Source organism: Roseobacter sp. N2S, from assembly GCF_031454055.1.
Classification (GTDB): domain Bacteria; phylum Pseudomonadota; class Alphaproteobacteria; order Rhodobacterales; family Rhodobacteraceae; genus Amylibacter.
Window position 1 is genome coordinate 1 of the sequence record NZ_JAVDQB010000018.1, and the last position, 42,877, is coordinate 42,877.

The following is a 42,877-nucleotide window of genomic DNA, read 5'->3' on the forward strand; positions in this document are numbered from 1 at the left end:
CCGATCCAGAAGCTCTGCCAATTCTAATATGAAAAGCCCTGTTATTCGTAATTCCCTTATTTCATGGGATGTGCGATATTTAAGAGAACCACTGCACTAATCAGGCATCTCGACAGAGTAGGTCCCAAATGACGAAACGTTCCGAAACCCCTATCCCGCCCTATTTTAATCTGGATCCAGAGCGGGCTGCGGGGCGTATTGGGGACCCTATCGACACTGTCCGATTCGCAAAAGCCGCCGCATTCGCCCGTCGTGGGCGGGATGATATGTCAAAACGGGGTCTGTCCCCTGATGGCCGTAAACATTTGCGAAAGTTTTCAACATGGGAAATTTGCCGATATCTTATTCCTGTGGCGACAGCGCATCTACGGCGCGTGTTAAAGGCCCATCCTGACCTGCCACAAGGCACGGGCGACGGTGGCACCAAATGGTTCACGCTAGAAGAAACCCTGGCCCTGCGGGATCACTTTGCGGCCGAGGGATCTGCCAATAAAGAATACCGCCCCTATCGCCCCGAAGGCCTGCCGGCCAAGGTCGTTGCGGTGGCCAATTTCAAAGGCGGGGTGGGCAAGACCTCGACAGCTGCGCATCTGGCCATGTCTTCGGCACTGGACGGGTACCGTGTGCTGGTGATCGACTTGGACAGTCAGGGGTCCATGACCTCCATTTTGGGCGGCCAGGTCGAAGACGAATGGAACACGGTTTTCCCGCTGCTGGCCAAAGACTATGCCTTGCATGTGGAACAGGAAAACGAGGTTCGGGTCGCCCGTGGCGACAGCCCTTTACCCCTTGATGAAACCCTTAGTGAGGCGGCGCAGGTTTCGGTCAAAGATGTGATCCAGACCACCCATTGGCCAAATATCGATCTGATCGGGGCGCAGTTGAACCTGTACTGGGCGGAGTTTCAAATCCCCGTCTGGCGCATGGGATTGCGGCGCTGGCCGTTGTGGGATGCCCTGACAAGCCGGTTGCAAGCGGAAGGCGTGTTGGATGACTATGATATTATCCTGCTCGATACCCCCCCTGCCCTTGGCTATCTGACGATCAACGCTTTGGCGGCTGCGGATATTCTGCTGGTTCCGTTAGGCGCCTCGTTCCTTGAGTTTGATTCCACGGGCCGTTTTTTCGATATGCTCTATTCGACCTTCGCCTCTATCGAGGATGGCGAGAACGCCAACCTACGGGCCGCAGGCTTGCCGGAAATCCGGTTCGAATGGGATGTGGTGCGCGCCATCGTGACCCGCTTTGATGCCAATCAACAAACGGACATGGCCAATCTGATCCAAGCCTATCTTGGGGATTTCATGAATGCCCACCGTCAGGAATATACCGCTCTTGTGGGGCAAGCCGGTGAACAAGTGGCGGGCATCTATGAAGCGGATTATCGGGACTTCAATCGTGAAACCTATGTGCGGGGCCGCGAAGCCTTTGACCGGACCTATGCCGAATTCAAAGAGATATTGATCGGAACGTGGTGGCGGGATCAGGCGGAACGCACAGCAGCGCAAGAGGCCGCAGAGCAAGAAGCTGCAGGGCAAGAAACTGCAGTGAAAAAGACTGCGGCGCAAAAGGCGGGGGCATAAGATATGGCAAGACGCAGATGGGTAAACACGCCAAGTGCCGATGAATTGAAGGCCCTTGAAGATGGTTTCGCACGCGAAACCGCACCGGATGCCTCGGCCCCGCGCCCCCCTATTGCACAGGTTGCGGGGGACGCGGCACGATTGTCTGACCCGACGCCTGTGGGACAACAGGTGGTGGCGGCCCGGGATCAGGCGGATGCCGAACGCTACCGCACCGCTCAAGACAAAGGTCTATTGGTTCAAGAACTGCAAACAGAGTCTATTCTTGCCGAGGAAATGTCCCGCGACAGGCTTGTCTTGAACACCGAAGAAATGGAGGAGTTGAAAACCTCTATCAAGACCCATGGCCTGCGGCTGCCGGTTGAGGTCTTTGCTCTGAAGACCCCAAAGGGTGATGCACAATACGGGCTGGTCTCGGGGTATCGCCGTTTGCAGGCTGTGCGTATGTTGGCCGCGGAAACGGGGGATCCCAAATATAAAGTCATCCGCGCGCTTTTGCGCCAGCCTGAAAACGTATCAGAGGCCTTTGTGGCCATGGTCGAAGAAAACGAAATCCGATCCGATCTCAGCCATTACGAACGGGGCCGGATTGCAGTGATTGCGGCAGAGCAGGGGGTGTTTTCCTCGGCTGATGACGCGGTGAATGCTTTGTTTCAATCGGCGTCCAAGGCGAAGCGGTCAAAAATCCGGTCCTTTGCCCTGCTGCATGAAGGCTTGGGCGATCTTCTGGCCTTTCCCACACATCTAAGCGAGCGGGCCGGATTGCAGATCGCGGGCGCTGTGCGCGCGGGCCTGACAGAGGATCTGCGCAGCGCTCTTTCGTCAGGCTTGGGGGTGACCCCCAAAGCCGAATGGATCGTGTTGGAACCTGTGCTGGCCCGCGCCGCCGATATGGAACGGGACCAAAGCCGGGGGGGGCGCCCCCGACAGGCTGCGCAGCCCCATGAGGACACAGCGATGCAGTTGATAAACGGCATGAGCATCACCCCGGAAAAGACGGCGGCAGGCTATGCGATCCGGTTCCACGGGGATGCCGTGAACCCAGAGATTATTCAAACCGTGATGTTGGAAATTCGCAGACTTCTGGGAGAAGCGTAAGGCGCGACGGGTTTCGCATGCGAAACCCGTCTGTCAAAGACGCAGATTATTCCCGACTGAGACGGTCAAGGTAGCGCCCGTATTCCGTCTTAAGATACGGCGTTGCGAGGTTTTGCAAATCAGCCCTGCTAATCCAGCCGTTCAGATAGGCGATCTCTTCCGGGCATCCAATTTTAAGGTTCTGCCGCTTTTCAATGGTGCGGATGAATTCGGCCGCATCCAGCAGGCTTTCGTGGGTGCCCGTATCAAGCCAGGCAAAGCCGCGCCCCAGTTTTTCCACGCGCAAGGTGCTGTGTTCACGGTAGAGGTTTAACAGGTCGGTGATTTCCAACTCGCCGCGGGCGGAGGGTTTGACCTGTTTGGCCATTTCAGGGGCTTTCCCGTCGAGGAAATACACCCCGGTCACAGCAAAGGGGGACTTGGGATTTTCAGGCTTTTCGACAATGGACAGCACATTGTCTTTATCATCGAATTCCACAACACCATAGCGTTCAGGATCGGCCACGCGGTAGCCGAAGATCGACCCGCCAGTGGTCTGTGCATCCGCTGATTTCAGCTTTGCGGACAGGCCTTCGCCAAAGAACACATTATCCCCAAGAACCAAGGCAGACGGCGCGCCGTCCAGAAAATCTTCGGCCAGTAGATAGGCCTGTGCCAGCCCGTCAGGGGAGGGTTGCTCGATATATTCAAACGACATGCCCCATGCGGAACCATCCCCCAGCAGGGCCTGAAATGTCGGCAGGTCGCGGGGGGTGGAAATAATGGCCACCTCGCGGATGTGGGCCAACATAAGGGCGGACAGCGGATAATAGATCATCGGCTTGTCGTAAAGGGGCAGGGCCTGCTTTGAGACAGCATGGGTAATGGGGTACAGTCGGGTGCCCGATCCTCCTGCCAGAATAATACCTTTGCGCTGTACAGCGGTCATGATTTTTGGTCCAGTTCTGCTAAAACATCGGTCAATTCAGTGACCCAATCCGGTTGCTCTATGCCGTATACTCTTTTGATTTTGTGGCAATTTAATGAAGAATTCATCGGGCGCGCCGCAGGGGTGGGGTATTGGCTGCTTGGGATCGGGGTGATGGTTGGTTTGCGCACAATATCGGCGAGGCTGAAAATCCGTGTGGCAAACTCTGCCCAGCTGACCGTCGGGGCCCCTGCAAAGTGAAAGATACCGGATGTTCCCTGGCCGCGATGAAAGGCGGTTGCGAGTGTTAAAAGCGCCTGTGCGATTGCGCGCGCCGATGTGGGGCCGCCGAACTGATCCGCGACAACTGAAATCCCGTCTCGGGTTTGCGCCAAACGCAGCATTGTTTTGACGAAATTATTCCCATGGGCCGAGAACACCCAAGCGGTGCGCAAAATGGCGTGTGGGCCGCCTGCTGCGGTGATCTGCGCCTCGCCAGCCAGTTTGCTGCGCCCGTAGGCCCCAAGGGGCGCTGTCGGGGCATCCTCGGCCCATGGGGTCGCACCAGAGCCGTCAAACACATAATCCGTCGAGACATGCAAAAACGGAATGCCCCGCGCCGCCGCTGCGCGCGCCATGGCGCCAGGGGCTGTGGCATTTACGCAGGTTGCGGTGGTTTCATCGGTTTCGGCCTGATCGACAGCCGTATAGGCGGCCGCATTGATGATAATATCGGCATCTGTGCTGGCAATGAGGGTCGCGCAGGCGTCTGGATCCCCAAGATCAGCGACGGCTCGGGGCAGGGCCGTCAGTGTTACGTTTTGAAGGGCAGCGATACGCTGAAGTTCTAATGCGACTTGGCCGGTCTGGCCGAAAATAATAATGTTCATGATCTGCACCTTGCGAGTCTGTGGCGAATTTTCAATGGAGTACGGATCAAAAGCAGCCCTTACGTGTCTATGGGGTCACGAATCGGGGCCGTGGTTTTGAGAGGGGTCGGGTGGGGGAACCAAGCCGCACTACCCTGTGTGATTTTGATTGCTGGAAGACTCTCGCTCGAGTTGAGGGATCGCGGCGAAAAAGGGGCATAAATGCCCGAATTCGTCCCTTTTTTGACAAAAAGCTGACATATTTCCAAAAATTAGGCTAATCTGGGCATTTGGTAGAGTAAGGGATTGGGTGTAAAAATGAATATTATCAAGACAACTATTTTAGCGGGAGCCTTGGCTGCATTTGCAACGGGTTCTTCGGCGGCAATCTTGAAGTTTAATGGCTTTTCCGGTCAACAAACGGTGTCAGTGGACAGCAATCCATCTGGCACCTTGAAGTACACTGGCAGTGCCGGCGGCTTTAAGATGGAAGATACCGGCAACGTTCTGGGGCTTGGCACCAATTTTGTTGCCTTCTGTCTGGACCTGGCCGGAACGCTGCAGACAGGTAAAAATTACGTGATCAATAACGTCGATCCGTATCAGGTTGATCGGGTTTTGACGGCATTGCAAAGAAGCAATGTCGAAAAGCTTTATGATGCCAGCTACTCTATGGTCAATGTGTATAGCAACAAGGACGCCGCAGCGTTCCAGCTTGCATTGTGGGAAGCGGCTTATGAAACCACAGCGGGTCCACTGTCTTTGAGAAGCGGCTCTCGGATCGGATCTGCAGACACCTATTCGACGAAACGACGGGCTAAGGAATTCTTGGCGGCGATGGAAACATGGGATGGTGTCAATCGGTACAACGTGAACTTCCTGGATGCCGATGACCGCGAAAGACAAGATCTGGTAATGGCGACGGTTGTCCCACTGCCAGCCGCGGGCCTGCTGCTGCTCGGCGGCCTTGGCGCATTGGGCGCGATACGCCGCCGGTCAAAGAAAAAATCCTGAACGACACAGAAGTGTCTGAAATAGAATTCAAAAGGCATCCTGACTGGGTGCCTTTTTTGTTTTTTGGTGCTGTTATGACAGACTTAATTTGTTAGGTATCTATCCTACGCCACCTATTTGTAAAAGTTTTGGGGTCAGATTGAATGGATTGTATCCAGTTAAGAATGGGTGAAAACCCACCTTTTACTTTCGCAGACGATACAGATTTTGACTGTATACTTTCTAAAACTCTCCCTCCCTATTTATTGTATAAGCTAACGTTCGTTAGCCTCTTTTGGAACTTATGCTACATATGAATATCGAACCCACAAACCTACCCGATGTCTTGATTTTGACCCCCAAACGCTTCGGCGACGACCGGGGGTTTTTCAGTGAGGTTTATAACTCTCAGGCAATGTCCAAAGCTGGGCTTGATATGACATTTGTGCAGGATAACCACTCATTATCACGGGATGTAGGCACGCTGCGCGGATTGCATTATCAATCCCCCCCCCATGCTCAAGATAAACTGGTACGCGTGGGGGCCGGGCGCATTTTGGATGTGGCTGTAGATATACGCAAAGGTTCGCCCCATTACGGGAACTGGGTTGGAGTGGAATTATCGGCAGAAAACGGACGTCAGTTGCTGGTTCCAAAGGGGTTTCTCCACGGGTTTGTAACATTGGAACCAGACACAGAGGTTCTTTATAAATGCTCGGATGTTTATGCGCCTGACTGTGATGGATCGGTGGCCTTTGATGATCCTGACCTTCGGATTGATTGGGGGATCGGGCGCGCAGATGCGGTTTTGTCAGACAAGGATTCAGCAGCACAGAGCTTTGCCGAGTTTGAGAGCCCGTTTGTTTATGATGAGGCACAGGCATGAAACTTTTAATCACTGGCGGCGCTGGGTTCATCGGATCAGCGGTTGTTCGACAAGCCATTGCGGCGGGGCACAGCGTGGTGAATGTGGACAAGCTGACCTATGCGGGGTGTCTTGAAAATCTGACCTCTGTCTCAAATGCGCCGGAATATGTGTTTGAACAGGTTGATATTTGCGACCGGGACGCCCTTGATCGGGTGTTTGAAACCCACAGCCCTGATGTGGTCATGCATCTGGCAGCGGAATCCCATGTGGACCGCTCGATCGACGGACCGGGTGCCTTTATCGAAACCAACGTCACTGGCACCTATACCCTGCTTGAAGCGGCGCGTGCATTTTGGATGACCGCCAGTCAGCCGGCCAGCTTTCGCTTTCACCACATTTCAACAGATGAGGTTTACGGCACGCTGGGCGCAACCGGCCAGTTCACCGAAGCCACGCCCTATGCTCCGAACAGCCCCTACTCGGCCTCCAAGGCCGCCTCAGACCATCTGGTACGCGCTTGGGGTGAAACCTATGGCCTGCCGATTGTTGTGACCAATTGTTCTAACAATTACGGCCCCTATCATTTCCCCGAAAAGCTGATCCCGGTTGTGATCCTGAATGCACTGGCGGGGAAACCGATCCCGATTTACGGCGATGGCTCAAACGTGCGGGACTGGCTTTATGTAGAAGACCACGCCGATGCGCTGTTGACCGTAGCGCAAAAGGGCGCATTGGGGCGGACGTATAACATCGGCGGCGAAAACGAGGTGTCCAACCTCGATCTGGTGCATAAAATTTGCGCCATCCTGGATGGGAAACGCCCCGCGGCAAACCCCTATGCCAGCCTGATCACCTATGTCACCGATCGCCCGGGCCACGACCTGCGCTACGCCATAGACCCCACCCGCATCCGTACCGAACTGGGCTGGCGGCCATCTGTGACGGTGGATCAAGGGCTGGAACTGACGGTGCAATGGTATCTGGACAATGAAGACTGGTGGCGCACGTTGCAGGATCGCCAAGGCGTTGGGCAGAGGTTGGGCGTTACGGCCTGAAGGAAAAAAGAGTGCTGTACCCTATTTTATTTGACGACCGGCAGAATAGGATGAAAGGTTACGATCTTCAAAGGTCGCGATCACCGACAATGCCCTCAATGATTTCGCGCAGGGCAACCTCGTATGCTCCCAGTTTTTCGCGACCTCTTGTAAATGCCGTGACGGTTTCTTGTTTCAAAGTGGCGCGTTGAGCATAGCTTTGCACGATAGTGGTAAAGATGTCCTCTGCTGATTGGGTTGTGCAGTCGACCGTGCGGGTATACCCAAGCGACCCAAACAGTCCCTCGAACTTACGGCTGTAGGCCATAGGTACCACGGGTACACCCGATGAAAGCGCCGCGATGCAGGCGTGCATCCGTGCGCCCATAAAGAAGTCGAGATCAGCGATATAGGTCTTGGCTTGAGACGGTGTACCAAAAGCTGGTGCCAGTACCGTGTTGGGAAATTCTTTTGCTAAAACTTCGCAGGCCCGATAATCGTCTTCATCGACCATCGGGCCTGATTGTACGATTACATGTGGAACCAAATACACCTGACAATCGTCTGCGTGGGATTGAAAATAAGTGATAAGATCCCGGATTAGGCTTGGATAATCCATCGTTAGGCCAAATTGGTTCTTGCCGGTATATCCTCCGGCCATCAATAAGCCTGACACGTTGATCCCGATCTTAACTCGGCTATGGCCCGTTCGGGGGGCAGGGGGGGAAAATGGTAACAGCAGCGCAACGTCTGAAGCCTCAATTATGTCTTTCCGCCCTAAAGCGCGGGTAGCGTCGGTGGACATTTGATCGCGGGTAGCAACCACTTTGCACAGCCGGATTGACAGTCGCGCGAGCACTTTGGTCCAACCTTTGGTGAATGGACCCACTGTTTGTGGTGCCATTACCAATGGTGTGCCCGCTAGATGGGTCAGGTATTTCAACCAAAACATCCGCTTTAGCCGCCGAGATCCATAGGTGTCGGCAAAGCTGTCACCCGCTCCGATATCGATTACTAGGTCCGAGCGTCGTGCTGTGGCGAAATATCCCCGTGGGTTGAGCATCGCTGAGCGGTCCAGATCAATGACCTTGATATCTGGTCCAGTGACGTAGGGATCGCGGACATCTTTCCAATCTAAGACTGTTATCTCAATGGGTTGCCCGATTTGGGAGCCGATATCGCGCAATATCGCGACCTCGGAGGCAGTCAGCGCCCCTACGCCCAGATTGTCAGATCGGGTAGAATGCAGGATAAGGCAAATACGCAAGGTCATAGAATTTTAATGTCCATTGATCAGTGTTGGGTGAGCCGTAGAGCGCGACGCAGGCTACCAAGAAAATTTCGTAGGTTACGATGTAAAGGGTTTTGCCGCGCTGCAGCAGCAATTTGCAAGCCTTCGTACCGAGGTATGGGCCGGCCTGCTAGGCGCTGCCCAAGAAGGCGTGCAAGCAGTGCGCGCCGTCGTTCACGTTGCCCAGGCTGGATCGCGGTTAGATCAGAAATATCAAAAGAAGTTGTTTCAATTCGACCGGCTGCGCGTGCTGCCGCGACGATTTTTGTCCCTAGGTCGGTGCGGGCAACAATCAAGCTGACCCCTGGGGCCTCGTCAAATATTGGGTATCCTGCAGCATCACTTTCCCAAGCATCGGCACAAACTATATCGGCAGCCACTCCGGTGCCGTCAGCGCAGAGTTTGCAGCGATGTTGTACATGTTTGGACAGAATTTTACCCCAACTCTCATGATAGCTGATTGTGCGTTTGGTACCTTCATGGTCAGTAGCTGTGGCGTGCCCAGGCCAACCGTTACCGCGAAAACGAAACTGCGCGGTGGCAGTCAGATCGGTGCCAAGAGCCGTAAGTATCTGTTCACCTCCCTTGTGGGATGGGACGCCAGCGCAAAAGAACGACACGATCACGGGAAAGGCTGCAGCGGCAACAGGATCACGACTGCACATCGCGCGTAGAGCAGCTGCGTCGCAAGGTTTTCCTACAACTGCGAAACGGCGGCCAGACGCTTTGTGTTCGGCGATCAGCTCAATCAAGTCCGCCAATGGCGCAGAAGGTGCATAGCGTGATCCTGCTGCCTTTAGAATGTCTTCTCTGTTGGTGCTAATGACAATGGTGTTGCCGATAGGCAGATCGGCGGCGGCAGTAGTCTGTACTATGGCATCGACTGTATCACTATCTAAAAGATGTACCAGCAACGCCGAAAGCGCGCCGCCAGATGCCCCAGAGAAACGGAGGTCGGGGTCAGTGGACCAGCCTGTCACCACATCTCGGTGTGGGCCCCACAACACTGGATTGGGTTGCCCTTTCGCCTGCACGCGTTGACCAAGGCCAGGGCAAACGGCGGCGATATCAGCTTCTTCAACAGCACTGAGTGTTGCTGATTGGTGTGGGCGCAGAAAACCAGGCTCGGTCAAGGTCATTTCGATCTTGCCTTGCGCCAACGTCGCACAAGCTCCGCACCCCGCACAGAGATCACCACGTGCCACGCGGGCCAAGGATTGGCTTTTCTGGGTTGTGGGGGCGGACAGGTCTGACATATTATATTTTCGATCTGAGCGGGTATTCCATTGCTTTCTAAGATGAAACAATGCTGAGCGCACCTATTTTCTCCCCATAATGCTTGACCATTCTGCGGGAACGCGAAAAAAGGAAGTGCGCATTTCTTTTATGGCGTTGACGAAAGGCCTGTCGCAGTATGTTCCGAACTGCTCTTCTGATTTTGTCCGGCAACGCCGCTGCCGCACTTTTGTTACTTGTTCGAAATTTGTTAGTGGCTCGGCTGATCCCAGTGGCCGACTATGGAATTGCAGCGACTTTTGCCATCGCCATGGCTGTAGTTGAAATGATGTCACAGCTTGGCTTGCAACAACAGATCGTACAAGCCAAAGATGGTGAAGGTCAGCGATTTCAGGCGGCACTGCAGGGATTTCAGGTGCTACGTGGCGTGGTTGCAGGCGTGGCCCTATTCGTTTTGGCTGGGCCGTTGGCTGATTTCCTGAACATCCCCCAAGCCGCTTGGGCGTATCGCGTAATGGCCTTGGTGCCGGTGTTAAATGCGCTGACCCATTTCGACATACACCGCTTAAACCGGTCGATGGTCTTTTGGCCGGTGATCCTGACAGGAGCGATGCCTGCACTGCTCTCACTAATAGCGCTTTGGCCACTCGTGATATTTTACGGCGATTACAAGGTGATGCTCTATGCCATTATCGTTCAGGCGATGATGACGGCTGTTACTTCGCATTTTGTGGCACAACGACCTTACCGGTTAATATTGGATCGTGCGATCATGGTGCAATCTCTGCGGTTCGGCTGGCCATTGCTGGTCAATGGCATCCTGCTGTTCGGTGTGTTTCAGGGCGATAAGCTGATCGTAGGGCGGGAATTGGGGATCGAAACCCTAGCTATCTTTGCCATGGGCTTTACGCTGACGTTGACGCCGACGCTAGTGATGGCCAAGTCAGTACAGAGTTTCTTTCTGCCGCAGCTTTCTGCCGTAGACCGCAAAACGGATACCGGGCGCGTTCAATTACAGTTTCTGGCGATGGTTATCATGCAAATAAGTCTTGTCATGGGAATATTGTTGGTCATTGCTGTTTTCCTGCTGGGTGGCCCTCTGGTGCAGAGCCTTTTAGGGCCAAAATATTTGCCGCTGGTCCCACTCTTGGTCCCGCTGGCGATTATGCAAGCCCTCCGTGTTGCCAAAACGGGCAGTGCCGTTGTTGCGTTGGCATGCGGTCACACCAGCAATATGATGCAGGCCAATTTGATACGGATCGCCACATTACCACTGGCGTGGTATGCTGTGTCTCAAGGGGCAAACGTGCCCATTGTAATTGCTATTGCTATTGCAGGGGAAGCGATGGGTTATGTCCTGTCCCTAGTTTTGGTGGCGCACAAGCCTGGCGTGTTCCTGCGCCCGATGCGCGCGCCAATTCTGTTCAGTGCCATTTTTCTTGGATGCGCCGTCTGGACGTCTTTTTATGAATATCTCTCTTCGGGGATGGCAGGGGGCTTGTTGCTTTTGCTTTTAGTGGTCGCTTTTGCTTTTATGAAAGAGACACGCCAATATATCACGATACGCCACAACAGACTCTGAGGCCCCCGATTTTGACATCCCATTCTTTTTCACGCCGGTTACCATAAAACTGTAACGACTTGGATGCAGCGTCGGTTGTTTGCGTCGAGCCATGGCTACCGTCAGATTGCTAGTCTTCCACTATATTACTCGACCACACGGTTTCAGGTTTGATCCTGCTGGGATGCGCGATCTGCTCGGGCCACGTCTGGATAAACTTTCCCGAGGTGAGGTGTCAGTTGCCTCCTCAGAAATTCTGTTAGGAGACCCGTTTTAAGGTGGCCATGAAAGCGACGTTTATGTCGCGCGTCTGGCGCAAATTTCACCTGATGCACGTATACCGATCTCAGTCCGTACGCAGTTGAGGATTCTGCCGTCGGTTTCTTTGTTGGTTTGGCTCGTGGTACCTGATCTTATCATGGGTTATAAGGATGTGGCTCTCTACAAGCCTCTTAGATCCTGTATGTTGACCATGAGTACAGCCTTTTTCACAGGAGCGGGATATGGATAGGATCAGAGTGTTTATGAGCGGCTTGGTCATGATGGTCACTTGTGTTGGCTGTTGTGTCAGTGCGGGCGAACTTCATAAAGTCACCACTATGGTAGAGTTACAGCAGGCCCTTGCAGCCGCATCCAAGGGCAGGGAAATCACGCTTGCCTCTGGCGACTATGGTCTATTGTCAGTACGTGATCTTAAAGCTCCGTTGGTACTGCGATCTGCCGATCCAACTCGTCCGGCTCGGTTCTCGGGCATGGTATTACGTAATGTGAGTAACGTGACAATCGATGGCGTGGTCTTTGATTATACTTACCAGCTCGGCGATAAAAAATACCTACGCCCATTCCAGATACTGTCCAGCACAGGCGTCATGATCCGCAATAGCCTATTCGATGGCGATCTGTGGCGGGGTGGTGGTGTCACAGATGACGGGTTTTCAACTGCTTTCGGACTAGGGGTTCGATTTTCGTCAGACATAACTTTGGAAGGTAATGAAATTCGCAATTTCTATCGTGGTACCGTTATTAGCCAAAGCCAAAATGTGGTTGTGCGTGGTACAAACATGCACTCTCTTCGCATGGATGGCATGAATTTCACAGAAGTCTCGGACGTGCTAATCGAGAAAAATCATATCCACGATTTTACCCGATCTGTGGATTCCGAGGATCATGCCGATATGATTCAATTCTGGACCAATGGCACCAAGTCGCCGTCGCGCAATATCACCATTCGCGACAACCTGCTCAATTCAGGGAAAGGGTGGTATACACAGTCAATTTTTATGCGAAACGAGATGGTCGATCGGGGTTTAGCTGGACATGAGATGTTTTATCGTAATGTCACGATCAAGAACAACATGATCATCAACGCCCATCTGCATGGTATCACGGTGGGCGAAACGGACGGGTTAATCATCCAGAATAATACTGTCGTGCGTAATTTTCGATCTGAGGGGAAGAGGAAAAATAAAACACTTTGGATACCACAGATTCGTGTCAAGGGCAGTTCCCGCAATGTCGAATTGTCGCGTAATATCACCAGTAAGATTGACGGTTACGATGGTCAGCTGGGCTGGAGTGTCCATGATAACTTTTTTGCCCAGGACAGTGAGCGCGGTAAAGCAGGGTTTTACGGTTACGTCTTTGATTCAACCGTACTGAGTGATCCTAGCCAACCTGAAGCGTTTGTACCCCGTAAGGGAGGGCCTTTGGATGGCATGGGGTTGGGCGCGCAGCAACCGGTGCTGTAGCCGGATCTAAAAGGTCGCGTTTATGGTGTAAACGCTCTAGGCATTGGAACTCAATCATGCTTTTAAAAAGATAGATCAGATTTTGACTGCAACTGAACATATCCCCAAGTTGCCTGTGCCTGCGCTGGGTAAGATGAACAAGGACAGGCTACCAGTACCAGTCTTGCTCTATTTGTTAGTGATCGTTTTGCCAATTGGGTTTCGGGTTGGCCCACTCTACATGACATCTTTGCGTTTGTTTCTGATCGCAGTGATCATGCCGTTGATAGTTCGGCTGCTTCTGGGGAAGTATGGTAAGGTACTTTTAATTGATGTATTGTTCATTTTGCACATCGTCTGGGCCACGATAGCTCTTGTTGTGAATAGCCCGGATCGAGTGGTCGAAAATATAGGAGCGGCAGCTATCGAGTTCCTTGGTGGGTATGTCGTTGGCCGAGCCTACATCCGCACACCTGAAGCTTTTGGCGCTCTTTGTCGGACATTAATGTTGATTGTGTTGTGCTCGTTACCATTTATTCTTTTTGAAACCTTGACCGGGCGGCCGTTGATAATCGAAATTATCCGCAAGATTCCTGGTCTAACAAGCTATGCCGTCAATCATTCAACGGCTCGATTGGGTTTGGAACGGGTGCAGTTAGTCTTTGCTCACCCCATCCACTACGGGTTGTTTTGTTCCGTTATATTTTCACTTTTTTATGTTGGAATGTGGGGTCAGGTGGGCAATGCGCGTCGCGTTTTAAGCGGCATGTTGATTGTTGCCTGTGGGTTTCTGGCTCTGTCCAGTGGGGTCTTACTTGCAATCCTTTTGCAAATAGGGCTGATTTTTTGGGCATGGACATTCGACGGAATAAAAATGCGCTGGTGGTTGCTCGTTGGCCTTTTTGTGATGGCGTATATTTCTATTGATCTTCTATCAAATCGAACGCCAATTAAGGTATTCATGAGCTATGCAACCTTTTCCGCCCATACGGCCTATTGGCGCGGTATCATTTTCGACTGGGGTTTAGCCAACGTCATTGGCAGTGCCGAAAAAGGTGTGATCGGCAGCCCGCTTTTTGGGATTGGGTTGAATGACTGGGTGCGGCCACATTATATGTATTCTGGCAGTATGGATAATTTTTGGCTTGTGATGGCGGTGCGCTATGGGCTTCCTGGAGTGGCCTTTATTGCTCTGGGTTATGTTATTGGCTTGGCCCGGGTCATGCGGCGCAATTTTGAAAATGACCAAGTGCTAGTCCAGTTCCGGCGCGCTTGGGTATTCACCTTTCTGGGACTCAGTTTTACACTTAGCACTGTTCATGTCTGGACTAGCATATACTCTTTTATATTCTTCATTTTTGGCGCTGGAATTTGGTTAATTACGGCTCAACCTAAAAATGATAGCGATATTGTTCCTATTGTGGGAGGCGAAAAAGGCGACGCGAGGCAGCGTGCAAATAGGAAATACACTCGGTTCCCTAATGCGGCCAGATCTCAGGCACGGGCGCCTCATCGTTTTGTTCGTAGGTAGGCCTTGTTATCGCGTCTCGACAAGATCGTTTCCGAATGGCATTGGTGAGTATGTATTGGCTTTGTTCAAAATTCATTTGCAGTGATTGGAGATTTTGTTTTGTGTACTACCCCCCCGACGGTGTCGGTTGATGCGGAACTGACGGTAATCATCGTTAGCTATAATACATGCGATATGACGTTAAAAGCGGTGGAGACACTCTACGCCAACACTCACCGTACGCAGTTCCAGTGTGTCGTTCTTGATAATGCCTCCGAAGATGGTTCTGCCGAGGCTATCGCTACGGCTTTTCCACAAGTGGAGGTTATCGCTTCACCCGATAATCTAGGCTTTGCCCGGGCCAATAATGTCGTTGCAGCGAAAAGTACCACACCTTATCTTTTGTTACTGAATCCAGATACTGAAACTCACGCAGGCGCCATTGATGCGCTGATGGATTTTGCCAAATCTCAGCCCCAAGGCGGTATCTGGGGAGGTCGAACGGTCTTCCCAGACGGATCGCTAAACATCGGATCTTGTTTGGCACGCCCGACCCCGCGCAGCCTGTTCTTTCGTGCTTTAGGAATGAGTACGCTGTTTCCTAAATCTGAGTTTTTCAATCCTGAAACCTACGGGAGTTGGAAACGCGATAGTGTTCGCGAGGTTGACGTCGTCGTGGGATGCTTATTGCTGATCACTCGATCGCTTTGGGACGAACTAGGAGGGTTCAACCTGAAATACTATATGTACGGCGAAGATACTGACTTGTGTCTGCGTGCCCGCACATTGGGATGGCGGCCTATGATCACGCCAACTGCGCAAATCATGCACATTGTAGGGGCCTCTACCAAAAAGAACGACAAAAAGGCTGTTTCAGTGATGAAGGCGCGCCTTTCGTTGGTCAAGGATCACTGGCCCAGCTGGCAGGTGCATCTTGGCATTTTCTTGATGTGGTTATGGTCTTTGTTGCGTTTTATAGTCACCCGTCCATTTGCACGGTCATCGCATCCACGCCTTCGAAAAAGTGCGGAACGTTGGAAGTACTTGTGGGATTGCCGTTCCGAGTGGCTGTCGGGGTATTAGATGTAGTTCTGGATGAGGCGCTTGGCGACGATTTTGGGCGAAAACCGGTCCACATCATCCAACTGCGTACGGGACATGTTGCCCAGATAAGATGCTGTGACCGAAAAGGTCGAATGACGCGAATAGATCAAGTGATCACAACGCGATAGGAGCCACATGTCAATGAGTGCGTTTTCAGCCTCCCGCACTTTTTCGGCTACTGACGAGGGCCAATGTAGTCGTGCGCCGTCTTCGGCTAGGTATTTGGGAATGTGATGGATACCTGTAAATTCGGTCATCATCTCGGTTTGGACATTGCTGTTATCGGTCGCTAAGAATATCCGCGCGTCGGGCATACTACGTAGCCGCTTTCGTAAGGTATCCTTGATCCGGTGTAGCGGCACCTTGCGGTCGGTATAGCGGATATGCACACCTATACATGGTGATCCAAGCTGGGCCTCCATGCTGCCGACTTCTGATAAGACACGATCATTGGGGGTGAAATACCGTTCAAGATACTCCCCAATGATTGCTGCTTGCGACCGACCCACAAAACGCGGGTCACGCCGCATGTGCCGCGCCAATCGTCCAAACTTTGGTAGGTATGCCCAAAATATAGCAAGATTCTCGGGCGCATCAAGACGGCGCAGATCGGTGCATAAGCGTCTATAACCGATAGGGCTGGAATGGCTGTCTGGAATGAAGTCGTCAATCATCTCTTGTGGAGTACGCGCCAAATAACCCGTCCAGATCGCAGGCGATACTTGGCTCGTATCGTCATCGTAGGTTTCGCTTTGTTGCATGATAGGGGGTTTGAACAGCAGTGGATAGGCGTTTTCACCAGCTGGTGCATAGCTGCCGTCACGCCAATCTATTACAGGGGCTCGGCCGGTCAAGTCGGCGAAAACTAGGCCACACACGGCTGAAAGAATACGGTTTCCCAAACCTCCCTTGCCTTTGATTAATAGCGTTTTTTCCAATGTTTTATCCCTATTTTACGCAGAATCGGTAACCTGGACCGCCCAGACTAATACAGACTTACTTCTACTTCGAATATGATTCGTGAACTTTCATCTGCTATGATCAAGCCAGAGCCTCTGAATGGTTCAGCGCATGGAGGTGACATGGCGTTCGCCTTCAGCTCTTAATCGCGAGGCTTGAAAACTGATCCTGCTGCCTGCCCCAACATCCATAAGCCGCGTAAACTGCGCAAACGGTATAGTGTGACCAACCCACGCCATCTTTCCCCAGCCCCATTCAACTGACTATTCCGCAGTACCTTTGGCGTATGAGCCACGGCACTGAGCGGCATGGCCAATGCGCGGGCTGCCCACCGCATCCGCGCAGGTATAGAGGTGCCGTTTAGTGCGTATAGCTCCTGTGTTACCCGCCGCCACTTATGCTTTAGGGCCGCCTCGTTTTGCCGTGACGGATGGCAGACAGCCAGATCATCAACGTAAACCAGATTGTAACCTTTGGCCTTCGCTCTTTGGCACCAGTCGAGGTCTTCGGACAGGCCATTTCGAAAAAACCCGACATCCTCAAAGACCTCACGCCGGGTGAGCAAATTTGCCGTTACGGTAAATCCCTGATCTCGAATATAAGATTGGATTGGAAAGGCAAAAACCGCCTCAAAGGCCTCGGCCCCGCTGCGGGGGGGCGGGGTTTCATCAAAGACATCCACCCGCCCGCCGACAAGATCAGCCTGGCTGTAGACGCGTGTCGCGGTTTCCAGCCAATCCTCGGCAGGCAGGCAATCGGCATCTATAAAGAACAGGGTCGGGGCTGTGGTTTCGCGCACCCCGGTATTGCGGGCCAGTGCAGCGCCTTTGCCGGGTTCAAACAGAAAGCGGATGCTGGGGAACTTTGCAATTGTGTCCGCCAAGGGGGCCGTCGACATGTTATCGACCACCACTATTTCGGTATCGTCCCGCTTGTGACGGGCCAGCACATCCAGACACCGTTCCAGTCGGGTGACGTCGTTATAGTGGGGAATGATAACGGCGTAGAGGTAATCCATAGAGGCTCCAAAGTGTGTAATATCAAATGTGGGCGGTCCGCCGCGAATTCTGCAAAAAGATGAAGGTGTTTGTGGGCAAGCGCAACAAGGATTGCACATTACGGCTTTGTTTGGGGGGACGGGGTTTCAGGCGCTGTGTTGGCCATTGTATCCGTCGTCAGCGTGTTGGGAAACTCCCGCAAATTAGAAAATTGTCTAAAGAATCATTTCGACCCGCACCTTAGAAAACCCGTTTGTTTCCAGTGTGGAAACAGTGACACAACGCTAGGATGTAGGCCTGCTCGTGGAGCAACCTGTAGGGTGGTTGAGTGCCTAAAATTTGCCTTTTTTTTGTCATATTTGCACAGGAGACACTGTTCTTTGGGGCGGCATCTGCTAGAATATAATTAGTAAAATATGCCATCGGTGGGAATGGCACTATATTTATAACGAGGAAAATTATGTATTTAAAATCTCTAATATGCGCGATCGCATTTGTGCTTGCACCGTTGTCGGCAAACGCTGCGACAATTACTGAAGGTGCCAGCCATGACATTCTTTCTGCGCCTGTCTTCTTAGGAAATGCAGATTCTGGTGTAGGTGGTGTTGGGTCATTTATTGCTGGTTTCTATTCATCGGTTGACCCAACCGTTGGTGACTTTACCGCTGCAGTAACTGGCGGTCATGTGAGTGCATTTGATACTTTGACGATATCTTGGCTTGCTTCGGATATGTCTACAGTTCTTAACTCGGTCATCGTGACGGCAGGGCTTAACGGATTGGCAACAACATTTACGGCGCCCAATTTGACACAGTATCTTCAGCTGTCTTGGGGCGCTGGAACGATAAGTGATGCAAACGTCAACTTTGATGTTGTAGGAACTATCCCTCTGCCAGCTGGTGGGTTGCTGTTGTTGACAGCACTTGGTGGTTTGGGCTTTGCGCGTCGTCGTAAACAAGCCGCTTAAGTCGAACAAAAATTCTAAGAAAAGGGCCGGCTATTAGCTGGCCCTTTTTTGTTTTGAAGGGGGCTTGCCTGTGACCTTCAAAGACGGCGGTGATTTCAGGTTTTTGGAAACGCGTTATGTGACGGGTCGTTAATACGCGTAGCCGATTTCTTGCTCCATATACCGGCATTTGTTCAGAACAACGCCGAGAACCGGTAAATGTTCGGCCAGATCTTTTTCACAGCTGTCAATATTTTCAAGCGCAGTATCCTCGGCGGCTGTGATCAGAATTGCACAGTCGACCTGCTGCATGAATGCATGTGTGTCGTCGCTGCCAAGCATCGGAGGCATGTCAAACAGCATAATATCGGGCTGATATTTCTGTTCGATGTCATCCAACATTTTTATGGCCCCTTCGCTCTGCAATAGTTCAGATGAATGGCGGGCGGCTGTGCGATTGGTTGCGATCGCGAGGTTTTGTCCGACCCGTACGGCATGGTCTTCAAAAGTTTCCTGCCCCCGCAGAACGTCATGAAAACTTTCAAGGCTTTGGTGTCCGAAGAAACGGCCGATTGAAGGGCGTCGTAAATCCAGATCAATGAGAATGGTGCGGATTTCGGAATTGCGCGCAAAGCTCATGGCGAGGTTGCTGGAAATTGTGGATTTTCCGCAGCCACTGTCTGGCGAGGTAATCATGATACGCTTCCAGCCTTCGCGCCGGATACGTTGTAAAATCCGTGTCCGAAGCATGTCATAATAGGTGGTATCATCGTTGTTTTCAGCCGTGAGGATACGGTTTTTCCGCAAAATTTTGCCTTTTGGGGCAAAGGGTTGCAGAGCAGCCCAAGCGTTTTGCGTTATCTCACTGCTTTGGGGCAGAGCTTCCTTGGTGACACCCGCAGACCCGGTGGTGGGCTGTGTTGCGCGCTTGTTTTTTGCGTGTTCTATGGCGGCTTGCAGTTTTTCCATGGGGGTCTCTTATGATTTTCTGGTGTTATACCGGGTCATTACAGGCCGACCTGATTGGTGATCCGGTCGATAATAAGATCCAAAGGCAGGTAGAAGGTGTGAATAAAATAAAGCAGTGCCGGTATACCCAAGATAACCACAAGGGTCGCGGCGGCAATAATGGCACGGCGCTGCGCAGCTTGGCGTGGTGTGCGCGTGTAAGGAAAGGTCGCCAGAGGCGTAATGCCCAGACTTCGGGTCAGATCGGTGGCCCGCCGCACAGAGCGGTTCATCATTTCCAGCAGAAATACCGCGCCGATCCCGGCCAAAATACCAAAGAATGTCCCGCCCCCTGCAATCAAAGGCCGATTGGGGGAGGTGGGTTCGGTCGGGGTGACAGCCTGTTCTATAACACTGACTCGTTGGCCTTTGGACAAGACTTCGATACGTTCCCCCGTTGCGGCGGTGGAAAGGCGGTTTATCGCGCTGTTATACTGAAGTTGAACATTTTCATAATCTCGCTGCAACGCGTCCAGGGCTATGGAATTGGCCGGTGTCTTTTCAATCGCTGTGCGCAGTTTTTCCAGTTCGTTCGCTGTTTGTGTGGCCTGATCCGCAACAAATTCCAGCCGTGTGTCGATTTCGGATAACTGGATGTCCAAAAGGGAGGTTGCTCTTGTATCAGAGCCATCATCGACGGGAGCACCACCCAAGGCTTTTTCAAGTCGGGCAACCTTGGCCTGCAACAACTTAACGCGCGGATTTTCTTCGGAATAAACAGTGAGAGCTTGTTCAAGTTCGTCTTGTGCGCTGCGCAATTCTTGTTCTGCAGGCGTGAGTCTGCGGTTGCTTTCAATATCGACGTTTCCGGTTGCCTCAAAAATCTGGACAAGCCGCGTCCGTTGTTCGCCTAACAATGTTTTTTCGCGCTGCAACTGGGACAGGCGTTCTTGCAGCAGGCTTTGTCGGCCAAGACGATATTCCAATTCTTCCGGTAAAGCATCGCTGTTGGCGTTTTTGAAGTTCAGGATTTTCTCGCTCTGGGCATCCAGATCCTGATTCAGGCGGGCCACCTCTTCTTCAAAGAAGCTTAATGTGTCGCCGGCTTTATCGGTTCTGAATTCGATACTGTCGCGCAAAAGCAGTGTGACGTAGTCATTTGTAACCTGGGCTGCCACAACCGGATCGGTTGCTTTGAATGTGATTGTCATCAGGGTGGCCTGACCGCTGCCACCACTTCTGCGAATAACGGTTTTGCGGCGCATCTCGCTGACGATCTGATCTGGTGTTAACTGGCGCCCATCAGCAAAAACCTGTCGTGAGTTGGCAATGTCCAGCAGATTGGCGCGGGTCATCATCCGCTGTTCAAAAATCTGCAATTGCTCGGATGCATTGGTTTGTACTGTGGATGCGGCAAGGGAATCCGGAATTTGCGCGGATTCAACCAGCAAGGTTGCCTGTGTCTGGTAGTTGGTCGGCAGCATATAGGCGGTCGAAACTGCAGCGACCGAGAAAAGGGCTGTGACAATGAAGAAAATCGGAAACCGTCGAAAGAATATGGATAAATAATATTTTAGGTCGAAATTCATTCATCGTGGTCCTTATGGGGCACTGGCGCGGTTTCACCCTTGGGGTCTTGCATAGTATCCGTCGCTTTTACGTCATTAGTGAGGTCAGAAAAAAACATTCCGCCCGCCAATACGTCATCTACCGTGCTGGCCAGAACGAGTTCGTTTTGGTCAACAGATGCATAAATGAGGCAGAAATCACAAAGTTGGTTGACCAGGCGGGGGGTGCCGTTTGTTGCTTTGAAAATCTTTTCGCAGGCTAGCCAGGTGAATTCATTCCCCGTTCCCCCCGCAGTGATCAGCCGGTGTGCAATATAATCGGCAACGGTTTTAATACTCATGCCGGGCAGATGATAGCTGGCTGCCACACGTTGTGCGAACTGCCGTAATTCCGGACGTCTTGTGAGCTCGCGCAATTCAGGCTGGCCAATCAGAACCAGTTGCACCAGCTCGTCCTTGTCGGAATTGACGTTGGTCAGCATACGCAGTTCTTCGAGACCTTCGACCGAAAGATTTTGGGCTTCGTCGATAATCAGAACCACCCGCCGTCCTTCGGCATATTCGGCGATCATAAAATCTTGCAGGCTTTGGAACATCTCGACATAGCTGGCGCCCGGGGTGACGGGTTGCGAAAGTGCGTTGAGAATCCACTGCAACAATTCGCCCCGCCCGCCCTGCGCATTGGAGATCAGGCCGATGGTCAGATCATCGGCGGCTTCAAGTAAGAATTTGCGCACCAGAGTGGTTTTGCCCGCCCCGACTTCGCCTGTCATCAGGGTGATCGGCGCGCGGGACATGATCCCGTATTGCAGCACAGAAAATGCCCGTTTGTGGTGGTCCGTCCAAAAGATGAAGCTCGGGTCAGGAAGCAGCGTAAAAGGCCGCTCCCGTAGCTTGAAAAAATCTGTGTAAAATTCATGTTCAGACATACTGTCTTGGCTGCTTTTTGATCGGCCCTCAAACAGTAGGGGCAACAGGGGGAAGGCGCCCCTTACAGGATACGCGGCCAGCTTTTGCCAGCGAGTTTGTGATATAGGTTTTGACACAATATTGCATCCCCTAATTCCACCAATGGAATGAAAACAAATAGTTTATCACGCATTTTGGCGGGGCTTTGGGTGTGTAAAACGGTTTGGTAAGCGATGGGCGCATTTTGGGGGGCGGGTCGCCCAACGGGCAGAAAATCCTGATTGTGATTCGTCTTGGAAGGCCCTGTGGGGGGCGGCATCCCAAAAAACGGGGGTGGCTGAAACTCCGCAGAACACCATTAGGTTGAATTAGTTAACGCCGTTAATACCTTGGATAATCCGTGTTTGCGAGAGGTGCCACAATATCGCCCATATTTATTGGGCATTCAGAATTACTCAATATAATCAGTGCCTAAATGTGGCAGAAATGTGGAATTAATTATTCATTCACGGTTCCATATGCTAGTCTCACTATGCGTAAGGTTTCGCACTCTATGCGTGATATATGCGTCTGCTGCTGAAACGATCGTCTTTGGGGGACGGGGGTTTTTTTAGATATTTTGTAATAATTAAAGGGTGCTGGAATTTTTCCAGTAAGTAGAGATGACTGTAAATTTTAACGATTTTGTAGAAGAGACAGCCGAACCTGTAGAGGCTGTAATCGACTTTATTCCACAGACGGGTCTGTACCGAAATTTCGGAAAACGTATATTGGATGTCGTGGTTGTGGGCGCTACACTTTTCTTTACGCTGCCCGTGATCCTGATACTTGCGTTCTTTGTGTCCTTGGATGGCAGCGCCCCTTTCTTCCGTCAAAAACGCGTTGGAAAAGGTGGGGCGCTTTTTTCCATGTGGAAGCTGCGCAGTATGGTGCCAAATGCTGAAGAGCATCTGCACGCCTATCTAGAAGCCAACCCGGACGCCAAGCGCGAATGGGACAGCACACAAAAGCTGAAAGACGACCCCCGGATCACCAAACTGGGGCTCTTTATCCGCAAGACGTCCCTGGATGAACTGCCCCAGCTTTTCAACGTCTTGCTTGGTGAGATGTCGTTAATCGGTCCCCGTCCTATGATGTGTGATCAAGAAGATCTGTATCCGGGCAAAGCCTACTATCGTTTGAAACCCGGAATTTCAGGTCCTTGGCAAGTGTCGGAACGCAATGCCAGCGAATTCAAAAGCCGCGCCATTTTTGATCTCAGATATGATCTGAACCTATCTTTGAAAACCGACGTGAAAGTTATTTGGAAAACCTTCGGCGTGGTTCTTCGTGGCACAGGGTACTGACTTAGAACGTCATTGATGTTCGACATGTGCCAAATACAGTATACGTTTAAACGAGTCTGTGTTTGCCAGCGGGAAACTGTTGGCAAACCATTTTTGCGTTAGAATGGAACCAACCAGATGTCTTTGAAAAAACTCGCCACTTTGGCGGTTTCACTCTTATTTCTTAGCCTGTTAACGGCCTGTGACTCTGCGGAAGAACGCGCTCAAAAACATTTTCTGCAGGGTCTGGAACTGATTGAGCAGGGCGATGCTGATCGGGGCCTTGTTGAATTGCGCAATGTGTTCAAGCTGAACGGCGCCCACAGAGAAGCCCGCCTGCTTTATGCAAAGACCGTTTATAAACAAGGCAAGTTTGCAGAAGCCTATGGCCAATACCTGCGCCATGTTGAATTTTATCCAAATGATGTCGAAGGTCGTATCGCCTTATCTGAAATGGCCCTCAAATCCATGAACTGGGGCGAGGTTGAACGCCATTCCAAAGTTGCATTGGAATTTGCGCCGACGGATCCCCGGGTTCGGGTTGTGGTGAACGGGCTGGATTTTCGAAATGCCCTGCTGAGCAAAGACAAACAAGCCGAACAGGCCGCCATAGATGAGGCCATTATCCTTAAGGATGTTGCGCCAGAAAGCCTTAATCCAAGACGGGTTATTCTTGAGGGTTTCCTGCGGGCCGGGGATACCCGGGCTGCCTTGAAAGAGGTCGATGACGCGCTGCTGTTGCATGCCGACGAGATCAATCTTCACCAGATTAAATTGTCTTTATTCAATCAGTTGGGCGACACAGATGCCCTTGAAAAACAACTTGTAAAGATGATTGATCTGTTTCCCGAAAATACGGATATCCGCGCGACCTTGCTGCGTTGGTATATGTCGCGCAATGAAATGGAAAAAGCCGAGGCCTTCTTGCGTACATACGCCGAGGCCGAAGGAGAGACAGGCAAAGCGGACCTGATCCGCTTTCTGGTCACGACACAAGGCACTGATATTGCCCTTGCAGAGGTTGAACGGATTATCGCCTCGGAAGAAAATAACGGGTTTTACCGGGCCTTACGCGCCAGTCTGAATTTTGACTCTGGAAAGACCGATACTGCAATTGCGGAACTGGAAGACCTTCTTGCATCGGCCGAAGCTTCGGATGAAACGCGCAGAATTAAGGTGACCTTGGCGCGCATTCGTTGGTCTGTGGGCAATTTGGTCGGTGCGCGTGAATTGGTCGAAGAGGTGCTTGTTGAAGACAACACACAGATTGATGCGATGAAGCTGAAGGCTGGATGGTTGATTGATGGCGATCAAACCAATGATGCAATTCTGTTATTGAGAACTGCACTGGCCCAAAGCCCGCAAGACGCCCAGTTAATGACGCTTATGGCCCGCGCTTATGAACGGGACGGCAGCAAAGACTTGGTGGGTGAAATGCTGTCACTGGCCGTAGAGACATCCAACAACGCGCCACAAGAAAGCTTGCTCTACGCCCGCTTCTTATTGGCTGACGATAAAAGCCTGCCCGCTGAAGGTGTCTTGATCAGCGCCCTGCGTCTGGCGCCGAACAATTTGGAAATCCTGGAAGTTCTTGGGAATATATACATCAAGATCAATGATATCGCGCGTGCAACGCAAGTTTCCGAGACTCTTGCGCGCCTGCCATCGGAAAATGCCAAATCCATTGCCACCAACCTGAAGCTGCGGCTGCTACAGGCGCAGGACCACGGCGATGAAGTGATCCGTTTTCTGGAAGGTCTGGCACAGACAGGTGAAGATGACCAAGGGGTGCGTCTGGCAATCATCCGGACCCATGTCCTGAACAACAAGCCTGCGGAAGCCCTGAGCAAAATCAATGAATCTTTGCAGAAATATCCGGACAGTCCGGTCTTTAGAGCCCTCAAGGCGCGATTGTTGGAAACCACAGGGGATGCAGATCAAGCCATCGAAATCTACCGTGATCTTCTACAGCAGGACGATCAGCAAGAAACCATCTGGCGCGAACTTTATGCGGTCTTGCAACGCTCGAACAAGCCGGATCAGGCGAAACTGGCTCTGGAACAAGGCATGACTGCCCTGCCCGACAGCGCAACATTGAAATGGATGAAAGCCTCTAGCCTGGAGGCCGCCGGGGAGGTTCCCGCCGCCATTGCGATCTATGAACAGCTTTATGCCCTTAACAGCAGCAATCTGGTTATAGCCAACAATCTGGCCAGCCTGATGGCCAATTATACCGATGAGCCTGAGGCTCTGGAACGGGCGTATGTTATTGCCAAACGTCTGCGCGGTACAAACGAGCCTTACTTTCAGGACACCTACGGCTGGATTGCCTATCGCCGCGGGGACTATGAAGAAGCCCTGTCGCACCTGGAACCTGCGGCAGATGGCCGGCTAAAGGATCCGACAGTCAACTATCATCTGGGGATGCTTTATATTGCGTTGAACCGCCCGGAAGATGCCATTGAGCAAATGCAAAAAACGCTGGAGCTGGCCAGGGTCCCTGACCCCCGCCCAGAGATTGCGGCGGCCAAAGTGGAGCTTGCTCGGCTGACCTCGGGGTCATCCGGGAATTAGGGCTGTTGCAGTGGAGATACGGTTGCGTATTCATAATTAATATAACAGCAGTTTTACTGCTTATAGTTTGGTAAAACCCGTCTTGGTGGGCGCGTTTTTGAGAGAGGAATATAGTCATGTTCAGGTCAGTGTTGAATACGGCGGTGGGCGCGGCGGTTTTGATCGTAATGGTGACCACGGCAGCCATCGCGCAAAGCTCTTATAAGGTTCGCGTTGGCGATGTCCTTGCGGTTGAGGTTCTGGAAGACTCCAGCTTGAACCGGCAGGTTCTGGTTCTGCCAGATGGCAACATTTCCTTTCCTTTCGCGGGCACAATTCGTGTGGCGGGGCGTTCGGTCACCGATATAAGCACAGCTTTACAGGCGGGATTGGCCTCTAATTTTGCCGCCCCCCCGAATGTTTTTACAACCGTTTCCACCCTTGGAGAGCGCAGAGCCGCGGGCGCGGGTGGCACAAGAGCCCAACCGACGATCGCGGTTTACGGGTTGGGTGCTTTGAACAAGCCCGGAAAATTGGATGTGGCACGGGATACCACGCTTTTGCAATATTTCGCTGAAGTCGGCGGCTTTGGAAAGTTCGCGGCAACCAAGCGCATTCAACTGCGCCGCCGTGACCCCCAAAGCGGGCAAGAATACATCTTCCCGTTCAATTTCCGTGCCGTTGAAAAAGGCGGGCGTATTGATGGGGCAATTGTGCTGCGCGCCGGGGATGTCATTGTTGTGCCCGAACGACGTTTGTTCGAGTAATCCCAATGCCGAACCTGAAACAATCATCCGCCACTCTGGGGCTTGTCTGTGGTCTATTGGTCGTCTCAGGTGTGGCCCGTGCACAAGACGCCGAGCCAATTATTCTGAGCTTCAATCTGGGCTCTAAACTGCGTGTGGATGATAATTTCGGTCTGGATAGCCCTTCCGCTGGAACGGCGACCTTTCTGACCCATCATCTGGGCTTTGATCTGTCCACCAGATCCCAGAACCAAACCCTCGACTTTGGGGCCAGTGCCGATTTCCGACAGGGCAACATCCCTGGAAATACGGTTTCGACCGGCTCTGACAATGAACATATCTATCTGGATTACACCCGTGAAAACGCCAACAACCGCTTGGCTGCGGGGGCGTTTTACAAAAGCTCTGATGTCTCGTCGACGTTTCTTCTGGCGAACCCCGACCTGCCGTTTTCCAGCGACCTAATCGTTGATCGCGGTACATTGGGGACCTATGGCTCTGATGTTTCGTTGGATTTGGGCACCAATGCCCCCTTCGGGGTGACCCTGAGGGGCGGTTATACCAAGCGGGAATATCAGAACACGACAAATGCCAGCCTCTTTGACTCTGACAACAGTTCGCTTTCTGCAACCGGAAACCTGCGGTTTTCTGCGACACTGACCGGAACGATCGAAGCGGGCTGGAACCGATACACGGCCCAAGACGTCGAACAAACCGACCGCGAGACAACCCGCTTCGGGATTGGCCTGCAGGGTGAAATCAATCCAATCCTCAGTTTTGTGACCTCTATATCGCATAATCAAATCAACACGGACGAAACCGTTGGGGGGCTTCGGGGAAGCACAAAAGACAACGGCTGGTCAGGATCGTTTGAACTGACGCGCCAGATGCAAAACGGAACCGCCACGGTTGACCTGAGCAACAGTTTCTCGACCAATGGCAACCGTGTCTCGCTTGTCTTCGGGCGCAGCCTCGAATTGCCACGAGGCGCGCTATCGGCGACGCTCGGGGCCAGCAAAGGCGACGGCGGGACGCCCAATGCCATCGGGTCACTGGAGTATAGTCTTGAAACCGCCACCAGCGTGTTCACCGCCAGCCTGTCGCGCAGTTTCCAGACCTCCTCTGATGACGACGAATACGAGCGGACCAAGGCGGCGGTCGGGTATAAGTACCAAATCAACTCTGTGGCGGGTTTGAACCTATCGCTCGATTACGCACAGATTGAAGGCCTCGACGCCACAACCGTGACGGGGGCAACGCGGAGCAACCTCAGGATCAGTTATGACCGCGAGCTTCCTGCGGATTGGGTGCTTTCGGGCGGCTATGAGGCGCGGTATGCCGACAGTGATACCACCAACAGCGCACGGTCCAATGCGGTGTTCCTGTCTCTTGATAAAAGCTTCAAATACAAACCCTGAATCAAAGAAAAATCCTTTCCGAACCGTTAGATAATATTACTGTGACCGCCATCTTAAAGACCCCCTACTCAAGCGAAACTAGGGTAAGATGGTTGAAATAAATACTTTGTCAGTAGCTTTAGATTGTAAGAAATGCCCACACTTGAAACCACATTCTTTAAGAAACCCCTGCTTCTTCGAATAAATCCTCTGGGTTTGACTGGTTTCGTTTTGTTGATACTTGTATCGCTTCCGATTTTTTGGGCTGGACTGGCATCTCTTGTAAAGGCCTGGTCCACAGCAGAATACAGCCACGGGCCGTTGATCCCGGTCATTTCGCTTTACCTTTTTCTGCGTGAACTGCGGACCCACCCAATGCCCGCCGGGCAGGTCACTGACCGCTGGCCGGGGCTTGCGGTCATTGCCTTTGCGCTTTTGATTGCCGTTTTTGGCAACCTGACACAGATCCCCGATATTACCAGCTATGCGCTTATTATCTGGGTCGGTGGTGTGGTGCTGACAACTTTTGGCTGGGCGCGGGGGAAACATCACCAACTGCCTGTTTTGCACCTGATCTTTATGCTGCCCCTGCCGCAGTTCGTGTTCTGGAAGCTGACTATTTTCTTGCAGTTGATTTCATCCAGCATCGGTGTCTGGTTTGTGTCTCTTGCGGGCGTTCCGGTGTTTCTGGAAGGCAATGTTATTGATTTGGGGGTTTATAAGCTGCAGGTTGCCGAGGCCTGCTCGGGGCTGCGCTATCTCTTCCCGATCCTGTCATTTTCCTATCTGTTTTCGATCCTTTACCGCGGGCCAATCTGGCACAAAGCGGTTTTGCTGCTCTCTGCCGCCCCGCTTACGGTCCTGATGAATTCGCTTCGTATTGGCGTTATTGGGGTGCTTGTGGACAGATACGGCATCGAGCAGGCCGAAGGATTTTTACACTTCTTTGAAGGCTGGGTTATCTTCATCCTGTGTATCGGGGTCCTGTTTATCATGGCTCTGGTGCTGCAACGCCTGACCGCTGATCCCAAACCCCTGTCCGAAGCAATCGACCTTGATACATCGGGCCTTGGCGTGATCGGCCTGCGCATTTTAAACATCCGCGCTTCTGCGGCTCTTTATCTTGGTATGGGGCTTACTGGCCTGGTGTCGGTTCTATGGCTGGTTTTGCAGGCCCCACCCGCACTGGCGCCAGAAAGAGACCCCTTCCTGTTGTTCCCCCGCAAGATCGACAATTGGTCTGGCACCACATCCCAACTGGAACCCGATATCGAAAACGTTTTGGGCGCTGATGATTATATCAACGGGTTCTATCAAGACACAAACGAGACCGCCCCTGTCAGCCTGTTCGTCGCCTTTTACAACAAACAAACCGAAGGTTCGGGCATTCACTCCCCCGAAGTCTGCCTGCCTGTTGGCGGTTGGGAAGTCTTTGACCTAGAGCCTTATGAAATAGATTTGGGCGACGAGGTCTTTGGCAAATTCATGGTGAACCGCGCGATCATCCAGAAAGGCCTGTCCAAAAAGCTGGTCTATTATTGGTTCGAACAACGGGGCAAACGCCTGACCAACGACTTTGTCGCCAAAGCGGTCGTCGTTTATGACAGCATCGCCATGGGCCGCACCGACGGCGCCCTAGTGCGGTATGTGACCGATATGAACCCCGAAGAAACCGAAGCCGAAGCTGACGCCCGCATGCAACGCTTCATGAAGGCAAGCATGCCTAGGTTGCCAAGGTTCGTGCCGTTTTAGGGTAACCACACCATTGGCACCGCCTGCCTAAGATTGGGGTAAATAGGCTGCTATCTGGCGGCTGCCAAAGAACGGGTATTTTGTGAACACCCTATCAATCTCATGCATCAGTTTAAGCGTCTCAGCATTCATCCCAACGGGAGTGTAATAGATTGATGAGCGGCTGATCTTGAGCAGCTTGCATTGGCGTGTCAGGCTCAAATAGGTGTTCTCTTTGCGGATCATCTCGCGGCGTTCCCCCTCTCGGGATCATGCTGCGCATGACCCTGCCGGGCAGTGGACGGGCTCATCGCTTTAGCCCTTGTGACAAAAAATCGTTCTCCACCGCAAGCTGACCGATCTTACCTCTCACACATGTAAAGATGTGCTGCCGGTCAGTGGGACGTGCAGATCTTTGATCTCGCTATCCTTGTTCTCAGCCTTCTTGATCTTGTCCGAAAACACCCCGGCCATGCCTTCAATCGCCTGCCGTTTCCATGTGCTCACCTGCGTCGGGTGAAGCTGGCGCTTGGCTGCAATCTCCTGAACTATCTTGTCGCCACGCAGCGCCTCAAGCGCCACAGCAGCCTTAAACTTGTCTGAAAAATTCCGTCGCTTCGTCATTCTCGTATCCATTCATCAGTGTTGGATACACCTTAGCACGCTGTCCGAATTTGCCGGACCACTTCACGATGACGGGGTGGAAGAAGTGACGGACATGATCCGAGCCGCTCGTATCACCACCAGAACCTGGCATGACTTCGTCGATGACACAGACCTCGTGCTGCGGATAAAGGCTAAATCACCACGGTAGCAATGGAGCGGTTACGTTATAGGTTGTACGTCAAATGGCGGGAATATTCTAACCTGGCTTAGATGAACTCAAAGTTATCCACATCAATCGCAGATGCATCCACGTTTTGCAGTATAATTTGTGTACCGTTAGACAGCAGAACTGTCGTGCCACGGCCGAAATCGTCAATCATGAGATCTGAGAAATCTCCTCCTTTGGAAATCCGGATCAGATCATTCTCAACATCAAAATCCGTTATGATATCGTTGCCTTCATCACGGCGCCAATTGAAGACAAAAACATCGGAACCGGCACCCCCGGTCATTATGTCGTGCCCGCCTGACCCGATCAGTGTATCGTCCCCCTGCCCTCCGTAAAGTTCATCCTTGCCATTGTTTCCGTTTAATAGATCGTCACCACCACCGCCGTGTAACACATCGGCTTGTTTCCCGCCAAAGACAGTATCATTGGCATCCCCCAAAATGACGGTATCTCGGCCAGCGTGCGTGCGAACGGTTGCTGTTCCGCCTTCGACAATGACCTCATCATCGCCCCTGAAACCTTTCACCTTAACTTGAAATTCCGAAACACCGTCTTCCCCGCCAATAATATACGTATTGTCAGTGCTATCTCCGATGAGGAGAAGATCTTCACCCGTTGAGGTGATCCGATTCAGACTTGCCCCCATATCCCGATAGTCTTCGGCAATTTCTGCCGCCGTCTTAACATCTGCTGTTAGGCTGAAATCATCGATAACGCCTTTGATCCCATCGTTCCAAGTATCTCCAAGATCAAGGTGCCAATATGCTTTGGATGGGGTTGACCCTGTTGCTGTCACGCTAGAAATAAGATCGCCATCAACGTAAAGTGAAAAAATTTCCTCCAACGAATTATAGGTCACAAATATTTTGTGCCAATTATCATTGGATATGGTGTTTTCCTCTGACATAACCGTAAAGACGCCATCTGGGGTGGTGAGCTTAAAGATCACGGCACCATTTTCGTCAACAACTCCGTTTAGTGTTTTGTAAAACTGAAGAATGTCACCGCCATCGTCATCTGCGTCCTGCTTGATAGCGATACCAAGAGAAAAGACATCCAAATCATATATCTGCAGGTTATCACGATCAATAGAAACCTTATTAGTTCCATCTAGCCAAAACCCACTCCCAGTCACGCCTTCAACTGTAGTGAGGCCGCTAACGGGGGCTGTATAACTGATCAGTGAATTGTAACTTGAATCGTCATTATATCCATCATCAAAGTCTATGGAGATAAGTGTCTTGTCTTGAACCGTAAGGTCCCGAGTGATTGAATCCGTTTTTGCCAGCGTCTCGCCGCTCTTTACATGTGTTGACTCAGCATCTGGTAACATGGTCACAACCAAGGTTGCATCTTTTACACCAGCTTCTGCGAACGTCTTTTGAACCGTGATGCCTGTTAAAATGGTACCATCGCTAAACGTCCACGTGAACTGCGCATTTTCCTCATTGAGGTAGCCAGTTTCATTCTGCGAAAAAACGGCGCTGAAAACGAATGCGTTCATATCACCGGAAACTCCTTGAACAGCCATTACGGCCGTAAGGTCATCGACAGCGTCTAGGGGCTGACTGGTCTCCGCACCAAATTTACCAACCCACGAACTACTCGGATTTAAAACAAGGTCACGCAGATCGCCGTCACCACCAACAAGCGCATTAATAAACTGCTTTTCGACATACCCATCATCACCTTTTTGATCATAAGAAATGATAGCGTTATTGGATGCGTCTACTCCCTCAGGAAAGTAAAACCCCGAGGCAATATTCCCATAAACAGATACATTTGTAGAGTCTTCTGCCTGAATTCGAGGCATGTTTGATTCTCCACCATCACCCGCTGTTTGATAGTCCTTAGAATCTTGATTCCAGAGCACTGTATTATTGCGGATGATCAAACCATTTGTATTGTTCATCGTAATTCCATGGTAATTACCATTGTGAATCACGTTTTCCTCAATCAAAATATTCTGGAAATAAGTGCCACTATCTTTAAACTGCTCGTTCCGCCCAAAAATGGCCTGCGTCGCAACCCCATCTCCTGCATCAAGTATGTTACCCCGAATGATGACGTTCTCTGTATTTAGAATTGCATTCGTTCCCCAGAACTGAATCATATCCATATGATTTTGGTCCCTGGTAGAGCCCAGAAAATCATGCATGAAATTATCTTCTATTAGCAGGTCTTGCACACCACCAAAACGCAGACCATCCCCCTGCATTTCCCGAATTTCATTACTCCTGATTGAAATGTCTGTGGTCTCGCGAACCTCCAAGCCATGATTATAGCCAGACACATCATTATTTTCGAAAATGAACCCGTTAGTTTCACGAACCAGCGCCATGCTAGTGGCTTTTTCTATACCGTTCTCACCATCATAGAAGCCTTTCGCATCACCTTTGAAGATACTATTCTTGACAGCAATGGAGGTTGAAGATGACACCATAAAATCTTTTGCGTGGATTGAACGGTCTTCAGAAGCGCCTGAACTATCAAACACAACACCATCTATCGTAATGTTTTCACGCCCACGTAATTCCAAATATTCAACGACGGCGCGGTCATTGTCGTCAAAAGATTTTATGGTGATCGAAGGCTCATTAACTTTTATGTCACGCAATACGACATTGTAAGTTTCTCCAATATTTTTCAGCAGGATTGTCCCGCCTTCACCATTTGCAAGAACTTCCATAGCATCTACTAATTCTTCAGAAGTGCTCACGATCAGTGTAGTATCAGCCATTTCCAGTCCTAACCCTCAAAAACACACGCCCCTGCGCGTGAAAACTCTTGTATTTTGTTATTCAATCTTGATGTATTCAGCGCCCTTTTTGTGGTCCCCTAATGACCGTTTCAGGGCTCTCTTGCGGCTACTTTGTGGTCAAAATGAGAAACTAAGGGCTATGTCGGTGCAAAGTTCCTGTTGGGGGCTCTGCCTCGAAAAATTGGTAGGAGGGAATGCCAATACAGAGTAAATTCTAAGAATTTCTGCCAGTTTCAAAGTGCCATCTCCCAAATGCGCACAAAGATATTGGCACCAAAAGAGAGAGTGATAAAATTATATAAAACAGATAGTTACTTTGATCAGAAGGATATGCCTGCTATACAAAAGGCATCATCAGCTTTTCGACCACACCAGCGACTGCCTGTAGCAGAGCCATATGATTAATAAGATTTCCCAATCGTGCCTCAAAGGCTACCGCTTTCTGTCATTTCCTACGCGGTCTGGGTGTACTCATCGCTTTGTTCTCAGCCTTCGTGACGATGAGGATCTGTTGGTCGAACGCGGCATCATGGTAAGTTATGAGACGATCCGGCATAGGGAAAAATGGCGCGCATTGGCCACCCTATACCGCCTGCGCTGCCTGCGGTGTTACTGGATGCTGCGACAGGCGGCTGGGCTGTCTATTGAATCATAGCATCACGCCCGTAAAATAGTGGACCGGCTGACCTTAAAGATACGGGCGATCTCGGCCACCGTCTGACTGCCTGACTCGCGCATGCGGCGGACTTCGGCGCGGGCCTCGGGTGACAGTGCCACAGGCCGCCCCCCGACCCTGCCCCGCTTGCGCGCGGCGGCCAAACCCTCGCGGGTGCGCTCGGCGATACGGGCCCGTTCAAATTCGGCGATGGATCCAAACACATGAAACACCAGCCGACCCGCTGGCGTGGTTGTGTCGATATCTTCCGCCAACGACCGAAACCCTGCCCCCGCCGCGCCGATCTGCTCGACGATGTCGATCAAGTCCCGCAGCGAGCGGGCCAGCCGGTCATATTTTGTGACCATGACCACATCCCCGGGGCGCAACTGCGCCAGAAGCGTTTCCAACTGGGGTCGCGCCCGCGTCGCACCAGACAAAGAGTCTTGAAACAACCGCTCCGCCCCCGCCGCCTGTAAAGCATCGTTTTGGGCATTTGTGGTTTGGTCGGCGGTCGACACTCTGGCATATCCAAAAATCATATGGAGATGGTATCAAAAATGTTTCAAAACTCAATCGGTTTTGAACAGGGTTTTTGAACCACCAAAGACCCTGAAACGATGACCTTCGCGCGATAGTGTCAAAAACGACCGTTTTTGAAACACGCCACACGAATAATCTGCGGCACCCTAAAACACCAGACGATCCCAGACCCTACATGCATTCAGAACTTTTAAAACCTGTTCAAACCTCTCTTTCTAACTCCCTCAGTGATAATCTACTTGCCATTTTCAGGTTTCATACATCAATATACTTTGAGTAATTCATTGCAAAAACAACCGACTTAATCCTTGGGGGATTTATTATGAGAAATTTACGACAGCTTGCCGCAGTGGCGTGCTTGACCATGGCGAGCGTGACTTCGGTCGCGGCGGCACCGGTCAACGGCACTGGATTGGTTAAACCGGATACCATTTTCGGCAGCGGCAACGCCAATGGCGGGTTTACCGGCGAAACAAACAACAACATCGAAGTTGGATTGCGGGGCAAACAGCGTTATCCAGCCGCAGAAGTCTACAATTATGATGGTGTTGATACATACACCTTCGACACAACAGTTCTAACCACCAACCCATCGCACCGGTCCGTCTTCAACTTCGAATGGTCGGTTAACGTGGACTATAGCGGAACCTCAGGATCGGTCCTTTCCGATTTCGACCACGTGTTCTCCTACGATACGGATTCTGGCGCAGGCGTAACTTTCGCCACGCTTGATCCGTTCAACACACCGGGCTTTTTTGACCACTCTCTCGGGGATAACACGACAGGCAATGGCAACGGCATTGAATCCGCAAGTAATGCCGAGCTGACTACAAACTCCGGCTTGTACAGCGTTGCCCAACAATCCGCCAATCTGGGCTTTGGATACTCTTTGGACCCGGACAAACCCGGCAGCTATGTCTTCAACTACTCAGTCTATGAAAAAGGCACGACTACTCTGCTCTCCTCAGCCGAGATCACAGTCGTTGCGACTGTCCCACTGCCCGCTGGCGGATTGCTTCTGCTGACGGCCCTTGGTGGTCTGGGCTTTGCACGTCGTCGCAGAAAATCTGTCTGAACACTTGCCCAGTTTAGAATGAACGGCCCGCCCCAAGGTGGGCCGTTTTCAATTTAAGGGCGCACAGCCAAAAACCGATCAGCCACTTCATTGACCGCGTATCGCGCTGTACGACCTGTGCCACAGCATCTTGTTTGGACTCATCCGAAAATCGGATACCCTTGTTCATATTCGTCTTTGCTTGGTTCCAAAATTTCCAACAAAAGCGTTTACAAAAAACTAGGGTGCCTCAATCAAATATCAATGGATAGAGCTGTTATTTGGACAGCAACCTCAACCAAAGACTGTAGACCCTCTAAAGCACAAATCTATTTTTTCACAATAAGTTACCGAATACCGCCAAGTAAAACGGATCATTATTTTCGAAGTTCTTGACTCGTGCACCAATTAAGGCGAAATTGCCTTATTTCGATAGGCCGCTTTAGGAATATCGCATGTATTGGCTTAGGGTTAATTCTGTTTTAGCACTTTCACAAAAGTATATTTCATAAACTACACCCAGCTTGGAATTTAGACTTTCTCAACATAGGAGAGAAAAATGAAACTCACAACATTAACAGCCGCTGCTGCCTTGGCGCTGTCATTCACTGTCGGTGCAGCCAGCGCCGCAACGCTTGGTGTTTACACCCACGACTATGGCACCGGAACCGGACAGGTTGATCCGAGCGGTACCGACACCGTGAATGCGAACTCGGTCACGGTCAGCGACCAATCTTCGGGACGGTTTCAAGACAGCTTCGATTTCAGCAGCTTGGCTTATGATACCATCGACAGCTTCGTTTTGACACTGATGTTCGACGATGCCGGACCAAGCGGTCCGTACTATATAGGTCTAGGTGAGAACTGGTCCGTGCGTCTCAAAGCCCATAGCGGGGGCACTGACACCTATTCCCAGCTGAGCGATAACCTATCCCCGCAATCATTCACCGTCACCGGTGGCGACGTGTTCACCCATTCGGTTGCGACCAATGAATTCACATTCGGTTTTTCCGAGTTTACTGGTTGCGTGTTCAGCTGTCCTGATCTTGACACCTTCGATCTAGCTTCAGCCACACTTACCATCAATGGCACCGTAGCAGCAGTTCCACTGCCCGCTGGCGGATTGCTTTTGCTGACGGCTCTTGGCGGTCTGGGCATTGCGCGTCGTCGTAAAAAAGCGGCCTAAACCCTTATAAGTTTAAGCTATCAAAGACGGCCCGCCCCCAAGGCGGGCCGTTTTCTGTTTTTTTGGGGGGGCTGGCCATCCCTGTTATAAGACGCCAGTAAAAACTGGCATTTTATCAAGAGTGATTACATAACAGACAAAAGGCGCCCCGAATGGAGCGCCCGAACACACAAAAACTGTGGAAAATCCGTCTGTTTTTTCAGGAAACCGTTTTGATTACGCCCGTTTACGACGGCGCGTTAAGCCGAGTGCACCAAGCGCGCCCAACAAAAGAAACCCCGCCGCCGGCAGCGGAACAACAGTCAGAGGTGGTACAGGCTTTACAACAGGGTCCGGCGTGCTGACTGTTATGCTGGTAATCTTAAAGCTTGATGCTTTGAATTTGCCACGTTTTTTATTCCAGGCATCTAGTGCTGAAACATCAAAACGGTTTGAGCTGTAATCTTCGGTAAATGTATAGGTTTGCACAACGTTATCTGTAAGTGCAGCCAAGGCCCCACCGGACAGGCTAAAATCGTCGCGCTTTCTGAAAGAGCTGAATGTAATGCTTTCAATGGTGACGTTGGTGTCAAATTTGAAAACAACTGTTTCTTCTCTGCCTTTGGAGTCAATCTTTAGGTTATTGTCACCCTTGCCAGCTTTTACACCCAAGCCAGAACTAACGTCTGTGCGAACCTTCGCCTTGGAAACGATGTTTTTCTGGTTGGTTTGTAGGGCCTTGACGGTCAACCCTATATCGTCGTGCGTATAGCTCAGCTTCCGTTTCCAACCCGATGGTTTTTCTTGAAAGTCAAAGGTAACGCTGGCAGCAAAAGAAACCGTTGCAGAAAGGGAAATCCCAAGCCCACAAATGAATGCGGCGCGTGTTAATGTTGTTATTTTCAACGTGAAATCCCCTAAGATTACTAATTCAAACCTGCTACACAGCCTCAGCGTAATTTGCTTAGGCAACCCAATCAAATCCCGATCGGTTCAGGCTAAGTATACATGCAACATACCCACGTTAGCAATAGTGAGCTACCCCCTGAAATTCGACACTGACGTAAGCTGCGATTTGTAGTTTGCTGATCTTCAACACAAAGGAGCTTAGGAATATCGAAACGGAAGCAACATCATCCAGAATTCAAAGCCAAGGTGGCGTTGGAAGCGCTGAAAGGCGAAGAGACGGTCAGCGAACTGGCCAGTCGGTTTGGGGGTCAAGCAGCACCTCCATATGGTGCCAGCCCCCGTCAGGTCACCACACCCCAAAATAAAACCCGCGTTTGGGGGCGCGGGTTTTATTCATGCGATATCAAATACGGGTCAGGTTTTCTTGCGACGCCGTGCAAAACCTAGACCAGCCAAAGCAGTCAGCAGCAATACCCCCCCCGCTGGCAACGGAATAGGAGACGGGTCAGACACATATAGGGTTACATGGCTTATATCCCTTTGGTCACCAGTGCCATCGTCCTTATATAGGGGTGAATTGTAAGTCCCAGTCAACGTACTGATCAGATACCCAACCGTCGCAGCCGGATCGGTATTATGGTCTTGTCCCGCCTTAAACAGAAGCATGATCTTGCCATAGCTGGACAGCAGATTTTGGGTGACTGTCCAAGTTCCCGATATCAACCCACCTGTAAGCGTCAGTTCCCCACCCGATGTGGAACCCGGAGGCGGGTCAACTTTGCCAAGCTGTTTCCAGTCTGTAATGCTGAACATACCAGACACTGCAGACTCGCTGTCATTGCCAATACCAGAGATAACCTGACACCCGTCATTGGCGGTGACATTATTGGTGACATCTGGCGTATTACTACTACACGCCGAGATGACTGGGATGACAACCGGCGGCGCAGGCTTTGGGGCCGCAACACTTGAAGTGGCCCAAAGCACGGCTAGACACCCCGCGAGGAACAGCTTTGCCGATTTTGATACAAATAATATACTCATAGAACCGACCTTTTTAAAAATTCGCCTGAGTTTAGAACCAGCCACCCCAAATCATCCAATAGTGAACCAGAAATTCTGTCTAAAAAGGACTATGCAAAATGCAGATAATAGCGCTTAAAGGGGTTTTGAACATCGCCCCATCACGTCTATGGAACAGCTAATCACTCACCCTTATGCTACCATATATTTTGCAAAATATCGAAGATAATAAGGCACGTTATCGATAATATCGCCTTAATATTTTGACTTGAAACCACAAAAACCCACCCAAGATTGAGCAGATCAAAAAAGACTCATTGCAGAATTGAGTCCTGGATTTAATTCCCGAATCTGTAGATCACCCGCCGATCTTACTAAGACCGCCTGTCAGCAACCAGAAAGGCGCCTTTGAAACTATCGGCTCCACACCGCTAGGGTTTGCAACAGGGCACAAAAAAGATATTGCTTCATCGATGGTATTTCTGGGCAACACTCAACACACGTATGCACAAAACAACTCTCCCCCTTTCCACACCAACTGCGCGCCCAACCTGTGAGGCTTCATGACCAAGCCCCCCCTTGAAGCAGGTCCGAACAGCCCCGCCCCGCGACGCTGGGTGCTGATCGCAATCATATTGGTGTGTTGTGGGATCGAATTCATCCTGATGGCGGCGGATCATGGGGTGCTCCCCTATAAGCATTTACGCGGGCTCGCCTATCAGAACGGTGGATTCTGGACCGGCCTGTTGCACGACTGGAAACCCAACTTCACCGCGCAACCGGCAACGATGTTCTTTACCTACAGCTTCCTGCATGCGGGCTTTTTACACCTGACCATGAACATGATGACACTCTGGTCTCTCGGGGTCGGGATTATCGAACGGGTTGGCCCGTTAAAATTCACCGCGGTCTATCTGGCCTCGTTGCTGGGGGGGGCTGTTGCCTTTGGGGCCCTGTCCAGCGCCCTTGCCCCCATGGTAGGGGCCTCTGGCGCACTGTTCGGGCTTGTCGGGGCCTGGCTGGTCTGGGAAGCCCGCGAGCGGTATCAGGACGGCGTCTCCCTCACCCCGATACTGCGCCCCATTGTACTGCTGATACTGCTCAACTTCATCTTGTGGTGGGCAACCTCGGGACGGCTGGCATGGGAAACCCATCTGGGCGGGGCCGTGTTCGGGGCATTGGCGGGGATATTTATCCGCCCTAAATCCACAGAACCTTCCGCACCGAATGAGAGATAAGCCATCAAATAACCCCAAGACCGCCTTGAAACCACAAAGCTTATCACACAAAACCATGCGCATTGTTGCACTCACTTTCAAAGGCCACTCATGACAAAACGTATTCTGGCAATCGCATCGGGGGGCGGCCACTGGCAACAACTGATGCTGATGCGAAGGGCCTTTGATCACCACGACATCCATTACGTTACCACATTGCCTGGTCTGGCCGCCCAACATGGCGCCGCCCCTGCAACCACGATCCCCGATTGCAATCGCAATGAAAAACGCGCTGTCCTTGTTGTCAGCTGGACCTTACTGCGGTTGATCCTGTCTGTACGCCCGCATGTTGTTATTTCCACAGGGGCACTGCCCGGTGTGATCGCGATCGCCCTTGGGCGGTTGATCGGGGCCAAGACTATTTGGGTCGATTCAGTGGCCAACGCCGAAGAGATGTCGATGTCCGGCCGGTTGGCACGCCGCTTTGCCACCCACTGGCTCAGCCAATGGCCAGAGGTGGCGCAGGCCACAGGGGCAACCTATGCGGGCTCTGTGTTGTGATTTTCGTGACCGTAGGCACCCAACTGCCTTTCCCCCGCCTAATGAACGCAATGAACGATCTTGCGCCCGGCCTGTCTGAACCTGTCATCGCCCAATGTGGCCCGATTTCCGGGGATTGGCCAAATCTGGATCTGCGCCCGTCCCTACCGCCAGCGCAATTTGCACAGACCTTCCGCACGGCACGCCTGATTGTCGGGCATGCGGGTATCGGCACATTACTCTCTGCGCAACAGCATCAGAAACCGCTGATCGTACTGCCCCGCCAACATGCCCTTGGCGAGCATCGCAACGACCACCAGTTGGCCACAGCCCGTCAGATTGAAGCCCACACAGGGGTCTATGTCGCTTGGGAGACAGCAGACATCGCCCGCTTCTTGACCGCAACGGACCTTGAACCGGCACAGGCCGGATCCAGCCCTGCGTTTTCGACGCTCATTGAAACATTGACGGGGTTTATCGACGGGTAATTCCTGCCCCGCCCTGCCATTCTACAAGCCCTACAGGTCGCCAAAGGTGCCGGGCTGCATGTCTTCCCAGAATTCAAAAATAGCGCGGGCATTCAGGGCCGAGGCCCAGCCGAGGCGGGAGAAATCCTCGCGGGCCAGATCGTCCTTCAGGGTCGACAGGAACAGCCGCCGGTCGGCATCCCGCTGGGTCGGGTTGCGCGCCTCTACAATGTCACGCACCCGCGCCATACGGGCCGCACGCTGGCGGCGCTCTGCGGCAATGGCCTCGGCGCGGGCTTCTTCCTCGGCGCGGGCAGCGGCAGCGGCGGCTTGGCGTTCGGCGGCAGCGGCCAGTGCTGCGGGATCAGGCTCTGGCGTTTCAAGGCTTTCGTAATCATCCCGAATGGCGGCAGCCAGATAGCGCGCGGGGCTGGCCACATCTGATTTGCCGTTCACATAGGCCACTTTGTCCCGCACGTAATCCTCGCCGTGCTCGCCAATCCACTGGCGCGCCAGACGGTCACTGACCCCAAGACCACGCAGTTGGGTATAAACCACCCCACCGCGAATGCTGCCGCTGTCATCAATATCAAACATCGCCAGCTGCGGGTTCTCTTTGATCTTGAAACGGATGGCGCTGACCGTGCGACCGGATTTGCGCAATTCAGGGGTCACCAAAATATTAGAGGTTTTGTTCACCTCGGCCACCGCAGGTTTGATCACCTTGGCATTCAGGTGTTTGAAGGTCTCGTAATAGGTAGACCCGTCCACGCCCATCAGACGGCGGAACAGGTCCAGATCCCACCACCCCGTAGATCCCGTGCGCATAAACCGGTAGCAGTTTTCATATAGCGCAAGCGCATGGCCCGAATTAAAGCGGCGTTGGATATTAAGATTGATCAGCGCAAAGACTTTGGGGTCATGCAGCTTTTCCGCCAGTGCCGGAGAATAGGCATATTCACACACGCCCCCCTTCAGCTTGGCAAAAGACAACAGAGAGCTGACCCCCCATTCCTGCTTGCCCTTGGCATCCAGCATATCCCATTCCGCAACCGTTTCCGCCAACGACTTAAGCGCCTGTTTCAGGGTTTCCATATCGTTGGAATTATAGCCCACCATCAAACACAGGGTGCGGGCATTGATCTGGTGCTGTGGTTTGGTGATCAGATCGTCATAGGCATTCAGCAGCAGCACATTGGACAACTTGCGTTGCAACAGGCTCAGCTTGCCCGAGACATGGATCGCCGCAACATTCTTTTTGACAGCATCGCGCTTCAGCGCCCCGTCCAGATTTTCCTGTTCAAGAATGTCTTGCTTCATATTCGGCCCGATCAAAATCCCCCCCCTGCTGCGCAAAAGGTTAAGAGGACTATGTCAGCAAAGAACCTCTGCCACAAGTAACGCGAGGTACTTTTAGCGACCCGCGCCACCGTCCCGTAAACAGGTACCTATGATCTTCGGTTTTCTGAATGCCTTAACCCGCCAGTTTCGCAGCCGCCTGTATGCGAACGGAGCCCATCCAAAGCATCCCGCAAACGGGTACCTATAATCCTGACGTCAGGTCCCTGACATCCTGCAAACGGGTACTTAACATCCCGTAGATGGATACCTTACAACCTGTAAACGGGTCCCTATACATAGGTAACTAATTGTAATAAAACAGTATATCCATCCCAAAGTCCTTAAAGACTCTTAAAGATTCTATAGCTTTCTGGTGTGTCGTTTTTTCTTTTTTAATAATTCCAGAATTCCCGATCCAGAAGCTCTGCCAATTCTAATATGAAAAGCCCTGTTATTCGTAATTCCCTTATTTCATGGGATGTGCGATATTTAAGAGAACCACTGC

Annotated in this window: 36 protein-coding genes and 1 pseudogene; 21 read left to right on the top strand and 16 right to left on the bottom strand. The window is 51.8% G+C overall.

The features are described 5' to 3' along the window. The first annotated feature begins 128 nt into the window (after positions 1-128). Positions 129-1,583 carry an AAA family ATPase gene (locus GGE09_RS22825; protein WP_309748368.1) on the top strand — a complete coding sequence of 485 codons (1,455 nt, stop codon included), beginning with the start codon at positions 129-131 and terminating at the stop codon, positions 1,581-1,583. A 3-nt stretch (positions 1,584-1,586) separates the two neighbouring features. Further along, positions 1,587-2,681 (top strand): ParB N-terminal domain-containing protein, encoded by a 1,095-nt coding sequence (locus GGE09_RS22830; RefSeq protein WP_309748369.1) that lies wholly within the window; start codon positions 1,587-1,589, stop codon positions 2,679-2,681. A gap of 46 nt (positions 2,682-2,727) precedes the next feature. Here the strand turns inward: GGE09_RS22830 and rfbA are convergent, their stop codons facing one another. Then, positions 2,728-3,609, bottom strand: a complete 882-nt coding sequence (rfbA, locus tag GGE09_RS22835) for a glucose-1-phosphate thymidylyltransferase RfbA (RefSeq protein WP_309748370.1) — start codon at positions 3,607-3,609, stop codon at positions 2,728-2,730. Next, positions 3,606-4,487: a dTDP-4-dehydrorhamnose reductase gene (gene rfbD, locus GGE09_RS22840; RefSeq protein WP_309748371.1), complete on the bottom strand. Its 882-nt coding sequence runs from the start codon at positions 4,485-4,487 to the stop codon at positions 3,606-3,608. The genes rfbA and rfbD overlap by 4 nt, the downstream gene beginning before the upstream one ends. A 288-nt stretch (positions 4,488-4,775) precedes the next feature. Between rfbD and GGE09_RS22845 the strand changes: the two genes are divergently transcribed. The 3 genes from GGE09_RS22845 to rfbB all read left to right on the top strand — a co-directional run bounded on the left by GGE09_RS22845 (position 4,776) and on the right by rfbB (position 7,373). Further along, positions 4,776-5,471, top strand: a complete 696-nt coding sequence (locus GGE09_RS22845) for a VPLPA-CTERM sorting domain-containing protein (protein WP_309748372.1) — start codon at positions 4,776-4,778, stop codon at positions 5,469-5,471. A gap of 292 nt (positions 5,472-5,763) precedes the next feature. Continuing rightward, complete coding sequence (gene rfbC, locus GGE09_RS22850; RefSeq protein ID WP_309748404.1) at positions 5,764-6,336, top strand: dTDP-4-dehydrorhamnose 3,5-epimerase; 573 nt, start codon at positions 5,764-5,766, stop codon at positions 6,334-6,336. Beyond that, positions 6,333-7,373 carry a dTDP-glucose 4,6-dehydratase gene (rfbB, locus tag GGE09_RS22855; protein ID WP_309748373.1) on the top strand — a complete coding sequence of 347 codons (1,041 nt, stop codon included), beginning with the start codon at positions 6,333-6,335 and terminating at the stop codon, positions 7,371-7,373. The genes rfbC and rfbB overlap by 4 nt, the downstream gene beginning before the upstream one ends. Before the next feature lie 67 nt (positions 7,374-7,440). Here rfbB and GGE09_RS22860 read toward each other — a convergent pair whose 3' ends face one another. Together GGE09_RS22860 and GGE09_RS22865 are read right to left on the bottom strand one after the other, a co-directional pair. After that, the gene (locus GGE09_RS22860; protein ID WP_309748374.1) at positions 7,441-8,625 is read right to left on the bottom strand and encodes a polysaccharide pyruvyl transferase family protein; all 1,185 of its coding nucleotides are present in this window, start codon (positions 8,623-8,625) and stop codon (positions 7,441-7,443) included. 20 nt (positions 8,626-8,645) lie between these two features. After that, positions 8,646-9,782, bottom strand: coding sequence for a Coenzyme F420 hydrogenase/dehydrogenase, beta subunit C-terminal domain (locus tag GGE09_RS22865; protein WP_309748375.1), 1,137 nt, complete (start codon positions 9,780-9,782; stop codon positions 8,646-8,648). Between the two features lie 275 nt (positions 9,783-10,057). Between GGE09_RS22865 and GGE09_RS22870 the strand changes: the two genes are divergently transcribed. The 4 genes from GGE09_RS22870 (at position 10,058) to GGE09_RS22885 (ending at position 15,760) form a co-directional block, all read left to right on the top strand. Next, on the top strand, positions 10,058-11,461 hold the full coding sequence (locus GGE09_RS22870; protein ID WP_309748376.1) for an oligosaccharide flippase family protein: 1,404 nt from the start codon (positions 10,058-10,060) through the stop codon (positions 11,459-11,461). 482 nt (positions 11,462-11,943) lie between these two features. Further along, entirely contained in the window at positions 11,944-13,188 is a 1,245-nt protein-coding gene (locus GGE09_RS22875) for a right-handed parallel beta-helix repeat-containing protein (protein WP_309748378.1), read from the top strand. A gap of 43 nt (positions 13,189-13,231) precedes the next feature. Beyond that, the gene (locus tag GGE09_RS22880) at positions 13,232-14,698 is read left to right on the top strand and encodes an O-antigen ligase domain-containing protein (protein ID WP_309748379.1); all 1,467 of its coding nucleotides are present in this window, start codon (positions 13,232-13,234) and stop codon (positions 14,696-14,698) included. Between the two features lie 99 nt (positions 14,699-14,797). Further along, on the top strand, positions 14,798-15,760 hold the full coding sequence (locus GGE09_RS22885) for a glycosyltransferase family 2 protein (RefSeq protein ID WP_309748380.1): 963 nt from the start codon (positions 14,798-14,800) through the stop codon (positions 15,758-15,760). Here the strand turns inward: GGE09_RS22885 and GGE09_RS22890 are convergent. Beyond that, the gene (locus GGE09_RS22890; RefSeq protein ID WP_309748381.1) at positions 15,757-16,719 is read right to left on the bottom strand and encodes a nodulation protein NodZ; all 963 of its coding nucleotides are present in this window, start codon (positions 16,717-16,719) and stop codon (positions 15,757-15,759) included. The two genes, GGE09_RS22885 and GGE09_RS22890, sit on opposite strands and share 4 nt — an antisense overlap. 164 nt (positions 16,720-16,883) lie before the next feature. Further along, complete coding sequence (locus tag GGE09_RS22895; RefSeq protein WP_309748382.1) at positions 16,884-17,759, bottom strand: glycosyltransferase; 876 nt, start codon at positions 17,757-17,759, stop codon at positions 16,884-16,886. Positions 17,760-18,199: 440 nt separating this feature from the next. Here GGE09_RS22895 and GGE09_RS22900 point away from each other — a divergent pair, with 440 nt between their 5' ends. Then, positions 18,200-18,706 carry a VPLPA-CTERM sorting domain-containing protein gene (locus tag GGE09_RS22900; protein WP_309748383.1) on the top strand — a complete coding sequence of 169 codons (507 nt, stop codon included), beginning with the start codon at positions 18,200-18,202 and terminating at the stop codon, positions 18,704-18,706. A 129-nt stretch (positions 18,707-18,835) separates the two neighbouring features. On the opposite strand, the gene GGE09_RS22905 is transcribed toward GGE09_RS22900, so the two are convergent. The 3 genes from GGE09_RS22905 to GGE09_RS22915 are packed head-to-tail and all read right to left on the bottom strand — an operon-like array spanning position 18,836 to position 22,130. After that, the gene (locus GGE09_RS22905) at positions 18,836-19,654 is read right to left on the bottom strand and encodes a CpsD/CapB family tyrosine-protein kinase (protein WP_309748384.1); all 819 of its coding nucleotides are present in this window, start codon (positions 19,652-19,654) and stop codon (positions 18,836-18,838) included. 38 nt (positions 19,655-19,692) lie between these two features. Then, positions 19,693-21,222, bottom strand: coding sequence for a GNVR domain-containing protein (locus tag GGE09_RS22910; protein ID WP_309748385.1), 1,530 nt, complete (start codon positions 21,220-21,222; stop codon positions 19,693-19,695). Then, entirely contained in the window at positions 21,219-22,130 is a 912-nt protein-coding gene (locus tag GGE09_RS22915; protein ID WP_309748386.1) for an AAA family ATPase, read from the bottom strand. Before GGE09_RS22915 ends, GGE09_RS22910 begins: the two co-directional genes overlap by 4 nt. A 642-nt stretch (positions 22,131-22,772) precedes the next feature. On the opposite strand from GGE09_RS22915, the gene GGE09_RS22920 reads away from it, so the two are divergent. The 5 genes from GGE09_RS22920 (at position 22,773) to xrtD (ending at position 29,883) form a co-directional block, all read left to right on the top strand. After that, on the top strand, positions 22,773-23,456 hold the full coding sequence (locus tag GGE09_RS22920) for a sugar transferase (protein ID WP_309748387.1): 684 nt from the start codon (positions 22,773-22,775) through the stop codon (positions 23,454-23,456). A 117-nt stretch (positions 23,457-23,573) separates the two neighbouring features. Further along, a complete protein-coding gene (locus GGE09_RS22925; RefSeq protein WP_309748388.1) occupies positions 23,574-26,009 on the top strand; it encodes a tetratricopeptide repeat protein in 2,436 nt (811 codons plus the stop codon). A gap of 116 nt (positions 26,010-26,125) precedes the next feature. Beyond that, entirely contained in the window at positions 26,126-26,755 is a 630-nt protein-coding gene (locus tag GGE09_RS22930; RefSeq protein WP_309748389.1) for a polysaccharide biosynthesis/export family protein, read from the top strand. A gap of 5 nt (positions 26,756-26,760) precedes the next feature. Continuing rightward, positions 26,761-28,152: a hypothetical protein gene (locus GGE09_RS22935; RefSeq protein ID WP_309748390.1), complete on the top strand. Its 1,392-nt coding sequence runs from the start codon at positions 26,761-26,763 to the stop codon at positions 28,150-28,152. A gap of 132 nt (positions 28,153-28,284) precedes the next feature. Next, on the top strand, positions 28,285-29,883 hold the full coding sequence (gene xrtD, locus GGE09_RS22940) for a VPLPA-CTERM-specific exosortase XrtD (protein WP_309748391.1): 1,599 nt from the start codon (positions 28,285-28,287) through the stop codon (positions 29,881-29,883). A 27-nt stretch (positions 29,884-29,910) separates the two neighbouring features. On the opposite strand, the gene GGE09_RS22945 is transcribed toward xrtD, so the two are convergent. From GGE09_RS22945 to GGE09_RS22955, 3 genes are all read right to left on the bottom strand, one after another. Further along, positions 29,911-30,108, bottom strand: a complete 198-nt coding sequence (locus GGE09_RS22945) for a hypothetical protein (RefSeq protein WP_309748392.1) — start codon at positions 30,106-30,108, stop codon at positions 29,911-29,913. 123 nt (positions 30,109-30,231) lie between these two features. Then, the gene (locus GGE09_RS22950) at positions 30,232-30,486 is read right to left on the bottom strand and encodes a transposase (RefSeq protein WP_309748393.1); all 255 of its coding nucleotides are present in this window, start codon (positions 30,484-30,486) and stop codon (positions 30,232-30,234) included. A gap of 248 nt (positions 30,487-30,734) precedes the next feature. Beyond that, positions 30,735-33,437 (bottom strand): LamG-like jellyroll fold domain-containing protein, encoded by a 2,703-nt coding sequence (locus GGE09_RS22955; protein ID WP_309748394.1) that lies wholly within the window; start codon positions 33,435-33,437, stop codon positions 30,735-30,737. Positions 33,438-33,855: 418 nt separating this feature from the next. On the opposite strand from GGE09_RS22955, the pseudogene GGE09_RS22960 reads away from it, so the two are divergent. Then, positions 33,856-34,011, top strand: a pseudogene (locus GGE09_RS22960) (IS6 family transposase); the annotation flags it as partial. Between the two features lie 104 nt (positions 34,012-34,115). Here the strand turns inward: GGE09_RS22960 and GGE09_RS22965 are convergent. Further along, entirely contained in the window at positions 34,116-34,655 is a 540-nt protein-coding gene (locus tag GGE09_RS22965) for a recombinase family protein (RefSeq protein ID WP_309748395.1), read from the bottom strand. Positions 34,656-34,978: 323 nt separating this feature from the next. Here GGE09_RS22965 and GGE09_RS22970 point away from each other — a divergent pair, with 323 nt between their 5' ends. After that, positions 34,979-35,731 (top strand): VPLPA-CTERM sorting domain-containing protein, encoded by a 753-nt coding sequence (locus tag GGE09_RS22970; RefSeq protein WP_309748396.1) that lies wholly within the window; start codon positions 34,979-34,981, stop codon positions 35,729-35,731. A 538-nt stretch (positions 35,732-36,269) separates the two neighbouring features. Beyond that, positions 36,270-36,896: a VPLPA-CTERM sorting domain-containing protein gene (locus GGE09_RS22975; RefSeq protein ID WP_309748397.1), complete on the top strand. Its 627-nt coding sequence runs from the start codon at positions 36,270-36,272 to the stop codon at positions 36,894-36,896. 216 nt (positions 36,897-37,112) lie between these two features. On the opposite strand, the gene GGE09_RS22980 is transcribed toward GGE09_RS22975, so the two are convergent. Continuing rightward, positions 37,113-37,781, bottom strand: coding sequence for a VPLPA-CTERM sorting domain-containing protein (locus GGE09_RS22980; RefSeq protein ID WP_309748398.1), 669 nt, complete (start codon positions 37,779-37,781; stop codon positions 37,113-37,115). 417 nt (positions 37,782-38,198) lie between these two features. Continuing rightward, the gene (locus GGE09_RS22985; protein WP_309748399.1) at positions 38,199-38,828 is read right to left on the bottom strand and encodes a VPLPA-CTERM sorting domain-containing protein; all 630 of its coding nucleotides are present in this window, start codon (positions 38,826-38,828) and stop codon (positions 38,199-38,201) included. Between the two features lie 542 nt (positions 38,829-39,370). Between GGE09_RS22985 and GGE09_RS22990 the strand changes: the two genes are divergently transcribed. From GGE09_RS22990 to GGE09_RS23000, 3 genes are all read left to right on the top strand, one after another. Continuing rightward, positions 39,371-40,045: a rhomboid family intramembrane serine protease gene (locus GGE09_RS22990; RefSeq protein WP_309748400.1), complete on the top strand. Its 675-nt coding sequence runs from the start codon at positions 39,371-39,373 to the stop codon at positions 40,043-40,045. Positions 40,046-40,135: 90 nt separating this feature from the next. Continuing rightward, positions 40,136-40,585, top strand: coding sequence for a UDP-N-acetylglucosamine--LPS N-acetylglucosamine transferase (locus GGE09_RS22995; RefSeq protein WP_309748401.1), 450 nt, complete (start codon positions 40,136-40,138; stop codon positions 40,583-40,585). Between the two features lie 50 nt (positions 40,586-40,635). Continuing rightward, positions 40,636-41,052, top strand: coding sequence for a glycosyltransferase (locus tag GGE09_RS23000; RefSeq protein WP_309748402.1), 417 nt, complete (start codon positions 40,636-40,638; stop codon positions 41,050-41,052). Positions 41,053-41,082: 30 nt separating this feature from the next. Here the strand turns inward: GGE09_RS23000 and GGE09_RS23005 are convergent, their stop codons facing one another. Beyond that, a complete protein-coding gene (locus GGE09_RS23005) occupies positions 41,083-42,351 on the bottom strand; it encodes a replication initiation protein (RefSeq protein WP_309748403.1) in 1,269 nt (422 codons plus the stop codon). Positions 42,352-42,877: the final 526 nt, after the last annotated feature.

Excerpts from the sequence above, each read along its gene's own strand:
- GGE09_RS22825 (WP_309748368.1), top strand. The coding sequence starts at position 129 with ATGACGAAACGTTCCGAAACCCCTATCCCGCCCTATTTTAATCTGGAT.
- GGE09_RS22830 (WP_309748369.1), top strand. The coding sequence starts at position 1,587 with ATGGCAAGACGCAGATGGGTAAACACGCCAAGTGCCGATGAATTGAAG.
- rfbA (WP_309748370.1), bottom strand. The coding sequence starts at position 3,609 with ATGACCGCTGTACAGCGCAAAGGTATTATTCTGGCAGGAGGATCGGGC.
- GGE09_RS22845 (WP_309748372.1), top strand. The coding sequence starts at position 4,776 with ATGAATATTATCAAGACAACTATTTTAGCGGGAGCCTTGGCTGCATTT.
- rfbC (WP_309748404.1), top strand. The coding sequence starts at position 5,764 with ATGAATATCGAACCCACAAACCTACCCGATGTCTTGATTTTGACCCCC.
- rfbB (WP_309748373.1), top strand. The coding sequence starts at position 6,333 with ATGAAACTTTTAATCACTGGCGGCGCTGGGTTCATCGGATCAGCGGTT.
- GGE09_RS22860 (WP_309748374.1), bottom strand. The coding sequence starts at position 8,625 with ATGACCTTGCGTATTTGCCTTATCCTGCATTCTACCCGATCTGACAAT.
- GGE09_RS22865 (WP_309748375.1), bottom strand. The coding sequence starts at position 9,782 with ATGACCTTGACCGAGCCTGGTTTTCTGCGCCCACACCAATCAGCAACA.
- GGE09_RS22870 (WP_309748376.1), top strand. The coding sequence starts at position 10,058 with ATGTTCCGAACTGCTCTTCTGATTTTGTCCGGCAACGCCGCTGCCGCA.
- GGE09_RS22875 (WP_309748378.1), top strand. The coding sequence starts at position 11,944 with ATGGATAGGATCAGAGTGTTTATGAGCGGCTTGGTCATGATGGTCACT.
- GGE09_RS22895 (WP_309748382.1), bottom strand. The coding sequence starts at position 17,759 with ATGGATTACCTCTACGCCGTTATCATTCCCCACTATAACGACGTCACC.
- GGE09_RS22900 (WP_309748383.1), top strand. The coding sequence starts at position 18,200 with ATGTATTTAAAATCTCTAATATGCGCGATCGCATTTGTGCTTGCACCG.
- GGE09_RS22905 (WP_309748384.1), bottom strand. The coding sequence starts at position 19,654 with ATGGAAAAACTGCAAGCCGCCATAGAACACGCAAAAAACAAGCGCGCA.
- GGE09_RS22910 (WP_309748385.1), bottom strand. The coding sequence starts at position 21,222 with ATGAATTTCGACCTAAAATATTATTTATCCATATTCTTTCGACGGTTT.
- GGE09_RS22915 (WP_309748386.1), bottom strand. The coding sequence starts at position 22,130 with ATGTCTGAACATGAATTTTACACAGATTTTTTCAAGCTACGGGAGCGG.
- GGE09_RS22920 (WP_309748387.1), top strand. The coding sequence starts at position 22,773 with ATGACTGTAAATTTTAACGATTTTGTAGAAGAGACAGCCGAACCTGTA.
- GGE09_RS22925 (WP_309748388.1), top strand. The coding sequence starts at position 23,574 with ATGTCTTTGAAAAAACTCGCCACTTTGGCGGTTTCACTCTTATTTCTT.
- GGE09_RS22930 (WP_309748389.1), top strand. The coding sequence starts at position 26,126 with ATGTTCAGGTCAGTGTTGAATACGGCGGTGGGCGCGGCGGTTTTGATC.
- GGE09_RS22935 (WP_309748390.1), top strand. The coding sequence starts at position 26,761 with ATGCCGAACCTGAAACAATCATCCGCCACTCTGGGGCTTGTCTGTGGT.
- xrtD (WP_309748391.1), top strand. The coding sequence starts at position 28,285 with ATGCCCACACTTGAAACCACATTCTTTAAGAAACCCCTGCTTCTTCGA.
- GGE09_RS22945 (WP_309748392.1), bottom strand. The coding sequence starts at position 30,108 with ATGATCCGCAAAGAGAACACCTATTTGAGCCTGACACGCCAATGCAAG.
- GGE09_RS22950 (WP_309748393.1), bottom strand. The coding sequence starts at position 30,486 with ATGACGAAGCGACGGAATTTTTCAGACAAGTTTAAGGCTGCTGTGGCG.
- GGE09_RS22955 (WP_309748394.1), bottom strand. The coding sequence starts at position 33,437 with ATGGCTGATACTACACTGATCGTGAGCACTTCTGAAGAATTAGTAGAT.
- GGE09_RS22965 (WP_309748395.1), bottom strand. The coding sequence starts at position 34,655 with ATGATTTTTGGATATGCCAGAGTGTCGACCGCCGACCAAACCACAAAT.
- GGE09_RS22970 (WP_309748396.1), top strand. The coding sequence starts at position 34,979 with ATGAGAAATTTACGACAGCTTGCCGCAGTGGCGTGCTTGACCATGGCG.
- GGE09_RS22975 (WP_309748397.1), top strand. The coding sequence starts at position 36,270 with ATGAAACTCACAACATTAACAGCCGCTGCTGCCTTGGCGCTGTCATTC.
- GGE09_RS22985 (WP_309748399.1), bottom strand. The coding sequence starts at position 38,828 with ATGAGTATATTATTTGTATCAAAATCGGCAAAGCTGTTCCTCGCGGGG.
- GGE09_RS22990 (WP_309748400.1), top strand. The coding sequence starts at position 39,371 with ATGACCAAGCCCCCCCTTGAAGCAGGTCCGAACAGCCCCGCCCCGCGA.
- GGE09_RS22995 (WP_309748401.1), top strand. The coding sequence starts at position 40,136 with ATGACAAAACGTATTCTGGCAATCGCATCGGGGGGCGGCCACTGGCAA.
- GGE09_RS23000 (WP_309748402.1), top strand. The coding sequence starts at position 40,636 with ATGAACGATCTTGCGCCCGGCCTGTCTGAACCTGTCATCGCCCAATGT.
- GGE09_RS23005 (WP_309748403.1), bottom strand. The coding sequence starts at position 42,351 with ATGAAGCAAGACATTCTTGAACAGGAAAATCTGGACGGGGCGCTGAAG.